The sequence below is a fragment of the Kitasatospora sp. NPDC006697 genome (assembly GCF_042869935.1).
Lineage (GTDB): Bacteria > Actinomycetota > Actinomycetes > Streptomycetales > Streptomycetaceae > Kitasatospora.
Window position 1 is genome coordinate 1 of record NZ_JBIAGU010000006.1, and the last position, 57,671, is coordinate 57,671.

At 74.0% G+C, this 57,671-nt stretch carries 45 protein-coding genes, 2 rRNA genes and 1 pseudogene (1 of these 48 running past the window's edge); 35 read left to right on the forward strand and 13 right to left on the reverse strand.

The window, feature by feature from the left end:
- The 13 genes from ACFYNO_RS10120 to ACFYNO_RS10180 all read left to right on the forward strand — a co-directional run.
- Positions 1 to 93: ribosomal RNA gene (locus ACFYNO_RS10120) — 23S ribosomal RNA — on the forward strand; the annotation flags it as partial.
- 88 nt (positions 94 to 181) lie between these two features.
- Positions 182 to 298, forward strand: a 5S ribosomal RNA gene (gene rrf / locus ACFYNO_RS10125).
- 145 nt (positions 299 to 443) lie between these two features.
- Positions 444 to 1,118, forward strand: a complete 675-nt coding sequence (locus tag ACFYNO_RS10130; protein ID WP_388008377.1) for a SigE family RNA polymerase sigma factor — start codon at positions 444 to 446, stop codon at positions 1,116 to 1,118.
- A complete protein-coding gene (locus tag ACFYNO_RS10135; protein ID WP_388008380.1) occupies positions 1,111 to 2,046 on the forward strand; it encodes a hypothetical protein in 936 nt (311 codons plus the stop codon). Before ACFYNO_RS10130 ends, ACFYNO_RS10135 begins: the two co-directional genes overlap by 8 nt.
- Before the next feature lie 151 nt (positions 2,047 to 2,197).
- Positions 2,198 to 5,614 (forward strand): FtsX-like permease family protein, encoded by a 3,417-nt coding sequence (locus ACFYNO_RS10140; protein WP_388008383.1) that lies wholly within the window; start codon positions 2,198 to 2,200, stop codon positions 5,612 to 5,614.
- Between the two features lie 43 nt (positions 5,615 to 5,657).
- Entirely contained in the window at positions 5,658 to 8,501 is a 2,844-nt protein-coding gene (locus ACFYNO_RS10145; RefSeq protein WP_388008386.1) for a hypothetical protein, read from the forward strand.
- Between the two features lie 11 nt (positions 8,502 to 8,512).
- Positions 8,513 to 9,499 carry an ABC transporter ATP-binding protein gene (locus tag ACFYNO_RS10150; protein WP_388008389.1) on the forward strand — a complete coding sequence of 329 codons (987 nt, stop codon included), beginning with the start codon at positions 8,513 to 8,515 and terminating at the stop codon, positions 9,497 to 9,499.
- Complete coding sequence (locus ACFYNO_RS10155; protein WP_388008392.1) at positions 9,496 to 10,212, forward strand: ABC transporter ATP-binding protein; 717 nt, start codon at positions 9,496 to 9,498, stop codon at positions 10,210 to 10,212. Before ACFYNO_RS10150 ends, ACFYNO_RS10155 begins: the two co-directional genes overlap by 4 nt.
- Before the next feature lie 168 nt (positions 10,213 to 10,380).
- Complete coding sequence (locus ACFYNO_RS10160; RefSeq protein WP_388008395.1) at positions 10,381 to 10,962, forward strand: hypothetical protein; 582 nt, start codon at positions 10,381 to 10,383, stop codon at positions 10,960 to 10,962.
- A gap of 211 nt (positions 10,963 to 11,173) precedes the next feature.
- Positions 11,174 to 13,774 (forward strand): ATP-binding protein, encoded by a 2,601-nt coding sequence (locus tag ACFYNO_RS10165; RefSeq protein WP_388008398.1) that lies wholly within the window; start codon positions 11,174 to 11,176, stop codon positions 13,772 to 13,774.
- The gene (locus ACFYNO_RS10170; protein ID WP_388008401.1) at positions 13,771 to 14,451 is read left to right on the forward strand and encodes a response regulator; all 681 of its coding nucleotides are present in this window, start codon (positions 13,771 to 13,773) and stop codon (positions 14,449 to 14,451) included. The genes ACFYNO_RS10165 and ACFYNO_RS10170 overlap by 4 nt, the downstream gene beginning before the upstream one ends.
- Positions 14,452 to 14,504: 53 nt before the next feature.
- On the forward strand, positions 14,505 to 14,912 hold the full coding sequence (locus ACFYNO_RS10175) for an OB-fold nucleic acid binding domain-containing protein (RefSeq protein WP_388008404.1): 408 nt from the start codon (positions 14,505 to 14,507) through the stop codon (positions 14,910 to 14,912).
- Complete coding sequence (locus ACFYNO_RS10180) at positions 14,909 to 15,640, forward strand: DUF3159 domain-containing protein (RefSeq protein WP_388008407.1); 732 nt, start codon at positions 14,909 to 14,911, stop codon at positions 15,638 to 15,640. The genes ACFYNO_RS10175 and ACFYNO_RS10180 overlap by 4 nt, the downstream gene beginning before the upstream one ends.
- 51 nt (positions 15,641 to 15,691) lie before the next feature.
- Here the strand turns inward: ACFYNO_RS10180 and ACFYNO_RS10185 are convergent, their stop codons facing one another.
- Both ACFYNO_RS10185 and ACFYNO_RS10190 read right to left on the reverse strand, forming a co-directional pair.
- A complete protein-coding gene (locus tag ACFYNO_RS10185; RefSeq protein WP_388008410.1) occupies positions 15,692 to 16,363 on the reverse strand; it encodes a potassium channel family protein in 672 nt (223 codons plus the stop codon).
- Positions 16,363 to 17,028, reverse strand: a complete 666-nt coding sequence (locus ACFYNO_RS10190; protein ID WP_388008413.1) for a potassium channel family protein — start codon at positions 17,026 to 17,028, stop codon at positions 16,363 to 16,365. Before ACFYNO_RS10190 ends, ACFYNO_RS10185 begins: the two co-directional genes overlap by 1 nt.
- 244 nt (positions 17,029 to 17,272) lie before the next feature.
- Here ACFYNO_RS10190 and ACFYNO_RS10195 point away from each other — a divergent pair, with 244 nt between their 5' ends.
- Together ACFYNO_RS10195 and ACFYNO_RS10200 are read left to right on the forward strand one after the other, a co-directional pair.
- Positions 17,273 to 19,342 (forward strand): APC family permease, encoded by a 2,070-nt coding sequence (locus tag ACFYNO_RS10195; RefSeq protein WP_388008416.1) that lies wholly within the window; start codon positions 17,273 to 17,275, stop codon positions 19,340 to 19,342.
- A gap of 296 nt (positions 19,343 to 19,638) precedes the next feature.
- Complete coding sequence (locus tag ACFYNO_RS10200; RefSeq protein ID WP_388009125.1) at positions 19,639 to 20,937, forward strand: class I SAM-dependent RNA methyltransferase; 1,299 nt, start codon at positions 19,639 to 19,641, stop codon at positions 20,935 to 20,937.
- Positions 20,938 to 20,990: 53 nt separating this feature from the next.
- On the opposite strand, the gene ACFYNO_RS10205 is transcribed toward ACFYNO_RS10200, so the two are convergent.
- Positions 20,991 to 21,518 carry a MarR family winged helix-turn-helix transcriptional regulator gene (locus ACFYNO_RS10205; RefSeq protein WP_388008419.1) on the reverse strand — a complete coding sequence of 176 codons (528 nt, stop codon included), beginning with the start codon at positions 21,516 to 21,518 and terminating at the stop codon, positions 20,991 to 20,993.
- 114 nt (positions 21,519 to 21,632) lie between these two features.
- Here ACFYNO_RS10205 and ACFYNO_RS10210 point away from each other — a divergent pair, with 114 nt between their 5' ends.
- Entirely contained in the window at positions 21,633 to 22,559 is a 927-nt protein-coding gene (locus ACFYNO_RS10210) for an EamA family transporter (RefSeq protein WP_388008422.1), read from the forward strand.
- An 11-nt stretch (positions 22,560 to 22,570) separates the two neighbouring features.
- On the opposite strand, the gene ACFYNO_RS10215 is transcribed toward ACFYNO_RS10210, so the two are convergent.
- On the reverse strand, positions 22,571 to 23,227 hold the full coding sequence (locus ACFYNO_RS10215; RefSeq protein WP_388008425.1) for a sirohydrochlorin chelatase: 657 nt from the start codon (positions 23,225 to 23,227) through the stop codon (positions 22,571 to 22,573).
- Positions 23,228 to 23,250: 23 nt separating this feature from the next.
- Entirely contained in the window at positions 23,251 to 24,378 is a 1,128-nt protein-coding gene (locus ACFYNO_RS10220; RefSeq protein WP_388008428.1) for a uroporphyrinogen-III synthase, read from the reverse strand.
- 221 nt (positions 24,379 to 24,599) lie between these two features.
- On the opposite strand from ACFYNO_RS10220, the gene nirB reads away from it, so the two are divergent.
- The 9 genes and pseudogenes from nirB to ACFYNO_RS10265 form a co-directional block, all read left to right on the forward strand.
- On the forward strand, positions 24,600 to 27,161 hold the full coding sequence (nirB, locus tag ACFYNO_RS10225) for a nitrite reductase large subunit NirB (protein WP_388008431.1): 2,562 nt from the start codon (positions 24,600 to 24,602) through the stop codon (positions 27,159 to 27,161).
- Positions 27,158 to 27,517: a nitrite reductase small subunit NirD gene (nirD, locus tag ACFYNO_RS10230; RefSeq protein ID WP_388008434.1), complete on the forward strand. Its 360-nt coding sequence runs from the start codon at positions 27,158 to 27,160 to the stop codon at positions 27,515 to 27,517. The genes nirB and nirD overlap by 4 nt, the downstream gene beginning before the upstream one ends.
- Positions 27,514 to 28,875, forward strand: coding sequence for a nitrate/nitrite transporter (locus tag ACFYNO_RS10235; RefSeq protein ID WP_388008437.1), 1,362 nt, complete (start codon positions 27,514 to 27,516; stop codon positions 28,873 to 28,875). The genes nirD and ACFYNO_RS10235 overlap by 4 nt, the downstream gene beginning before the upstream one ends.
- A gap of 89 nt (positions 28,876 to 28,964) precedes the next feature.
- The gene (locus tag ACFYNO_RS10240) at positions 28,965 to 29,210 is read left to right on the forward strand and encodes a toxin-antitoxin system HicB family antitoxin (RefSeq protein ID WP_388008440.1); all 246 of its coding nucleotides are present in this window, start codon (positions 28,965 to 28,967) and stop codon (positions 29,208 to 29,210) included.
- Positions 29,207 to 29,638, forward strand: coding sequence for a fic family toxin-antitoxin system, toxin component (locus tag ACFYNO_RS10245; RefSeq protein WP_388008443.1), 432 nt, complete (start codon positions 29,207 to 29,209; stop codon positions 29,636 to 29,638). The genes ACFYNO_RS10240 and ACFYNO_RS10245 overlap by 4 nt, the downstream gene beginning before the upstream one ends.
- Positions 29,639 to 29,659: 21 nt before the next feature.
- Positions 29,660 to 30,496 carry a putative RNA methyltransferase gene (locus tag ACFYNO_RS10250; protein ID WP_388008445.1) on the forward strand — a complete coding sequence of 279 codons (837 nt, stop codon included), beginning with the start codon at positions 29,660 to 29,662 and terminating at the stop codon, positions 30,494 to 30,496.
- Positions 30,497 to 30,601: 105 nt separating this feature from the next.
- Positions 30,602 to 31,891 carry an AAA family ATPase gene (locus ACFYNO_RS10255; RefSeq protein ID WP_388008448.1) on the forward strand — a complete coding sequence of 430 codons (1,290 nt, stop codon included), beginning with the start codon at positions 30,602 to 30,604 and terminating at the stop codon, positions 31,889 to 31,891.
- Positions 31,888 to 32,244, forward strand: a complete 357-nt coding sequence (locus ACFYNO_RS10260; protein WP_388008451.1) for a nucleotide pyrophosphohydrolase — start codon at positions 31,888 to 31,890, stop codon at positions 32,242 to 32,244. Before ACFYNO_RS10255 ends, ACFYNO_RS10260 begins: the two co-directional genes overlap by 4 nt.
- A gap of 296 nt (positions 32,245 to 32,540) precedes the next feature.
- A pseudogene (locus tag ACFYNO_RS10265) lies at positions 32,541 to 32,951 on the forward strand (DUF6099 family protein); the annotation flags it as partial.
- A 98-nt stretch (positions 32,952 to 33,049) separates the two neighbouring features.
- Here ACFYNO_RS10265 and ACFYNO_RS10270 read toward each other — a convergent pair.
- Together ACFYNO_RS10270 and dapD are read right to left on the reverse strand one after the other, a co-directional pair.
- Positions 33,050 to 33,226, reverse strand: coding sequence for a hypothetical protein (locus ACFYNO_RS10270; protein ID WP_388008454.1), 177 nt, complete (start codon positions 33,224 to 33,226; stop codon positions 33,050 to 33,052).
- Positions 33,227 to 33,470: 244 nt separating this feature from the next.
- Complete coding sequence (gene dapD, locus ACFYNO_RS10275) at positions 33,471 to 34,463, reverse strand: 2,3,4,5-tetrahydropyridine-2,6-dicarboxylate N-succinyltransferase (protein ID WP_388008457.1); 993 nt, start codon at positions 34,461 to 34,463, stop codon at positions 33,471 to 33,473.
- Between the two features lie 191 nt (positions 34,464 to 34,654).
- Between dapD and ACFYNO_RS10280 the strand changes: the two genes are divergently transcribed.
- From ACFYNO_RS10280 to argF, 3 genes are all read left to right on the forward strand, one after another.
- A complete protein-coding gene (locus ACFYNO_RS10280) occupies positions 34,655 to 36,226 on the forward strand; it encodes a 3' terminal RNA ribose 2'-O-methyltransferase Hen1 (protein ID WP_388008460.1) in 1,572 nt (523 codons plus the stop codon).
- Positions 36,227 to 36,238: 12 nt separating this feature from the next.
- Positions 36,239 to 38,929 carry a polynucleotide kinase-phosphatase gene (locus ACFYNO_RS10285; RefSeq protein ID WP_388008463.1) on the forward strand — a complete coding sequence of 897 codons (2,691 nt, stop codon included), beginning with the start codon at positions 36,239 to 36,241 and terminating at the stop codon, positions 38,927 to 38,929.
- Between the two features lie 176 nt (positions 38,930 to 39,105).
- Positions 39,106 to 40,107: an ornithine carbamoyltransferase gene (gene argF, locus ACFYNO_RS10290; RefSeq protein ID WP_388008466.1), complete on the forward strand. Its 1,002-nt coding sequence runs from the start codon at positions 39,106 to 39,108 to the stop codon at positions 40,105 to 40,107.
- A 45-nt stretch (positions 40,108 to 40,152) separates the two neighbouring features.
- Here argF and ACFYNO_RS10295 read toward each other — a convergent pair whose 3' ends face one another.
- From ACFYNO_RS10295 to ACFYNO_RS10305, 3 genes are all read right to left on the reverse strand, one after another.
- The gene (locus tag ACFYNO_RS10295; RefSeq protein WP_388008469.1) at positions 40,153 to 40,710 is read right to left on the reverse strand and encodes a superoxide dismutase family protein; all 558 of its coding nucleotides are present in this window, start codon (positions 40,708 to 40,710) and stop codon (positions 40,153 to 40,155) included.
- 187 nt (positions 40,711 to 40,897) lie between these two features.
- On the reverse strand, positions 40,898 to 42,025 hold the full coding sequence (locus tag ACFYNO_RS10300; RefSeq protein WP_388008472.1) for a hypothetical protein: 1,128 nt from the start codon (positions 42,023 to 42,025) through the stop codon (positions 40,898 to 40,900).
- A 58-nt stretch (positions 42,026 to 42,083) separates the two neighbouring features.
- Positions 42,084 to 42,593: a SigE family RNA polymerase sigma factor gene (locus ACFYNO_RS10305; RefSeq protein WP_388009128.1), complete on the reverse strand. Its 510-nt coding sequence runs from the start codon at positions 42,591 to 42,593 to the stop codon at positions 42,084 to 42,086.
- Positions 42,594 to 42,880: 287 nt separating this feature from the next.
- Between ACFYNO_RS10305 and acnA the strand changes: the two genes are divergently transcribed.
- From acnA to ACFYNO_RS10325, 4 genes are all read left to right on the forward strand, one after another.
- Positions 42,881 to 45,526, forward strand: a complete 2,646-nt coding sequence (gene acnA / locus ACFYNO_RS10310; RefSeq protein ID WP_388008475.1) for an aconitate hydratase AcnA — start codon at positions 42,881 to 42,883, stop codon at positions 45,524 to 45,526.
- Between the two features lie 540 nt (positions 45,527 to 46,066).
- Positions 46,067 to 47,464 carry an N-acetylglucosamine/diacetylchitobiose ABC transporter substrate-binding protein gene (gene ngcE / locus ACFYNO_RS10315; protein ID WP_388008478.1) on the forward strand — a complete coding sequence of 466 codons (1,398 nt, stop codon included), beginning with the start codon at positions 46,067 to 46,069 and terminating at the stop codon, positions 47,462 to 47,464.
- A gap of 141 nt (positions 47,465 to 47,605) precedes the next feature.
- Positions 47,606 to 48,538: a carbohydrate ABC transporter permease gene (locus tag ACFYNO_RS10320; protein WP_388008481.1), complete on the forward strand. Its 933-nt coding sequence runs from the start codon at positions 47,606 to 47,608 to the stop codon at positions 48,536 to 48,538.
- Positions 48,539 to 48,551: 13 nt separating this feature from the next.
- Complete coding sequence (locus ACFYNO_RS10325; protein WP_388008484.1) at positions 48,552 to 49,508, forward strand: carbohydrate ABC transporter permease; 957 nt, start codon at positions 48,552 to 48,554, stop codon at positions 49,506 to 49,508.
- A gap of 106 nt (positions 49,509 to 49,614) precedes the next feature.
- On the opposite strand, the gene pepN is transcribed toward ACFYNO_RS10325, so the two are convergent.
- Both pepN and ACFYNO_RS10335 read right to left on the reverse strand, forming a co-directional pair.
- The gene (gene pepN / locus ACFYNO_RS10330) at positions 49,615 to 52,185 is read right to left on the reverse strand and encodes an aminopeptidase N (RefSeq protein ID WP_388008487.1); all 2,571 of its coding nucleotides are present in this window, start codon (positions 52,183 to 52,185) and stop codon (positions 49,615 to 49,617) included.
- 73 nt (positions 52,186 to 52,258) lie between these two features.
- Positions 52,259 to 53,653 carry an amino acid permease gene (locus tag ACFYNO_RS10335; RefSeq protein WP_388008490.1) on the reverse strand — a complete coding sequence of 465 codons (1,395 nt, stop codon included), beginning with the start codon at positions 53,651 to 53,653 and terminating at the stop codon, positions 52,259 to 52,261.
- Positions 53,654 to 53,921: 268 nt separating this feature from the next.
- Between ACFYNO_RS10335 and ACFYNO_RS10340 the strand changes: the two genes are divergently transcribed.
- The gene (locus tag ACFYNO_RS10340) at positions 53,922 to 54,521 is read left to right on the forward strand and encodes a biotin transporter BioY (protein WP_388008493.1); all 600 of its coding nucleotides are present in this window, start codon (positions 53,922 to 53,924) and stop codon (positions 54,519 to 54,521) included.
- Between the two features lie 49 nt (positions 54,522 to 54,570).
- Positions 54,571 to 55,059 (forward strand): ribose-5-phosphate isomerase, encoded by a 489-nt coding sequence (locus tag ACFYNO_RS10345; RefSeq protein ID WP_388008496.1) that lies wholly within the window; start codon positions 54,571 to 54,573, stop codon positions 55,057 to 55,059.
- A 31-nt stretch (positions 55,060 to 55,090) separates the two neighbouring features.
- Here ACFYNO_RS10345 and ACFYNO_RS10350 read toward each other — a convergent pair whose 3' ends face one another.
- Complete coding sequence (locus ACFYNO_RS10350) at positions 55,091 to 56,350, reverse strand: GNAT family N-acetyltransferase (RefSeq protein WP_388008499.1); 1,260 nt, start codon at positions 56,348 to 56,350, stop codon at positions 55,091 to 55,093.
- Between the two features lie 222 nt (positions 56,351 to 56,572).
- Between ACFYNO_RS10350 and ACFYNO_RS10355 the strand changes: the two genes are divergently transcribed.
- On the forward strand, positions 56,573 to 57,671 hold the 5' portion of the coding sequence (locus tag ACFYNO_RS10355) for a PP2C family protein-serine/threonine phosphatase (protein ID WP_388008502.1). 125 nt of this gene lie beyond the right edge of the window; only the first 1,099 of its 1,224 coding nucleotides appear in the window; it begins with the start codon at positions 56,573 to 56,575; its stop codon lies beyond the right edge, outside the window.

Genomic DNA, 57,671 nt, shown 5'->3' on the forward strand with positions numbered 1-57,671 from the left:
GGCTCCCAGTAGACGACTGGGTTGATAGGCCGGATGTGGAAGCCCTGTGAGGGGTGGAGCTGACCGGTACTAATAGGCCGAGGGCTTGTCCTCAGTTGCTCGCGTCCACTGTGTTGTTCTGAAACAACGACCCCCACCCGGGAAATGTCAGGGGTGGGTGCGGCCGATAGTTTCATAGTGTTTCGGTGGTCATAGCGTGAGGGAAACGCCCGGTTACATTCCGAACCCGGAAGCTAAGCCTCATAGCGCCGATGGTACTGCAGGGGGGACCCTGTGGGAGAGTAGGACGCCGCCGAACAATCATTCAGGAGAAGCCCCCAGCATTCGTGCTGGGGGCTTCTTCGCGTTTCCGGACGCGTTCCATCCTTTGGTCTAGACCTTGCGGGAGTCCTCGGAGGTCGGCGACACTCCCGGAAGAGTCGGGCAAGGGGGAGGAGCGGCGCGTGGCGAAACGGTCCCGGGAGGGTCCGCCGGCCGAGGTCCCGACGGACAACGACGAGTTCCGGGCCTTCTACGAGGGCGCGCACGGACAGCTGGTCGCCCACCTCTACGCGCTGACCGGTGATCTCGGTGAGGCGCAGGACGCCGCCCAGGAGGCGTTCGTCCGGGCCTGGAACCACTGGCCGCGGCTGAGCGGGTACGAGAATCCGGTGGCCTGGGTCCGGCTGACCGGTCAGCGGATCGCGATCAGCCGCTGGCGGCGGGCCAGGACGGCGCTGCGCAGCTGGGTCCGGCACGGGCCGGCGAACCCGCAGCCAGGGCCGGGGCCCGAGTCCGTGGCGCTGGTGGCCGCCCTGCGCGAACTGCCTGAGGCGCAGCGCCGCGCGGTGGTGCTGCACCACATGGGCGGGCTCACTGTCGCGGAGATCGCGGCGGAGGAGGGCGTCGCCCTGGGCACCATCAAGGCCAGGCTGCACCGCGGCCGTGCCGCCCTGGCCGGGCTGCTCGGCGAGCCCGCGGCCCAGGAGGAGGACGTGCCGCGCCTCGGCCCGCCGCCTGTATCCGCACCCGCCACCGGACCGGCACCCGCCGCCGACGGCACCCCGTCCGTACCCCCGCAGCCGCAGCACCGAGAGCACCCGCACCCCACCGAGACGAAGGCGAAGAGCCGTGTCTGAGCACGATGGTGAACTCCCCCCGCCCGAGAGACCGTCGACCCCGCCCCAGGAACCGCGCCGGACACCGACCGCCGCTGTCCTGGACGAGGGGTTCGACCGCCTGAGGGTCGAGGTGCTGGCCCGTCTGACCCCGCCGCCGCTGGAATCCGTGGTGCACCAGGCGGCGCGCCGCCGGCGCCGGCACCGGGCGGCCTCCTCGCTGGCGGTCGCGGCCGCGGTGCTGGCGGGTGGGGTCGCCGCGGACCAACTGCCGCGGCTGCTGCCCGGCCATGACCTCTCCCACTCCACCCGGGTGACCGCCAGCATGGTGGACAGTTCGCCGCTGCCGGTCTCCAGCGTCCCGCCGGACCTCGGCTGGACGGCGAAGCAACTGCCGCTCTCCGCCGCCGAGATGCCGTCGATCTGGGGCGCCTACGGCCCGTGGCGCGCGGCGACCGCGGAGGCCGGCGCGCCGCTGGCCGCGGACCCCGGCGACCAGCCAGGCTGCCTGGCCGGCTCGATCCTGTCGCTGGGATCCTGGGACGTCCGCGGAGCCGACTACGTGCCCGCCAACCCGGCCGAGTTCGGCAACTCGGCTGGGCAGGTCCAGGCCTACCAGTACGTGCTGAGCTTCGCCGACAACACCACGGCCGCCACGGCGGCCGAGGTGCTGGGCGGCCGGTACGGCTGCAAGGGTGGGCACGGCGGGCTGACCCGGGTGGCCGCCGACGAGCAGTCCACCGTGCTGCACGAGGCGTACAACGACTCGGCCGGGCCGGTCAGTTACGTGGAGGAGTTCACGGTGGCGGTGCACGGGGTGCGGGTCGGCGTGATCGGGGTGCGGCGGAGCTACCGGCCCGGTGAGCTGGGGTTCGGCACCCCGCTCGGCGTCGACCAGCAGTTCGGCCAGGCGGCCCAGCTGCTGCGGACCCGCCTGCTCGCCGGCTAGCTGTTCCGGAAGCCGGTGCCCGCTGACCGCTCGGCGGTGATCGGTAAATAATCCCAACTGTTGTGCAACCTGCCCCCGTCGGCGCACGTGAGGTGTGCAAGGCGTCCTCCGGTGGGGAGGGCCGCGGTGGGAAGGGCGGCGACTGCTGCCGATGAGCACCAGCACTCCAGACTCAGGGCGGGCCCGCGGACTTCCGCACGTGCTGCGGCTGTTCGGCCGCCACGGGGTGGCGCTGGCCGCCGCCGTGGGCGCGCTGGTGGTGGCCGTCGCGGTGCTGACCGCCCTGGGCGGCCTGGCAGGCATCGCCGCCACCGACGGCGTCCGCCACCGGCTCACCGGCGACCCGGCGCTCGGCATCGAGGTGGACGGCCGCTGGACCGCCGAGGCGGAGCGCTCCGCCGACCCGGTGGTGCGGGCCGCGCTCGACCGGGTCCTCACCGGGGTGCCGCACAGCACGCAGACGGCGCTGCGCGGGGCCGGTTCGATCGGCCTGCCGCTCCCCACCGACCCGGCCGGCTCCGGAACCGGCCCCAGCGGAACCGCCGGTGTGCCCGCCACCCTCCCGCTCTTCCCGCTGGCCGTGCCCCGGCCCGACCGCTACGCCCAGCTGCTCGCGGGCAGCTGGCCCGCCGGCCCGGCCACCCCGGGCGGGCTGGCCGCCGCCCTGTCGGAGACGGCGGCGACCCTGCTGCACGCCCAGCCGGGCGAGGTGCTCCGGGTGCCCGCCCCGGGCGGCGGAGCCGGCACCGTCGACCTGACCGTCACCGGCATCTTCCGCCCCACCGCCGGGGCGGCCGCCTACTGGCGCGGCGTCAGCGCACCCGGGCACGGCGCCCCGGACGACCTGCTGCTGGACCGAGACCAACTGCTGGCCCAGCCGGGCCTGGTGGCGAGCGCCCGGGCGGTCTGGGTGGCGCTGCCCGACCCGGACCACCTGACGCTGGACCAGCTGACGGCGCTGCGCCACCGCACCGAGGGCTTCGCCGGCGGCGATCCGGCGCGTGCGGTCTACCGGGGCGCCCCGGCGCTGCTCGCCGACACCACCGTGCAGTCCGGCCTGCCCGACCTGCTGAGCTCGCTGGCCCGCCCGGCCCTCGCCGCCCGGGCCGGCGTGGCGGTGCCGACTGCGCTGCTGGCCGTCCTGGCCGCCGTGGTCCTGGTGCTGACGGCCCGTCGGCTGGCGGCCCAGCGCCGGGCCGAGAACCTGCTGCGGCTCTCCCGCGGCGTCGGCCCGGCCCGGCTGCTCGGGCAGGCCGCCGCCGAGTGGGCGGCGGCCGCGCTGCCGGCCGCGCTGCTCGGCGTGCTGGCCGCCGGTCCGCTGCTGCGGGCGGCGCTGCGGCTGGACGGCCGCCCGGCCGAGCCGCTGCCCGGCGGTTGGCCGACCGTGCTGCTGCCCGCCGCCTTCGCCCTCGCCGTGCACGGCGCGGCCGCGCTGCTGCCGCCCGCCCGGCTGGCCCTGGATCCCGGGGGCGAGCTCTCCGCCCGGCTGCGCGGCCCGCGCCGGCTGGCCGCCCAGCGCGCCGGGCTCGACCTGGCGCTGCTCGCGGTGGCCGTCCTCGGCTACCTCCAACTGCGGCACTACGGAACGCTGGTGCCCGACGGCGCCGGCACCGCCTTCGACGCGTCGGTGGGCCCGGTTCTGGTGCTGGTCCCGGTGGTGATGGCGCTGGCCGGCGCCGTGCTGCTGCTGCGCCTGCTGCCCGTCGCCGCCCGGCTGCTGGAGCGCGGCGCCCGGCGCGGCGCCGGCCTGGTGCTGCCGATGGGCGGCTGGCGGATCGGCCGGGATCCGGCCGGTCGGCTGGTGCCGGTGCTGGTCACCCTGCTGGCGCTGGCCACCGGCACGCTGGCGGCCGGCACCCTGGCCGTGCTGCCGGTCAGCGACCGGGACCGGGCCGCCTTCACCGTCGGCGCCGACCTGCGGGTGGACTCCACCGCGGTCGCCACCGACGCCGCTCCCGCCGCGCCACCGGTGCGCAGGGCCACCCTCGCCGCGCTGCCCGGCGTCACCGCCGTGACCGGCATCGCCGAGCAGTCGGCGTACGTGGGCAGCACCGTGGTGCGCACCGTCGCCTTCGACACCGCCGCCGACCCCGGCCGGCTGCCCGCGCTCCGGCCCGACCTGGCCGGGGGCTCCGCCGCGGGCCTGCTGAGCCGCCTGCGCGACGGCGTGCCCGAGCAGGGCGTGCCGCTGTCCGGCCGACCGGCCTCCCTGGAACTGCAGGTGCGGCTTCGCACCGGACATCCGCTCACCCAGTCAGTCGCACTGACCGTCTCCGTCCGGACCGCGGACGGACTGACGGACCTCCTGACGGCACCACTGCCCACCGACGGAGCTTCACACATGCTGCGCCTCAACCTCCCGGACCTGCCGTCCGACGCCTACCCGCTGCGGATCGCCCGGCTCGGCCTGCGGTTCGACCCGCCGAAGTCCACCGACCCGTACGAACCGCGCCAGACGCTCGACCTGGCCGTCACCGAGCTGACATCGGTCGGCGGCGACGGCACCCGTGCCGCGGCCGTCCTGGCCGCCGGAGCCTTCTGGAAGGACTCGGCCGTGGTCGAGCCCGACCCGGTGGTCCTGGGCTGCGAGGGCAACCAGAAGACCCTGCCGGACGACCGGTGGCTGCCGGACGGCCTGCAGGGCCCGGGCGCCTGCAGCGTGGACCGCGAGGGCGGCGCGCTGCTGCACGCCGTGCTGCGGACCCAGGCCGAGGTCGGACCGGGCCTCGGCGTCCGGTCGGTGCTCTTCCAGACCTCGGCCGCCGAGGGAGCCGCGGTGGTTCCGGTGCTGGCCGACGACGCGCTGCTGGCCCGGCTGCACGCCGAGGTCGGTGACACCCTCCGGCTGGACTGGGACCGCTACGGCGAGTCGGCTGCGGCCACCCAGGTGCGGATCATCGGCCGGATCGGCGCGCTGCCGGGCTACGACCGCGGGGCCGGCCACCTGGTGCTCGACCAGCGCCAGCTGGCCGTCAACCGGGTGCAGACCGGCGGGGCGGAGATCCTGCCGGCCGGCTGGTGGCTGGCCTCCGGCGACCCGGCCGCCACCCAGGCGGCGCTGGCCGCCCACCCCGAGCTGGGCGGCGTCCGCAGTGCCCGCGCCCAGGCCCGCTCCTACGCCACCGACCCGTTCCGGGCCGCCCAGCGCACCAGCTGGCTGCTCGCCCTGGTGATGGCGCCGGTCTTCGCGCTCACCGCCGTCACCCTGCACGCCGTGGCCGAGGCGCGCTCCCGGCAGCGCGAGTTCGCGGTGCTGCGGGCGCTCGGGGCGCGGCGGCGGCAGCTGGCCGCGCTGCTGCGGGTGGAGCAGGTGGCGCTGGCCGCACTGCCCGCGCTGCTCGGCGGGGTGCTGGGCGTGGCGCTGGCGGGCCTGCTGCAGCCGGCGATGGTGGTGGACGACAACTCCTGGCCGGTCTTCCCCGACCTGCGCACCTCGGCCGGCTGGCCCGCCGCCGCGGCGGCCACCGCTGCCACCGGCCTGCTGCTCTGCGCCGCCGTGGTGGTGCTGGCCCGGCTGCTCGCCCGGGTGGACCTGACCCGGACGCTGCGCGCGGGGGAGCAGGGATGAGGGCGGGGCGCAGACCGTCCGGCCTCCGCCAGGGAGGGCGGGGATGACGCCGTTCTGGCTGATCAGACGCGAGGCCGGCGCTTCCTGGCCGGTCGCCGCGGCGCTGGCCGTGCTGCTTGCGGCGCTCACGGCGGTCTCGCTCGGCTGGCCGGCCCGGTTCGACCGGCTGGCCGACCGGACGCTGGCGGGGCAGGTGGCCCGGGCCCAGGAGTCGGGCGCCCTGGTGACCGCGGACGGTGCCACCTCCTTCCCGTCGCTCGGCCCGGGCGATGCGGTCGGACCGCTGGCGGCGGACGCGCTCGGCCACGACCTGGACCGGGTCGGCAGCCAGGCCGAGCAGCACCTGGGCCGGCAGCTGGCCGGCGTGCTGGGCGACCGCCGGGGCCAGGCGGAGACCGAGGGGGCCGCCGTCCTCGGGGTGCCCACGGTCTTCGGCAGGCCGCCGCTGGTCGAGCTGGCCTACCGTCAGCAGGCCGATCCGCCCGCCGAGGGCGAGCGGCTGCGGTACGTCGAGGGCCGGGCGCCCGGACCGACCGGCAAGGGTGAGGACGCTCCGATCGAGGTCGCCGCCTCCGAGGCCACCCGGGACGCGCTCGGCCTGCACGTCGGCGGGCGGTTCGAGCTGAAGAGCGACGTCGACTGGGGGACCCCCGCGGTGCTGGTCGGGGTGTTCCACGTCGACAGCGCCGCGGCCCGGTTCTGGCAGCAGCTCCCGCTGCTGACCTCGCCGCTGAAGACGGTCACCCCGCGGGGCCAGGAGCTCGACGGCGAACTGCTGACCAGCCAGGCCGGCCTCGCCACCGCCCGCGACCGCGGCCGGGTGCTGCTCTCGCTCGGCTGGGACTGGACCGCCACCACCGGCCGGGGCAGCGCCACCGGCGCGGGCCTGGCGGCGCTGCGCGGCCAGCTCGCCCGGCTCGGCCAGTACGACCCGTCGGCCTTCTGCGACTACCGGCCGGGCCTCGGCTGCCGGCTGACCGGCCTGATGCTGAACGACGTGACGGTCGGGGACCGGCTCACCCCCGTGCTCACCGACTTCGCCGACCGGCGCGACCGGACCGTGCAACTGCAGGGCTTCGCGCTGGCCGGCCTGCTCACCGTCGTGGTGGCCACCGGCTTCGCGGCGGCCCGGCTCAACGCGCACCGCCGGGGCGGGGCGTTCGAGCTGCAGCGGCTGCGCGGTGCCGGACGCGGGCAGCCGGCCGGCCGGCTGCTGCTGGAGGCGCTGCCGGCGGTGCTGCTCGGGCTGGGCGCGGGCCGGCTGCTGGCCGGGCTGCTCGCCCCGCCCGGCTACCCGCCCGGTGCCGAGGCCGGCGGCTGGCCGCCCGTGCTGGCCGCCGCCGTGCTGCTGGGCTGCGCGCCGGCGGCGGTGCTGCTGCTGGCGCCGCTGGCCGCGCAGGGCCGGGTGCGAGCCCGCCGACTGGTGCTGGAGGCGCTGGTGGTGCTGTTGGCGGCGGCCGCGCTGGCGGGGCTGCGGCTGCGCGGCGACGCGGCCGGCGCCGATCCGCAGCTGGTGCTGACCCCGTCGTTGCTGGCACTCGTCCTGGTGCTCGCGCTGCTGCGGCTGGTGCCGCCGCTGGTCCGGCTGGCCGCCAGGGCGGCGGCCCGGGGCCGGGGCGCGGTGCCGCTGCTCGGGCTGGCCCGGGCGGCCGGGCTGGGCGCGGCGGCGCTGCCGGTGCTGCTGGTCCTGGTGCTGGCGATGGGCGGCGGGGTGTTCGGCGGGCTGGTCTCCAGCACCGTGGCCGGCAGCCGCCAGCGGGTCGCCGACTGGCGGACCGGCGGGGCCGCGGCCGCGCTGGTCGGCCCGCTGGACCGGCTGCCCGGCCCTAGCCAGGCGGACCGGGCGGTCGGCGGCGCCGGGGCGGTGGCGGTCCGGGCGGCCGGCGGGGACCTGACGGCTCAGGAGGACGGCACGGTCTTCCCGCGCTCCACCCTGGTCGGCGTCGACCCGGCCGGGCTGCGCGGGCTGGAGCCCGGCTCGCCGCTGGCCGCCGCGCTGCTCGGCGCGGGCCTGGACCGCGCGCCGGTGGCCGCCGGCGGTGCGAGCGGGCAGGAGCCGGTGCTGTCCGCGCTCGGCGATCCGGAGCTGGCCGCGGCCTACCCCGGCGGCACCTTCGAGGTGGCGGCGCCCGGCCAGGCCCGGTTCCTGGTCCAGCTGGCCGGCACGCTCTCCGCGGCCTCGGCCGCCGACCCGGCGCTCGGACCGGTGCTCGGCGACCAGCCCAGGCACACCGCGCTGCTGGTGTTCGCGGGCGACGCCGCGCAGCGGCTGCCGCACCAGTCGGGGCAGGTCTCGGCGCTGCTGGTCGGCTCGGCCGGGCCGGGGCCCGAGCCGGACCGGGCGGCGCTGGCGGCGCTGGCCGCCGAGCGGTACGGCGCGCCGGGCGGGCTCGGCGCACCGGTCCAGCTGCGGGTGCGGCAGGAGGAGCTGGCCGCGCTGACCTCCGACGGCCTGGTCCGCTCCACCGGCCAGGCGTTCCTCGGCGCGACCGGGCTGGGCCTGCTGCTCGGCCTGGGCACCGTGCTGCTCGACCTGCTGCTCAGCTCCGCCGAGCGCGGCCGCACGCTGGCCCGGCTGCGCACCCTCGGCCTGGGCGGCCGGGCCGCCACCGGTCTCAGCCTGCTGCAGCTGCTGCCGCTGGTGCTGGCCGCGGTGGCCGGCGGCGCCGCCCTCGGGCTGCTGCTGCCGAGCGCGCTGGGCGGGGCGCTGCGGCTGCGCGGGATCACCGGCGGGCCGGACGAGCCCGCCGTCCACCACGACTGGACCCTCACCGCCGGGCTCGGCGCGGGGCCGGCCCTGCTGGTGCTCGGCGCGGTGGCGCTGGAGGCCGTGCTGGGCCGGCGGCGCCGGGTGCGGGCGGTGCTGAGACTCGGGGAAGAGCTGTGACCGGAGAAGCTGTGAGCACTGCCGACGGGCAGCCCGACCTGGCCGCGCTGCGGGCGGCCGCGCTGGAGCGGTCCCGGCCGCCGGCCGTGGACGGGCTGGTGGTCTGCGAGAACCTGGTCCGGATCTTCCGCACCGGCGCGGCCGGGCGGCCCGGCGGGGTGGAGGTGCAGGCGTTGCAGGGCCTGGATCTGGTGGTGGCCGAGGGCGAGCTGCTGGCCCTGGTCGGCTCCTCGGGCTCCGGCAAGTCCACCCTGCTGTCGATCCTGGCCGGCCTGGACCGGCCCAGCGCGGGCACCGCCCGGGTGGCCGACACCGACCTGGCGGCGCTGGGCCGGCGGGCCAGGACCGCGTACCGGCGCCGCACCGTCGGCGTGGTGCAGCAGCAGACCGCGCGCAACCTGCTGCCGTACCTGACGGCCCGGGAGAACGTCCAACTGCCGCTCGCCTACGGCGGAACGGCCCGGGGCAGGCGCCCGGCCCGGGCGGCCGAACTGCTCGACCTGCTGGGTGTGGGCCACCTGGCCGCCCGGCGCCCGGCGGAGCTGTCCGGCGGCGAGCAGCAGCGGGTGGCGATCGCCGTCGCGGTGGCCAACGAGCCCCGGCTGCTGCTGGCCGACGAGCCGACCGGCGAGCTGGACACCGCCACCGCCGCGGAAATCTTCGCCGCACTGCGGGCGGCAAACCGCGAGCTTGGGGTTACCGTACTCATCGTCACGCACGATGCGCTGGTATCCGAACAGGTCCGGCGCACGGTGCGGATCCGGGACGGGCGGACCTCCACCGAGGTGCTGCGGCGCCGGGCGGACGAGGGGGAGCAGGCGGGCGCACACGGTCTGGTGGCCGAGGAGTACGCGGTGCTCGACCGGGTGGGCCGGCTGCAGCTGCCCCGCGAGTTCACCGAGCAGCTGGCACTGCGGGAACGGGTCCGGCTGGTCCTGGAAGCGGATCACATCGGGGTCTGGCCGGACCAAGGCCGACCGGAGGGGACTGAGGGATGACCCAGCAGCAGGAGGAGAGCGCCGGCGCGGCCGCCACGCTGGCGCCGATGGTCGAGGTCGAGGACGTCTGGCGCAGCTTCGGCAGCGGCGGCACCGCGGTGCACGCCCTGCGGGGGGTGTCGTTCGGCGTCCGGCGCGGCGAGCTGACGGCGCTGCGCGGCCGCTCGGGCTCCGGCAAGACCACGCTGCTCAACCTGGTCGGCGGGCTGGACGCCCCCACCTCCGGCAAGATCCTGCTGGACGGCACCGACCTGGCCGGGCTGGACGAGTCGGGCCGGCTGGCGCTGCGGCGGGACCGGATCGGCTTCGTCTTCCAGTCCTTCGGGCTGATCCCGATCCTCAGCGCGGCGGAGAACGTCGGGGTGCCGATGCGGCTGCGCAAGGTGCCGGCGGCCCAGCGCGAGGAGCGGGTGCGCACCCTGCTGGCCCTGGTCGGGCTGGCCGAGCACGCCGAGCAGCGGCCCACCGAGCTCTCCGGCGGCCAGCAGCAGCGGGTGGCGATCGCCCGGGCGCTGGCCAACGACCCGGCCCTGATCATCGCCGACGAGCCGACCGGCCAGCTGGACTCGGAGACCGGCCGGGCGGTGATGCAGCTGCTGCGCGCGGTGGTGCGCAGCGAGGGCGTCACGGTGCTGGTGGCCACCCACGATCCGCAGCTGATGGAACTCGCGGACCGGGTGGTGGAGCTGAAGGACGGTCGGATAGCGGAGTGACGGGTGCAGCCGGTGTGACGGTTGGTCACGGTTCGGCCTCGCTTCGGTAAAGCGGGCCGCTGGGGGCCGAACCGGCTTTCGGGCGGCCGTCCGGCCCCGATAGGGTCGCGGCTCCGGCCGCGTTCCTGGGCCGAGCCACTTGACGTCACCTCATACCGGGGGATCCGCTTGTCCACTCCGCCGCCACCCCAGGGGCAGTACCCGCCGCCGCAGGGCGGTGGCTTCGGCCCGCCGCCCGGCGCCTACGGCGCTCCGGGGCCGCAGGCGCCGCAGGGCTACGCCCCGCCGCCGCAGCAGGGTTACCTGCCGCCGCAGCAGGGCTACGCCCAGCCGGGTCAGCCGTACGGCCAGCCGATGCCCCCGCAGTACCCGAACCCGGGCTTCGTGACGCCGCCGGCCAAGCCGCGCCGCGGTCCGCGCATCATCCTGGGCATCGTCGTGGTCGTCGTGCTCGCGGTGATCGGCGTCTTCGCCGTCAACAGCGCCAAGCACGACCCGAAGTACGCCTCGGTCGGCGACTGCGTGCACAACAAGAACGGCTCGGTCGCGGCGGGCGGCACCGACGACCACCCGGACGTCGTCACCATCGCCTGCACCGACCCGAACGCCGACGCCAAGATCGTCGGCAAGGTGCACGGCTCGGGCGACCCCGACACCAACTGCAAGCAGTTCTCCGACGCGGACGGGTACTACACCCAGAAGCAGGGTTCGGAGGACTTCACGCTCTGCCTGAAGTTCCTCAAGCAGTAGCCGCGCACCACCACTGCCGGGCCGTCCGAGGGACGGCCCGGCAGTGCTGTTTCCGGACCCCTGACGGTCCCTCCGACACGTCAAGATGCTGCTAAATCTGCCCTCCCACCAGCCCAATCGAAGGCAGCAGAGCCCTCACCCCGTACTCTCGACAGCGCGAACAGATGTCCGGGGGTGGTCCCCGGAGCGGGCTCGATCAAGAATGGGACGCATGGCGCGCGGAAGGCTGCGGATCTACCTCGGGGCGGCCCCCGGGGTGGGCAAGACGTACGCGATGCTCGCCGAGGCCCACCGCCGACTGGCCCGCGGCACCGACGTGGCGGTCGGCTTCGTCGAGACCCACGGCCGCCCGAACACCGCCGAACTGCTGCACGGCCTGGAGGCCGTCCCGCGCCGGGTGCTGGAGCACCGCGGCGCCGAGTTCACCGAGCTGGACCTGGACGCCCTGCTGGCCCGCCGCCCCCAGGTGGCCCTGGTCGACGAACTGGCGCACACCAACGTCCCGGGCAGCCGGCACGCCAAGCGCTGGCAGGACGTCGAGGAGCTGCTGGCGGCCGGCGTGGACGTCATCTCCACCGTCAACATCCAGCACCTGGAGTCGCTGGGCGACGTGGTGGAGGGCATCACCGGGGTCCGCCAGCGCGAGACCGTGCCGGACGAGGTGGTGCGCCGGGCCGACCAGATCGAGCTGGTCGACATGTCCCCGCAGGCGCTGCGCCGCCGGCTGGCGCACGGCAACGTCTACGCGCCGGAGAAGATCGACGCGGCGCTCTCCAACTACTTCCGCCCCGGCAACCTCACCGCGCTGCGCGAGCTGGCGCTGCTCTGGACCGCCGACCGGGTGGACGAGTACCTGCAGCGCTACCGGGCCGAGCAGGGCATCGACTCCACCTGGCAGGCCCGCGAGCGGATCGTGGTCGGCCTGACCGGCGGGCCCGAGGGCGCCACGCTGATCCGCCGGGCCGCCCGGATCGCCGCCAAGGGCTCCGGCAGCGAACTGCTCGCCGTGCACATCTCCCGCTCCGACGGGCTGGCGGCCGGCAGCGGCTCGCCGCAGGCGCTGATCGAACAGCACGCGCTGGTGGAGAGCCTGGGCGGCACCTTCCACACCGTGCTCGGCGACGACCCGGCGCCGGCCCTGCTGGACTTCGCCCGCGGCGTCAACGCCACCCAGATCGTGCTCGGCTCCAGCCGCCGCAAGCCCTGGCAGTACGTCTACGGTCCGGGCGTCGGCTCCACGGTGGCCCGCGACTCCGGCGACATCGACGTGCACATCGTCACCCACGAGCACGTGGCGCACGGCCGCGGCCGGATACCGATCCGCAAGGTGACCGACCTGGGCCGGCCCCGGGCGGTGGCCGGCTGGCTGATCGGGGTGGGCGGGCCGCCGCTGCTGGCGCTGCTGCTCAACCAGCTGAGCCGGACGGCGCTGCCCACCGACATGCTGCTGTTCTTCTCGGTGACGGTCTGCGCCGCCCTGGTCGGCGGGCTCTTCCCGGCGATCGCCTCGGCGATCGTCGGCTCCACCGCGCTGAACTACTGGTTCACCCCGCCGGTGCACCGGCTGACCATCTCCGATCCGCAGAACATCCTGGCGGTTGCGATCTTCACGGTGGTCGGCATCGCCGTGGCCACCGTGGTGGACGTGGCGGCCCGGCGCACCCACGAGGCCTCCCGCAGCCAGGCCGAGGCGCAGACCCTGAGTACCCTGGTCGGCACCGTGCTGCGCGGCGGCTGGCCCACCGGCGACGGCATGCTCAAGGCGCTGCTGGACCAGGTGCGGGAGACCTTCCAGGTGGACTCGGTGGCGCTGCTGGAGCGGCGCCACGAGTTCGACCCCTGGCACGCGATCGCCGACAGCGGGCCCAACCCGCCCGAGCACCCCGAGGACGGCCAGGTCGACGTGCCGGCCGGCAAGACCCTGGCGCTGGTGCTGCGCGGCCGGGTGCTGCCCGCCTCCGACCGCCGGCTGCTGGGCGCCTTCGCCGCGCAGGCCGCCGTGCTGGCCGAGCGCGAGCAGCTGGTGAAGGAGGCGGCCGCCGCCCGCCGGCAGGCCGAGGGCAACCGGATCCGCACCGCCCTGCTGGCCGCCGTCTCGCACGACCTGCGCACCCCGCTGGCCGGGATCAAGGCCGCGGTCTCCTCGCTGCGGGCCGAGGACGTGCAGTGGTCGCCGGCCGACGAGGCCGAGCTGCTGGCCGGGATCGAGGCCGGCGCGGACCGGCTGGACCACCTGATCAACAACCTGCTGGACATGAGCCGGCTGCAGACCGGCACCGTCACCCCGCTGATCCAGGAGGTGGACCTGGACGAGGTGGTGCCGTTCGCGCTCGGCGGGGTGCCGCTGGAGTCGGTGCGGCTGGAGGTGCCGGAGAGCCTGCCGATGGTCTCGGCGGACGCCGGGCTGCTGGAGCGGGCGCTGGCCAACCTGATCGAGAACGCCGTCAAGTACAGCCCGCCGGGCCAGCGGGTGCTGGTCCGGGCGGACGCGCTGGACGCCTCCCCGGCGGGGGAGCGGGTGGAGCTGCGGGTGGTGGACCGCGGGCCCGGGGTGCCGGAGGAGGCGAAGGAGAAGATCTTCGCGCCGTTCCAGCGCTACGGCGACGCCCCGCGCGGCGCCGGCGTGGGCCTCGGCCTGGCGGTGGCCCGCGGCTTCGTCGAGTCGATGGGCGGCAGCATCACCGCCGAGGACACCCCCGGCGGCGGCCTGACCATGGTGGTCTCGCTGCCCGCCGTGGCGCGCGCCCCCGACCCGCCCGCCGACGCACCGGCACTGACCTCCCTGAACCTTCGGAAGACGGAGCACGCATGACCCGGGTCCTCGTCGTGGACGACGAACCGCAGATCGTCCGCGCCCTGGTGATCAACCTCAAGGCCCGCAAGTACGAGGTCGACGCCGCCCACGACGGTGCCAGCGCGCTGGAGCTGGCGGCGGCCCGGCACCCCGACGTGGTGGTGCTGGACCTCGGCCTGCCGGACATGGACGGCGTCGAGGTGATCAAGGGCCTGCGCGGCTGGACCCGGGTGCCGATCATCGTGCTCTCCGCCCGGCACGCCTCCGACGAGAAGGTGGAGGCGCTGGACGCGGGCGCCGACGACTACGTGACCAAGCCGTTCGGCATGGACGAGCTGCTGGCCCGGATGCGGGCCGCGGTGCGCCGGGCCGAGCCGGTGGCCGGCGAGGACGACTCGCTGGTGACCACCGAGGCGTTCACGGTCGACCTGGCCGCCAAGAAGGTCAACAAGGGCGGCGTCGACATCCGGCTCACCCCGACCGAGTGGCACCTGCTGGAGGTGCTGGTCCGCAACGCCGGCCGGCTGGTCAGCCAGACCCAGCTGCTGCAGGAGGTCTGGGGCCCGGCCTACCGCACCGAGACCAACTACCTGCGGGTCTACCTTGCCCAGCTGCGCCGCAAGCTGGAGACCGACCCCTCGCACCCGCGCCACTTCATCACCGAGGCCGGCATGGGCTACCGCTTCGAGCCCTAGGAGGGGTCGTTCGACCACTCCGTTCGAGGGGCTGTAGCCGGTACCCTTCCGGCATGAGTGGTAACAGCGGAGACCAGCCGCAGGGCCGGCTGCGGCGGATGCTCTCGCGGCTCACCTCCAGCCCGGAGGAGCTGCAGGCGCAGGAGCTGCGGGAGGACGCCGCGGTGTCCGGCTGCACGCCGATCGCCCAGGCCGGCGACCGCGAGGTGGTCACCGTCTCCGGCACCCTGCGCACCGTGACGCTGCGCCCCCGGGCCGGGGTGCCGGCCCTGGAGGCGGAGCTGTTCGACGGCTCCGACGCGCTCGACGTGGTCTGGCTGGGCCGGCGCTCGATCGCCGGCATAGAGCCGGGCCGCCGGCTCACCGCCAGCGGCCGGATCAGCAGTGCACGCGGGCGCCGCGTGCTCTTCAACCCCCGCTACGAGCTTCGTCCGCTGGGACATGGGAGCGAGCACCAGTGACCAATCCGCCCGGCGGCGAGCACGCCGCCCCGCACGTGCTGATCACTGAGGATCCGGCCGAGGCCGCCCGCCGGCAGGCGGAGCAGGACGCGGCCGCCTCCCGGGAGGCCGCCGACACCGTGATGGCCGCCTTCGGCGGGGTCCGCGGCCTGATCGACACGACCGTGCCCGGTCTGGTCTTCATCGCCACCTTCACGGTGACCCACAAGGTGGCCACCGCCGCCTGGGCGGCGCTGGGCCTGTGCCTGCTGCTGGTGGTGGTCCGGCTGCTGCGCCGGGAGACCCTGAAGCACGCCTTCTCCGGCGTCTTCGGCGTGGCGATCGGCGCCTTCTTCGCGATGCGGACCGGCAAGGCGCAGAACTTCTACCTGCCGGGCCTGCTCTACAGCGTCGGCTACTGCCTGGCGCTGGCGATCTCGGCGCTGGCCCGCTGGCCGCTGATCGGCGTCATGCTCGGCCCGGTCACCGGCGAGATGTTCACCTGGCGCACCCAGAACCCGGGCCGGCTGAAGGCCTACACCAAGGCCACCTGGGCCTGGGTGGCGATCATGGGCATCAAGCCGCTGGTGCTCTTCCCGCTCTACTTCACCGGCGACGTCAACCTGCTGGGCTGGCTGAAGGTGGCGCTGGCCTACCCGCCGCTGCTGCTGGCGATGTACGTGACCTGGCAGATCCTGGTGAAGGCGCCGCCGCCGATCAAGGCCGAGGTCCCGGACGAGGACGAGTAGCGAAGCGGCCCGGCTCCCCGAGGGGGGAGCCGGGCCGCTTCGTCGTTGCGGCTACTGCGCGCCGGCGCCGGCCGAGAGCAACTGCTCCAGCTCCTCCTCGCGCTCCTGCGCGGCGACGAAGAGCAGCTCGTCGCCGCCCTCCAGGGTGTCGTCGCGGGCCGGCACCAGCACCCGGCCCTCGCGGATCACGGTGACCAGCGCGGTGTCCACCGGCCAGGAGACGTCGCCCACCCGGGTGCCGACCAGCTCGGCGTCCTCGGCCAGGGTGAGCTCCACCAGGTTGGCGTTGCCCTGGCTGAACCGCATCAGCCGGACCAGGTCGCCGACGCTGACGGCCTCCTCGACCAGCGCGGACATCAGCCGCGGGGTGGAGACGGCGACGTCCACGCCCCAGGACTCGTTGAAGAGCCACTCGTTCTTCGGGTTGTTCACCCGGGCGACCACCCGCGGCACGCCGTACTCGGTCTTGGCGAGCAGCGAGACCACCAGGTTGACCTTGTCGTCACCGGTGGCGGCGATCACCACGTGGCAGCGCTGCAGCGCCGCCTCGTCCAGCGAGGTGATCTCGCAGGCGTCGGCCAGCAGCCACTCGGCCATCGGCACCCGCTCCACCGAGATGGAGTTCGGGTTCTTGTCCACGAGCAGCACCTCGTGGCCGTTCTCCAGCAGTTCGCCGGCGATCGAGCGGCCGACCGCGCCGGCTCCGGCAATCGCTACCCGCATCAGTGATCCTCCTCCGGCCCGGCGGCGAACGCGGCCTCGACCGCGGCCAGCTCCGCCTTGCGCACCATCACCTGGACCAGGTCGCCCTCCTGCACCACCGTCTGCGGGGTGGGCAGCATGCCCTCGCCGAGCCGGGTGACGAACGCCACCCGGGCGCCGGAGGCCTCCTCCAGCTCGGTGAGCCGGTGGCCGATCCAGGCCGGCGCGTAGGCGACCTCGGCCAGCTGCACGCTGCCGCTCGGGTCCTGCCAGAGCGGCTCGGAGCCGCTGGGCAGCAGCCGGCGCAGCATCTGGTCGGCGGTCCAGCGCACGGTGGCGACGGTCGGGATGCCCAGGCGCTGGTAGACCTCGGCCCGGCGGGGGTCGTAGATCCGGGCGGCCACGTGCTCGATCCCGAAGTTCTCCCGGGCCACCCGGGCCGCGATGATGTTGGAGTTGTCGCCGCTGCTGACCGCGGCGAAGGCGCCGGCCTCCTCGATGCCGGCCTCGCGCAGGGTGTCCTGGTCGAAGCCGACGCCGGTGACCCGGCGGCCGTTGAACCCGGCACCGAGCCGGCGGAAGGCCGTCGGGTCCTGGTCCACCACGGCCACCGAATGGCCCTGCTTCTCCAGGGCCCGGGCCAGCGCGGAGCCGACCCGTCCGCAACCCATGATCACGATGTGCACGGTGCCGTTACCTCACCCGACTCGTTGGGGCCTTGACCTGCGCAAACACCGTTCGATCTTCCTTCCGTACCCGAATCGCCGGGCGATAAGACGGGCCGTTCGTCCGCTCGGACGGACGGCCGGGCAACCGTAGTGCTGCCCGCGTCCTCGCCCCCCGACACTAGCCGGTCTGTAGAACAAGGACTCGACGAAGTCGACGCCGCGGTGGTGGCCGTGAAAGCAAGAGCCCTTACGATTCCTTAACGTGCCCAATCTGACCGACGTCTCCAAACGGCTGCTCATCGGCCGCGCGCTCCGAAGCGACAAGCTCGGCGAGACCCTGCTGCCCAAGCGGATCGCCCTGCCGGTGTTCGCCTCCGACGCGCTCTCCTCGGTGGCCTACGCGCCCGAGGAGATCCTGCTCACCCTCTCGCTGGCCGGGGTGTCGGCGATCCACTTCTCCTGGCAGATCGGCGTCGTGGTCGCCGTCGTGATGCTCGCGGTGGTGGCTTCGTACCGGCAGAACGTGCACGCCTACCCCAGCGGCGGCGGCGACTACGAGGTCGCCACGGTCAACCACGGGCCGAACTCCGGCCTGGTGGTGGCCAGCGCCCTGATGGTCGACTACGTGCTCACGGTGGCGGTCTCCACCACCTCCGGGGTGGCCAACGTGGTCTCCGCGGTGCCGGCGCTGCGCGGCCACGAGCTCGCGCTGAGCGTGCTGCTGGTGGTGGTGCTGATGGCCATGAACCTGCGCGGGGTGCGCGAGTCCGGATCCGCCTTCGCCGTCCCCACCTACGCCTTCATGGCCGGGGTGATCGGCATGGTCGGCTACGGCCTGGTCCGGCACCTGCTGATGGGCGACACGCTGCACGCCGAGAGCGCCGGCTTCCACCTCGAACCGACCCCGGGCAACGGCGCGCTGACCGGCTTCGCCCTGGTCTTCCTGCTGCTGAAGGCGTTCTCCTCGGGCTGCGCCGCGCTCACCGGCGTCGAGGCGATCAGCAACGGCGTGCCGGCCTTCCGCAAGCCGAAGAGCCGCAACGCCGCCACCACCCTGCTGATGATGGCCGGGATCGCGGTGACCATGTTCATGGGCATCATCTACCTGGCCCACCTGACGGGCACCCAGATGGCCGAGAACCCGGCCCAGCAGCTGACCGGCGCGCCGGCCGGCTACCACCAGAAGACGGCGCTGGCGCAGATCAGCGAGGCGGTCTTCTCCAACTTCACCCCGGGCTTCTACTTCATCGCCGCCGTCACCGGCCTGATCCTCGTGCTCGCGGCCAACACCGCCTTCAACGGCTTCCCGGTGCTCGGCTCGATCCTGGCCCAGGACCGCTACCTGCCCCGCCAGCTGCACACCCGCGGCGACCGGCTGGCCTTCTCCAACGGCATCATCCTGCTGGCCGCGGTGGCGATCGTCTTCATCGCCGCCTTCGACGCCGACCCGAACCGGCTGATCCAGCTCTACATCGTCGGCGTCTTCGTCTCCTTCAACATGAGCCAGTCCGGCATGATCCGGCACTGGACCCGGCTGCTGCGCACCGAGACCGACCCCAAGGAGCGCCGCCGGATGCAGCGCTCCCGGGTGATCAACACCTTCGGCCTGGTGATGACCGCGGCGGTGCTGATCGTGGTGCTGGTCACCAAGATCAGCCACGCCTGGATCGCGATCGCCACCATGTGCGTGCTGTTCGTGATGATGAAGGCGATCCGCCGGCACTACGACCGGATCTCCGAGGAGCTGACCCCGGCCGAGGACGCCGCCGACTCCGCGCTGCCGACCCGGATCCACGCCATCGTGCTGGTCTCCAAGCTGCACAAGCCGGCGCTGCGCGCGCTGGCCTACGCCCGGCTGGCCCGGGCGGACACCCTGGAGGCGGTCACCGTCGACGTGGACCCGGCGGACACCGCGGCGCTGCGGGCGGAGTGGGACGAGCGCGGCATCGAGGTGCCGCTGAAGGTGCTGGCCTCGCCCTACCGGGAGATCACCGTCCCGGTGCTGGAGTACGTGCGCCGGCTGCGCGGCTCGGCGCCGCGCGACGTGGTGAGCGTCTACATCCCCGAGTACGTGGTCGGCCACTGGTACGAGCACCTGCTGCACAACCAGAGCGCGCTGCGGCTCAAGGGCCGGCTGCTCTTCAAGCCCGGGGTGATGGTGACCTCGGTGCCCTGGCAGCTGGAGTCCTCCGAGCGGCGCCGCACGGTGCGCAGCTACTCGGCGCCCGGCGACGTGCGGCGCGGCGAACCGCGGCGGCGCACGGTACCGTCGGGGGCTGCGGTCGAAATCCCCGCAGCACCCGTCAGCACCGACAAGGATGCCGTCACGTGAGTCGCAACACCCCCCGCTCCGCCTCGGGCCAGCCCCGCAAGGGCGGCAAGGTCGGCCAGGTCGCCAAGCCCCGCTGGGCCAACCGGCCGGCCCGTCCGGAGGCCACCGACCGGGAGGGTCTGACCGCGCGGACCGCTCCGCCGGTGCCGGCCGAGCGGCCCGCCGAGCCGGCCGAGCCGGCCCAGCGCCAGCCCAAGGCGCCGAAGGCGCCGCGGGCCGAGCGCCCGGCCCGCCCGGCCCGGGCCCCCAGGGCGGCGGCCGCGCCGCGGCCGCCGAAGGCGCCGAGCGGCGAGCCGCTGGTCGGCACCCGGTACGAGCTGGAGGTCGGCCCGGTCGCGCACGGCGGCGGCCACTGCGTGGCCCGGCACGAGGGCCGGGTGCTCTTCGTGCGGCACGCGCTGCCCGGTGAGCGGGTGGTGGCCGAGGTGACCGAGGGCACCACCACCTCGCGGTTCCTGCGGGCCGACGCGGTCGAGGTGCTGACCCCGGCCAAGGACCGGATCGAGGCGCCCTGCCCGTTCGCCGGCCCCGGCAAGTGCGGCGGCTGCGACTGGCAGCACGTCAGCCCCGGCGGCCAGCGCAAGCTGAAGGCCGCCGTGCTCACCGAGCAGCTGGCCAAGCTGGCCGGCCTCACCCCGGCGCAGGCCGGCTGGGACGGCAGCGTGGAGCCGGTCGGCGGCAAGCTGGCGCCCGGTCAGGTGCCGGCCTGGCGCAGCCGGGTGCAGTACCGGGTGGACCCGGAGACCGGGCGGGTCGGGCTGCGCAAGCACCGCTCGCACGAGCTGCAGCCGATCGACCGCTGCCTGATCGCCGCCGAGGGCGTCACCGAGCTGGGCGTGGAGGCGCGGGACTGGACCGGCCTGGAGTCGGTGGAGGCGATCGCCGCCACCGGGTCCTCGGACCGCCAGCTGGTGCTGCGCCCGCTGCCCGGCGAGCAGCTGCCGCTGGTCGAGCTGGACAAGCCGGTCTCCATCGTCCGGGTGGACGAGCAGGAGCTGTTCCACCGGGTGCACGGGCGCGGCTTCGTCCGCGAGCGGGCCTCCGACCGGACCTGGCGGGTCAGCAACGGCGGTTTCTGGCAGATCCACCCCGAGGCGCCGGACACCCTGGTCAACGCGGTGCTGGACGGCCTGGACCCGCAGTGGGGCGAGAACGCGCTCGACCTGTACTGCGGGGTCGGCCTGTTCGCCGGTGCGCTGGCCGAGCGGGTCGGCGAGGAGGGCGCGGTGCTCGGCATCGAGTCCGGCAAGCAGGCGGTGGCCGACGCCCGGCACAACCTGGCCGAGCTGGAGCAGGTGCGGATCGAGTGCGACAAGGTGGAGCGCCTGCTGCCGCGCACCGGGATCACCGCCACCGACCTGATCGTGCTGGACCCGCCGCGGGCCGGCGCCGGGCGGGAAACGGTGCGCCACCTGGCCTCGCTGGGCGCCCGCCGGATCGCCTACGTGGCCTGCGACCCGGCCGCGCTCGCCCGGGACCTGGCGTTCTTCGCCGAGGGCGGCTACCGGCCGGTCTCGCTGCGCGCCTTCGACCTGTTCCCGATGACGCACCACTTCGAGTGCGTGGCCGTGCTGGAGCCGGTCGAGCGGGACTGACGAGGGTTCAGCAGCGGGAGCCGGGGTCCATCGGGCCCCGGCTTCCGCCGTTCTCAGGGCCTGGCGTCCGGCATGGTCAGGGTGAGCCTGCGCAGCAGGCCGGAGAGGGTCTCCTGCTCCTCGGCGGTCAGGCCGGAGACCAGCCGCCGCTCGTTCTCCACGTGCGCCGTGACGGCGCGGTCGATCAGCTCCCGGCCCTCCTCGGTCAGCCTGATCAGCCGGCCCCGGGCGTCCCCCTCGGCGGTGCGGCGGCCGACCAGCCCGGCCCGCTCCAGCCGGTCGACCCGCTTGGTGACGGCGCCGGAGGTGACCATCATCGACCCGCTCAGCTCGCCGGCGGTCAGCTCGAAGGGCGGGCCGCTGCGGCGCAGCGTGCCGAGCACGTCGAACTCGCCGCGGCCCAGGCCGAAGCGGCCGAAGACCAGGTTCAGCCGCTCGTCCACCATCCAGTACAGCCGGGTGATCCGGCCCAGCAGGGCCATCGGGACGGGGTCGAGGTCGGGCCGCTCCCGCTCCCACTGGCCGACGATCGCATCGAGCGCGTCGGTGCCGGGGGGCCGCGAACCGGGGGCAGTGGGCATGGGTTGACGATCCTCTTCCATGGAAACTAATGTCCCTTCCATGGAAACTATCGCATGCCGCCCGGCTCCCGCGAGCCCGGGGCGGGGATCGGACGACCCCGCGGGCGGCGCGGCATGAGGAACGCGCCGTACCTGCGCACCTCCGCGGTGACCGCGCTGGCGCCCACCATCTGGGGGAGCACCTACCTGGTGACCACCAACCTGCTGCCGCCGGACCGCCCGGTGCTGGACACCGCCGTCCGGGCGCTGCCCGGCGGACTGCTGCTGCTGGCCGCCGCCCGGCAGCTGCCCAGGGGCAGGTGGATCTGGCGCTCGCTGGTGCTCGGCACGCTCAACATCGCCGTCTTCAACTACCTGCTCTTCGTCGCCGCCTACCACCTGCCCGGCGGGATCGCCGGCGTGATCATGGCGGTGCAGCCGATGATCGTGCTGGTCCTCGGGGCGCTCTTCCTCGGCGAGCGGATCCGGGCCGTGCACCTGCTGGCCTGCCTGCTCGGCGCGGGCGGGGTGGCGCTGCTGGTGCTCAAGGGCGCCGTCGGCCTGAACGCGGTGGGGGTGCTGGCCGGGCTGGCCGCCGCGGCCAGCATGGCCGGCGGGATCACGCTGACCAAGCGCTGGGGGCGGCCCGAGGGGGTGGGCGTGCTCGCTGCCACCGGCTGGCAGCTGGTGGCCGGCGGGCTGGTGATCCTGCCCTTCGCGGTCGGGGTGGAGGGCCTGCCGTCCGGTCTGAGCTGGCGCAACCTCGCCGGCTTCGGCTACCTGATCACCATGGGCGCCACCATCAGCTACGCCATCTGGTTCCGCGGACTGTCCCGGCTGACCGCGCTGACGATGTCCTTCCTCACCCTGGGCAGCCCGATCGTGGCCAATGTGCTCGGGCTGGTCTTCCAGCACGAGCGGCTCTCCGCGCTCCAGGTGGCCGGCATCGCGGCCATCCTCGGCTCGGTCTTCCTGGCCGCGCCGCGGGCGCCCGCCAAGCGTCCGCCCGAGCCCGGACCGGCGGCCGTCCCGGCGGGGCGGCGGGAGTCGGCCGGGACCTGACGCCCAGTCGGTCAGTCGGGCGGCGCCTGGTCGTAGCGGGCCAGCACCAGCCGGGCCAGCTCGCGGTGCGCGCCCAGCGGTGCCGCGGTGAGGCAGCCGCCGCTGCGGCCGGCCCGGCGGGCGAAGAAGCCCGGCGCCAGCAGGTAGGGCGCCACCGCGACCCGGCGGTGCCCGGCCGCCCGCAGCGCGGCGACGGCCTCGGCGGGGGAGGGGCCGGCGGCGCACAGGTAGGCCGCGGTGACCGGGCGGCCCAGCCGCTCGCCCAGCAGCTCGGCCATCCGCGCCGCGTCCGCGTTGCCCGCCGGATCGGTGGAGCCGGCCGCGGCCAGCACCACGGCGTCGGCCGGACCGCCGGCCTCGGCCAGCCGCCCGTGCAGCGCCTCGGCCAGCAGCGGATCGGGCCCCAGCGGCCCGGCCACCCGCACCCGCAGGTGCGGCGCGGCGGCGGCCGCGGCCGGCAGGTCGACCCGCAGGTGGAAGCCGGTGCCCAGCAGCAGCGGGACCAGCACCGCCGAGCCGCGCAGCCCGGCCAGCACCTCGGCCGGGCTCGGCACGGCATGGTCCAGGAAGGCCAACTCGCACGTCAGGCCCGGCCGTTCGGCGCGCACCGCGGCCAGCAGCGCGTGCTGGGCGGCCACCCCCTGCGGGTCCCGGGTGCCGTGCGCCACGGCAACCAGGGTCGGCGGCGCGCTCACTGCGCCGCCACCAGGCTGTAGCCGCGCTTGGGCACGGTGCGGATCAGGCCCGCGTGCTCGCCGAGCGCCACCCGGAGCCGGGCGATCGCCGCCTCCACCGCGTGCTCGTCGGCCTGGTTGCCGACCCAGGCGCGGCGCAGCAGTTCGGCACGGCTCAGCACCCGCCCCGGCTGCTCGGCCAGCACCCGCAGCACCGCGGCCAGCAGCGGCGGCAGCTGCGCCGCCGTACCGCCGTCCACCAGCACCGCATTGCCCTGCAGGGTCAGCCGATGGCTGCCGGCGCGCACCTCGCGCCGGTTGTGCGCGGGCAGCGCGGTCTCCAGGGCGCGCACCATCGAGCCCAGCCGTCCGCGGTCCGGGCAGTGCGCGGTGATCCCGACCTCCTCCAGCGGGCGGGCGCAGAGCGGCCCCACGCAGACCGGCAGCACCTCCGCGCGCAGCCCGGCCAGCACCGGCTCGGTCAGCGTCAACTCCTCGGCCGCCGCCAGGAAGGCGGTGATCGCGGGCGCGCTGGTGAAGGTGAGGGCGTGCAGCTCGCGGCGGGCCGTCTGCTCGACCAGCCGGCGCAGCGGCAGCGGGTCCTCCGGCGGCCCCCAGCGGTAGACCGGCACCTCGATCACCTCCGCGCCGCGCTCGCGCAGTGCCTCGGCGAAGCCGTCCAGCGGCCCGCCGTGCTCCTGCACCGCCACCCGGGCGCCGCGCAGCTCGCGGGCGAGCAGCCAGGACAGCAGCTCGCCGGTGCCCTCGGTGGCGGGGGAGAAGGTCTCGCTCAGGCCGCCGGCCCGGACCGCGCCGGTCGCCTTGGGGCCGCGGGTGAGCACGGCCGCGCTCCGGCAGACCTCGGCCAGCCGGGCACCGTGGCCCCAGCCGTCGGCCGCGCTCAGCCAGCCGCGCCAGCCGACGCCGGTGGTGGCGACCACGAAGTCCAGCGGCGCGCTCAGGCAGCGCTCGGTGGCCCGGCGCAGCGCGATGTCGTCCTCCAGGGGCACGATCCGCAGCGCGGGCGCCTCGACCACCTTGGCGCCGCGACGGCGCAGCAGGGCGGTCAGCTCCTCGCGGCGGCGAGCGGCGGTCACCCCGATGGTGTAGCCGATCAGAGGGCTGACGAGCTGCGGACTGTTCATGGCGTGAAGCCTGCGGCCCGGCTGTTTCCGGCCGGTTGCGCACCGATCACGCGGTGGTAAGCGGGCCGCCGCCTGGTGTTACGTCAGATTTCCGTCAGGTCACCCTGGGCCGGTCGCCCGGTGAGGGCACCGTACCTTCGACGCAACATACGTGACCCGGGTGCGTAACCGCGCTGCCGCAGTCTTCAGGCCATGACCGCCGCCCCCGAAGGAGTCAGCCCGTGACTGTGAAGGATCTGGTGCTGGTCGGCCACGGGATGGTCGGGCAGCGTTTCCTGGAAGCCCTGTTCGAGCAGCCGTCGGCCGAGCAGCCGTGTCGGTGGCGGGTCACCGTGCTCGCCGAGGAGGTCCGCCCGGCCTACGACCGGGTGCACCTGACCTCCTGGTTCTCCGGCACCTCCGCCGAGGAACTCTCGCTCTGCCCGCCGGAGTTCGTGGCCGAGCACGGCATCGACCTGCGGCTCGGCGACCCGGCCACCGCGATCGACCGGGCGGCCCGTCTGGTCACCACCCGCTCCGGCGCCGAACTGCACTACGACGCCCTGGTGCTGGCCACTGGCTCGTACCCGTTCGTGCCGCCGGTACCGGGCCACGACGCGGCCGGCTGCCACGTCTACCGCACCATCGAGGACCTGGAGGCGATCCGCGAGCAGGCCGGCAGCTGCACGGTCGGTGCCGTGGTCGGCGGCGGGCTGCTCGGCCTGGAGGCGGCCGGCGCGCTGCGCGCCATGGGCCTCGAGACCCATGTGGTGGAGTTCGCCCCCCGGTTGATGGCCCTTCAGGTGGACGAGGGCGGCGGCGCGGTGCTGCGGCGCAAGATCGAGGACCTGGGCGTGCGGGTGCACACCGGCGCCGGCACCCAGCGGATCGAGACCGGGGAGGACGGCCGGGTGCGCTCGATGGCGCTCTCCGACGGCAGCGAACTCGCCGTCGACCTGGTGGTGTTCTCGGCCGGCGTGCGGCCGCGCGACCAGCTGGCCCGGGACTGCGGGCTGACCGTCGGCGAGCGGGGCGGGATCGCGGTGGACGAGCGGTGCCGCACCTCGGACGAGCACATCTGGGCGATCGGCGAGTGCGCCCTCGCGGTGGACGGCCGGGTCTACGGGCTGGTCGCGCCGGGCTACGCGATGGCCGACACGGTGGCCCGCGGACTGACCGGCGGCGGCGGCGAGTTCACCGGCGCCGACACCTCCACCAAGCTGAAGCTGCTGGGCGTGGACGTGGCCAGCTTCGGCGACGCGCTGGGCGCCACCGAGGGCGCGGTCGACGTGCTCTACGCCAACGCCGGCGCGGGCGTCTACAAGAAGCTGGTGATCGGCGCCGACGGCCGGCTGCTCGGCGGTGTGCTAGTCGGCGACGCCGACTCCTACGCCATGCTTCGCCCGCTGGCCATCAGCGGAGCCGTGCTGCCCGGCCCGGCCGAGCAGTTCCTGGTGCCGACCGCGCCCGGCCAGCACGGCCCGCTGCAGCTGCCGGACGAGGCGGTGGTCTGCTCCTGCCACAACGTCAGCAAGGCGACCATCAAGGCGGCCGTCACCGAGCAGGGTGCGACCAGCCTGCCCGAGGTCAAGAAGTGCACCAAGGCCGGCACCGGCTGCGGCAGCTGCATCAAGCTGGTCGGCTCCATCGTGGACGAGGAACTGGCCGCGGCCGGCGTCGAGGTGTCCCGCGGGCTGTGCGAGCACTTCGCGCTCACCCGGGCCGAGCTGTACGAGGTGGTGCGGGTCAAGGGCATCACCACCTTCTCCCGGCTGATCGACGAGCACGGCACCGGGGACGGCTGCGACACCTGCAAGCCGGCCGTCGCCTCGATCCTGGCCAGCCTCGGCAACGGCCACGTGCTGGACGGCGAGCAGGCCGCGCTGCAGGACACCAACGACCACTTCCTGGCCAACCTGCAGCGCAACGGCTCCTACTCGGTGGTGCCCCGGGTGCCCGGTGGCGAGATCACCGCCGAGGGACTGATCGTGATCGGCGAGATCGCCCGCGACTACGGCCTCTACACCAAGATCACCGGCGGCCAGCGGATCGACCTGTTCGGTGCCACCGTGGACCAGCTGCCGGACATCTGGCGCCGGCTGGTGGAGGCCGGCTTCGAGTCCGGCCACGCCTACGGAAAGGCCCTGCGCACCGTCAAGTCCTGCGTCGGGCAGACCTGGTGCCGCTACGGGGTGCAGGACTCGGTGGCCCTGGCGATCGAGCTGGAGCTGCGCTACCGCGGTCTGCGCGCCCCGCACAAGCTGAAGTCGGCGGTCTCCGGCTGCGCCCGGGAGTGCGCGGAGGCGCAGGGCAAGGACTTCGGCGTGATCGCCACCGCCGAGGGCTGGAACCTCTACGTCGGCGGCAACGGCGGCATGACCCCGCGCCACGGCGACCTGCTCGCCGCCGACCTGGACCACGAGACGCTGATCCGCACCATTGACCGGTTCCTGATGTTCTACATCCGCACCGCCGACCGGCTGGAGCGCACCGCGCCCTGGCTGGACCGGCTGGAGGGCGGCATCGAACACCTGCGGGCCGTGGTGCTGGACGACTCGCTGGGCATCTGTGAGGAGCTCGACGAGCTGATGTCCCGTCATGTGGAGACCTACGAGGACGAGTGGGCGGCCACCCTGGCCGACCCCGAGCGGCTGCGGCGGTTCGTCTCCTTCGCCAACGCCCCCGGGACCCCCGACCCGACGGTGCGCTTCGTCCCGGAGCGCGACCAGATCCGTCCGGCCCGGCCCGACGAGGACGGCCGGGTCCTGATCAGCAGCGCCAAGCTGGAGGTGCGGAGCCGATGACAACCGTGCAGACCGTGCAGATCGACGACGGCCGGGGGTGGACACCGGTCTGTGACTACGAGCAGCTGATCCCCGGCCGCGGGGTGGCGGTGCTGCTGCCCGACGGCACCCAGGCGGCCGTCTTCCGGACCCGCTCCGGCGAGCTGTTCGCCCTGGACAACCGCGACCCGTTCAGCGGCGCCTACGTGATGTCCCGCGGCCTGGTCGGCAGCCGCGGCGAGGTGCCGGTGGTCACCTCGCCGATGCTCAAGCAGGCCTTCGACCTGCGCGACGGGCGCAGCCTGGACGAGGAGACCACGCCGGACGGCTCCCCCGCCGACCTGCGTACCTGGCCGGTCCGGGTGGCGGCCCGGTGACCGGGGTGCTGGCCGGCAGAACGGCCGCCCCGGCGGGCCGGCGGATCGAGGACTGGCAGCCCGAGGACACCGCGTTCTGGGCCGAGGCCGGCGCGAGGATCGCCCGGCGCAACCTGGTCTACTCGGTGCTCTCCGAGCACATCGGCTTCTCGGTCTGGAGCCTCTGGTCGGTGCTGGTGCTCTTCCTCGGCCCGGCCTACCACATCGACCCCGCGGGCAAGTTCCTGCTCACCGCGCTGCCCACGGCGGTCGGCGCGGTGCTGCGGATCCCCTACACCTTCGCGGTGGCGAAGTTCGGCGGCCGGAACTGGACGGTGCTCAGCGCGCTGCTGCTGCTGGTGCCGACCGTGCTGACCGGCCTGGTGCTCAAGCCCGGGGTCTCCTTCTCCACCCTGCTGCTGGTCTCCGCCGTGGCCGGCGTCGGCGGAGGCAACTTCGCCTCCTCGATGGCCAACATCAACGCCTTCTACCCGGAGCGGCTGAAGGGCTGGGCGCTGGGCATCAACGCCGGCGGCGGCAACCTCGGGGTGCCGGTGGTGCAACTGCTCGGGCTGCTGGTGCTGGCCACCGCCGGTGCCGCGCACCCGCGGCTGCTGCTGGTGATCTACCTGCCGCTGATCGTGCTGGCGGCGCTCGGCGCGGCGCTGCGGATGGACAACCTGGCCACTCTCAAGGGCGACCGGGGCGCGCTGCGGGAGGTGCTGCCGGAGCCGCACACCTGGGTGATCTCGGTGCTCTACATCGGCTCCTTCGGCTCCTTCATCGGCTTCGGCTTCGCCTTCGGGCAGGTCCTCCAGGTGCAGTTCCACCACCAGTTCGACACCCCGGTGAAGGCCGCCTACCTGACCTTCCTCGGGCCGTTGCTGGGCTCGCTGATCCGCCCGGTCGGCGGGCGGCTGGCCGACCGGTTCGGCGGGGCGGTGGTGACCTGCTGGAACTTCGTGGCGATGGCGGTGGGCGCCGCGGTGGTGCTGGTGGCCTCGCGGCAGCACTCGCTGGGGCTCTTCCTGGCCGGGTTCGTGGCGCTCTTCGTGCTGAGCGGCCTGGGCAACGGCTCCACCTACAAGATGATCCCGGCCGTCTTCCGGGCCCGGGCCGCCACCGCGGTCGCGGCCGGCGCCGACCGGGAGACCGCCGAGCGCACCGCCCGCCGGCGCTCCGGCGCGGTGATCGGCCTGGCCGGCGCGATCGGGGCGTTCGGCGGGGTGCTGGTGAACATGGCCTTCCGGCAGGCGTTCCTTTCCAGCCACCGCGGCGACGGCGCCTACCTGGCCTTCCTCGGCTACTACGCGCTCTGCCTGCTGCTGACCTGGGCGGTCTACCTGCGCCGCCGACCGGGGCGGCTGGCCGGAGTGTGACTCGAATCCGACCAGGGCGTGAACGGGAGCCGGCGAGCGCCCCCGTTCGCGCCCTTGTCGTGCTAGCAGGACAGCGCTAGCGTCTAGGCATGGGTAAGAAGCAGCTCAACGTGCGGGTGGACGCCACCACCGCTGAAATGGCCCGGGAGCGGGCGGAGCAGCAGGGGATCAGCATGAACCAGTACATCGAGCGGCTCGTCCAGCAGGACATGGGCGAGGCCGGCCGGCGTTTCGTGGATGCCGCGGCGCAGTTCATGAAGGAGTACGAGAGCGACTTCCTCGCCGAGTTCGGCGAGCCGGTCCCGGCGGGCGACCGACAGGGCGCACGCCGTTGAACCTGGAGATCGACCTCTCCTGGCTGCTCATGACCGCCGAGCAGTACACCCCGGGAGACCCGCAGGTGACCGACTACGGCTCGCTGCTCGCAGCGATCACCCGGCACCAGGCGGAGATCTTCGACATCGCGGTCTACCCCGAACCGCAGGACCGCGCCGCCGCGCTGATGCAGCAGCTGATCCGGGTGCCGGCGCTGGAGCGCTCCAACGAGCTGTTCGCCACCGCCGTCGCCTACGCCTACCTGGTCGCCAGCGGCTCGCACGTGGCCACCACGGCCCGCGAGGTGCGCAGCCTGGCCCGGGCGATCCGGGAGGGCAAGATCGCGGTGGACGGCGTCGCCGAGCGGCTGAGCGGCTGGATCGTCGACGAGGCCGAGGGCGAGGGCGTGGCCGGCGAGGACGGGCCCGAGGACTCCGACAGCGACTGACGCACCCCGTACAGTGGGTCGGTGCTCCGCGACCTCGAGCAGTACCTGACCTGCCCGCACTGCGCGCTCGGCCTGGCCCTGGACCCGGCCGGGCGCACCCTGCGCTGCCCCGGGGGCCACGCCTTCGACGTGGCCCGACAGGGCTACGTCAGTCTGCTGCCGGCCGGCGCCAACCCCGGCACCGGCGACACCGTGGAGATGGTCGCCGCCCGCGCCGACTTCCTGGCCGCCGGCCACTACGCGCCGATCTCCCGGGCGCTCGCCGAGACGGCCGCCGAGGAGCCCGGCACCCGGCTGGTGGCCGACCTCGGGGCCGGCACCGGCCACTACCTCGCCGGAGTGCTGGACGCCCTGCCGGAGGCGGTCGGGGCGGCGCTCGACCTCTCCAAGTTCGCACTGCGCCGGGCCGCCAAGGCGCACCCCAGGGCCGGCGCGGTGGTCTGCGACGCCTGGCGGCCGCTGCCGCTCGCGGACGGCTGCGCCGACCTGGTGCTGAACGTCTTCGCGCCGCGCAACGGGCCGGAGATCCAGCGGGTGCTGCGGCCCGGCGGGCGGCTGCTGGTGGTCACGCCGACCACCCGGCACCTGCGCGAACTGGTCGGCGCGCTGGGGCTGCTGGCGGTGGACGAGGAGAAGGAGCGGCGGATCGAGGAGAAGCTGGGGCCCTGGCTGACGGCCGAGGGGCGCCGGGAGGTCGAGTTCGAGCTGCGGCTCGGGCACCGGGACGCCGCGGCGGTGGTCGGGATGGGGCCGAACGCCTGGCACACCGACGGCGGGGCGCTGGCGCGGGGGCTGGCGGAGCTGCCGGATCCGGTGGCGGTGACGGGGTCGGTGCGGATCGGGGTGTACCGGCGCTGAGGGGGCCTTTCGGCACCCCGTGGGGCGCCTCTTTGGGATGAATGGTGACGCGCAGTCACGTTTCTGCAGCATGTGGGGTGACGGTGCGTCAGTAGCGTCAGACCGGTGACCAGTGAAGTCGTCCTGCGCCCCGCCGTCCCCTCCCACGCCGAGTCCGGTCCGACCCTGCGGCCCACCGTGGAGGAGCTGCGGCTCACCTCGTTCAAGTCCTACCGCCGCACCACCCTGCCGCTCTCCCCGCTCACCGTGCTGCACGGGCCGTCCGGGGTCGGCAAGTCCAACGCGCTGGACGCGCTCGCGGTGCTCTCCCGGCTGGCCCACGGCGAGGAGATCGCCGCCTCGCTGGACGGCGGCGGCTGCGGACCGCTGGCGCTGCCGATCCGCGGCGGGCTGGTCGGCTGCGTGCCGCACGGGCGCAACGCGATCATCCTCGGCTGCTCGGTGCGGTCCTGCGCCGGGCCGATCCGGCTGGAACTGGTGATCCGCACCGACGGGCCGGTCCGGGTCGCCCGGGAGTGGCTGGTCTGCGCCGGGCAGACCCTGGTGGAGACCGGCGAGCAGGACGTGCCGGGGCGCCGGGTGAACGTCAGCTGGCACAACGACACCCGGCAGGGCGACATCCGGGCGCCGTTCCCCAGCAGCAGCCTGATCACCACCCAGATCCCGCTCCGGGTGGCCGGCTCCTCGGCCGGCGAGCGCAAGGTGCTGGACGCCGCCGAGCAGGTGCTCACCGCACTGCGCGAGGTCTTCCCGGTGCACCCGGTGCCGGCCCTGATGCGCGGCTGGGCCCGGGCCGACCCGGCCGCCCGGCTGCTGCCCACCGCCGCCAACATGTCGGCCGTGCTGGCCCGGCTGCAGGGCGAGTGCCAGCGGCGCTACGGGCGGCTGCTCAAGACGGTGCAGGGCGCGGCCCCGCACCCGCTGCTCGGACTGGATGTCGACCGGCGCGGCACCCGCGCCCAGGAACGCGTGCTCGCCGTCTTCGACGAGGGCGTGCTCGGCCGCACCGGCGCCGACCAGGCCTCCGACGGCATGCTGCGGCTGCTGGCGCACGCCGCCGTGCTGCTCACCGGTGCCGGGGTGCTGGCCGTCGACCCGGCGGGCGAGGTGCCCTGGGCACGGCGGCAGCTGACCGTGCTCGCCGAGGACCTGGGCGCCGGACTGGCCGCCGAGCAGACCGCGGCACTGCTCCGGCTGGCCCACGAGGTCTGCGCCAGCGGGCACCTGCGGCTGCTGGCGGCCGTGCAGGACCCGGAGCCGGCCCGGCAGGTGCCGGGCACGGTGCTGGTGGGCTGCCGGCGCGACCCCAGGACCGGCCGCAGCGTGCTGGAGCCGCCGGTGCCCCGGGTACCCGAGCAGGGCGGGACGGCGGATGGGGTAGACCAGGAGCCGTGACAACCGAGAGCATCGAGGACCTGACCCGGCGGCTGACCGCCTTCGCCGCCGCCCGCAGCTGGCAGCCCTTCCACACCCCGAAGAACCTGGCCGCTGCGCTCACCGTGGAGGCGGGCGAACTGCTGGAGATCTTCCAGTGGCTGACTCCGGAGCAGGCCGTCGCCGTGATGTCCGAGCCGGACCGCGCCCACCGCGTCCGCGACGAGGTCGCGGACGTGTTGGCCTATCTGCTGCAGTTCTGCGCGGTCCTGGGGGTCGACCCGCTGGCGGCGCTCTCCGCGAAGATCGACCGCAACGAACTGCGCTTCCCGGTGCCGGGGGACGTCGGGGAGGCGGGGGAGGGAGGACGGTAGGGAGGCGCGGGAGCCTGCGGCGGCTGGGTCTGCCTCCCAGAGCGGTCCCGCCGCCGGGCTTCACGGGCCATCCCAGGTGAGCCGGCATCCCCGGCGCTTCACCGCCCCACCCGCAACTCCCCTCCGCGCCGACTTCCGCCGTTCCGCCGACTTCTCCACCGTGCGGAACTGTCCACAGCACCGGGGTTGTCCACAGCTTTCGCGTACCCGCTCCCGCCCCTCTCCCCATGAGCGCAGGCTCGGGGTCGACGGGAGGGCCGACAGGTTCTCCCGAGGCGATCGAGCGGAGTACGGCGATGGATGCGGTGCGACTGATCAAGATCACCCGGCAGCGGCTGGCCGAGGCGCGGTCCGGGGAGCGGATGCTGGCCGAGGTGTGGCAGGTCGGGGTGCTGACCGAGGTGGTGGGCGAGCGGCTCGCCGAGCGGTGGGAGGGGGAGCCGTCGGCGCTCGCCGAGGTGGTCGCCTCGGCCGGGCGGCAGCTCGCGCAGCGGCTGGCCGAAGTGGTCGGGGCGCCGCCGGCCAGCCGGGCGGACCAGCTCAGCGGGGTGGCCGACCCCGCGGCCGCGCTGGCCGGGCTGAGCCAGCTGCTGGCCAATGCCGGCGAGGCGCTGCGGGCGGTCAGCAACGACCCGCCGGGCCGGCTCGCCTACTGGGCGGCGGTCGACGGGGTGGATGCCGCCCAGGAGTGCCGCGACCTGCTGGGCGAGTTGCTCCGGGTGCTGCGCGGGCGCGGACCGGGTGCGGCCGAGCCCGCCCCGGCCGAACCGTCGTCGCCCGGCCCGGCGCCGCCGGCCGGTCGCGGCTACCAGCCGCCCTCGGCGGGCTCCAGCGGCTCCCGCGGCTCCGCCGCGCGAGCGCCGGCCGCCTCCAGGTCCGAGCCGAGGTCGGCCAGGTCGGCGTTGACCGAGGCGAGCAGTTCCTGCATCTGCTCCAGCAGGCTCTTCGGGGACGCGGGGGCCAGGTACGAGGGTTCGGACATGCTCGGGGCCTTCCGGCTCGGGAGCGCTCGGACGCGCTCGGGCGGCGGCACCGCTCGTCCGGTCGGCACCGCAGGGGCCGTGGCCCCCTCGCTCCAACGAACCGGTCCAGCCGCCGGTCACCGCCCCGCCGACCGGCTCAGCCCCCCGAGTGATCCACTGACGGCCGCGGGCCCCGGCCGCGCGGGTGCGCGGCCGGGGCCCGGTGAGCCGGAGGTTGACGCCGGGTCAGCGCCCGGCACCGCCTCAGTTGTGCGCGTGCAGGTCGGCGTTCAGGCCGCCCCAGGAGCCGGAGCGGGCGATCACCTCGACCGCGCCGGACTGCGAGTTCCGGCGGAACAGCAGGTTGTCCTGGCCGGACAGCTCGACCGCCTTGGCCACCGCGCCGTCCGGGGTGGTGACCCGGGTGCCGGCGGTGACGTAGAGGCCGGCCTCGACCACGCAGTCGCTGCCCAGCGAGATGCCGATGCCCGCGTTGGCGCCGAGCAGGCAGCGCTGGCCGACGGAGACGACCTGCTTGCCGCCGCCGGAGAGGGTGCCCATGATCGAGGCGCCGCCGCCGATGTCGCTGTGGTCGCCGACCACCACACCGGCGCTGATCCGGCCCTCGACCATCGAGGTGCCCAGCGTGCCGGCGTTGAAGTTGACGAAGCCCTCGTGCATCACGGTGGTGCCGGCCGCCAGGTGGGCGCCGAGCCGGACCCGGTCCGCGTGCGCGATCCGGACCCCGGTCGGGGCGACGTAGTCGGTCATCCGCGGGAACTTGTCGATCCCGTAGACGGCCAGCTGGCCGCCCTCGGCGCGGACGGCCAGCCGGGCCTGCTCCACCGCGTCCACCGGCACCGGACCGATGCTGGTCCAGGCGACGTTGGCCAGCAGGCCGAAGATGCCGTCCAGGCTCTGCCCGTGCGGCTGCACCAGGCGGTGGCTCAGCAGGTGCAGGCGCAGGTAGATGTCGTGGGTGTCCAGCGGCTTCTCGTCCAGCGAGGAGATCGTGGTGCGCACCGCGACCACCTCGACGCCGCGCCGGGCGTCGGTCCGCAGTGCCTGGGCGGCGCCGGCCCCGAGCTCGGCCTCGGCCTGCTCGGCCGTGAGCCGCACGGTGCCGGACGGGCCGGCCTCGGCGGTCAGCGCGGGGGAGGGGTACCAGGTGTCGAGGACGGTGCCGTCGGCGGCGATGGTCGCGAGGCCCGCGGCCACCGCGCCACGGGGGGCGGAGGAGGTCGTTTCAGCAGTCACATCCCGAACCGTAACCAATCCGGGCCCGAGCTGCCGAAGCCGCTCGGGGATCGGACGACCCGGGTCGCCGCGCGGTCCGCCGCCCGGCCGCCGGAGCGCCCGCCCGGCCGAGTGCCGGACCGGCGCCCGAACGCCCGGCCCAGGACAAAATCGGATGCCCGCCCGCCGCGCGTCCAGCGATACTCGGCCGGGTGTTCATGACGATCTCCACCACCGGTGATGCCGCCCAGCCCGCCACTGACCTGGGCTTCCTCCTGCACAAGCACCCCGACAAGGCGCAGCGCTTCAGCACCGCGCACGGCGAGGCGCACGTCTTCTACCCCGAAGCCGACGAAGAGCGCTGCACCGCCGCCCTGCTCCTCGAAGTGGACCCGGTCGCCCTGGTCCGCCGAGCCCGCGGGCGGGCCCCGACCGCCCCGGGCGGGTCGACCGGCGCGGCCGCGCTGGCCCAGTACGTCAACGACCGCCCCTACGCCGCCTCCTCGCTGCTCGCGGTGGCCCTGCGCACGGTGTTCCGCACCGCGATGAAGGGCGTCTGCGAGAAGCGTCCCGAGCTCGCCGGGCAGCCGCGCCCGCTGACCGTGCGGCTGCCGGCCGTCGCGGTCGGCGGCGCGCCGGCGGGGGAGGGCGAGCAGCCGCTGGTCCGGCGGCTCTTCGAGCCGCTGGGCTGGCAGGTCGCGGCCGAGCCGATTCCGCTTGACCGCGCCTTCCCGGACTGGGGCGACTCCCGCTACCTGCGGCTGGAGCTGACCGGCACCCTGCGGCTGGCCGACGCCCTGCAGCACCTCTACGTGCTGCTGCCGGTGCTGGACGGCGCCAAGCACTACTGGGTCGCCCCTGACGAGGTGGACAAGCTGCTCGCCGCCGGCGACGGCTGGCTCGCCGGCCACCCGGAGCGCGCCCTGATCACCCGTCGCTACCTGCAGCGGCGCTGGTCGCTGGCGAACGAGGCGCTGCGCCGGCTGGAGCTGGTCCGGCTGGCCGAGGCCGAGGGTCAGGAGCCCGAGGAGGTCGACAACGCGGTGGCCGGCTCGCAGGCCGCCCCTGCGGCCGATGCGGACGCCGATGCGGACGCCGGGGTCGCGGCCGGTGCCGATGCCGCGGCTGACCCGGCCGCCGATGCCGCGGCCGGCGAACCCGCCGAGGAGCGCGCGGTCCCGCTGGCCGTGCAGCGCCGCGAGGCGATCCTGGCGGTGCTGGGCGAGGCCGGGGCGGCCCGGGTGCTCGACCTCGGCTGCGGCGAGGGCGAGCTGGTCGGCGCGCTGCTGAAGGACCGTCGGTTCGCCGAGGTGCTGGGGGTGGACGTGTCCGCCCGGGCGCTGGCCGTCGCGGCCCGCAAGCTGCGGCTGGACCGGTTGTCGGAGCGTCAGGCCGCCCGGGTCCGGCTGGTCCAGGGCGCGCTGACCTACACCGATGCCCGGCTCGCCGGCTACGACGCCGCCGTGCTCTGCGAGGTGGTCGAGCACCTGGATCCGGACCGGCTGCCGGCTCTGGAGCACGCGGTGCTCGGCGCGGCCAGGCCGGGCACGGTGGTGGTCACCACGCCCAACGCGGAGTACAACGTCCGCTGGCCGAGCCTGTCGGCGGGCCGCTTCCGGCACGCCGACCACCGCTTCGAGTGGAGCCGGGCCGAGTTCCGCGACTGGGCCGAGCGGGCCGCCGCCCGGCACGGCTACACCGTCACCTACCGCCCGGTCGGCCCGGACGACCCGGAGGTGGGCCCGCCCACCCAGCTGGCCGTCTTCCGCCGCACCCCGAACTGAAAGGAGCCCACGATGACCGAGCAGACCCCTGACGCCACCGCCGACGCCACCGTCACCGACGACGCGGCGGCGACCGATGCCGCTACCGACACCGGCACCGACGCTGCTACCGACACCCCCGACGCGGCCGTCCGCCGGCTCCAGATCACCGACCTCGCGCTGGTCGTGCTGGTCGGCACCAGCGGCGCGGGCAAGTCCACCTTCGCCCGCACCCACTTCGCGCCCACCCAGGTGATCTCCTCCGACTTCTGCCGCGGACTGGTCTCGGACGACGAGAACGACCAGTCCGCCTCGGCCGAGGCCTTCGAGCTGCTGCACCACATCGTCGGCAAGCGGCTGGCGGCCGGCCGGCTGACCGTGGTGGACGCCACCAACGTCCAGCAGGCCGCCCGCAAGCAGCTGATCGAGCTGGCCCGGCAGCACGACGTGCTGCCGGTGGCGATCGTGCTGGACGTGCCGCCCGGCCTGTGCGCCGAGCGGAACCGGCAGCGCCCGGACCGCGACTTCGGCGCGCACGTGATCCCGCGTCAGCACCGCGAGCTGCGCCGCTCGCTGCGCGGCCTGGAGCGCGAGGGCTTCCGCCGGGTGCACCACCTGCGCGGCCCGGCCGAGGTCGAGTCGGCGCGGATCGTGCTGGAGCGGCGCTGGAACGACCTGCGCGAGCGCACCGGCCCGTTCGACATCGTCGGTGACGTGCACGGCTGCCGCGCCGAGCTGGAGACCCTGCTCGGCGAGCTGGGCTACGCCCTGGTCCGGGACGAGCTGGGCCGCCCGGTGGACGCGCTGCCGCCCTCCGGCCGCACCGCCGTCTTCGTCGGCGACCTGGTGGACCGCGGCCCGGACACCCCCGGCGTGCTGCGCCTGGTGATGGGCATGGTCGCGGCCGGCCACGCGCTCTGCGTGCCGGGCAACCACGAGAACAAGCTGGGCCGGGCGCTGAGCGGCCGCCAGGTCACCGTCTCGCACGGCCTCCAGGAGTCGCTGGACCAGCTGGCCGCCGAGCCGCCGGAGTTCGTCGCCGAGGTCCGGGCCTTCATCCGCGACCTGGTCAGCCACTACCTGCTGGACGGCGGCCGGCTGGTGGTCTGCCACGCCGGTCTGCCGGAGCGCTACCACGGCCGCACCTCCGGCCGGGTCCGCTCGCACGCGCTCTACGGCGACACCACCGGTGAGACCGACGAGTACGGCCTGCCGGTCCGCTACCCGTGGGCCGAGGAGTACCGGGGCAAGGCGCTGGTGGTCTACGGCCACACCCCGGTGCCGGTGCCGAGCTTCCTCAACAACACCGTCTGCCTGGACACCGGCGCGGTCTTCGGCGGCAGCCTGACGGCGCTGCGCTACCCCGAGCGCGAGCTGGTCTCGGTGCCGGCCGAGCGGGAGTGGTACGCCCCGGTGCGCCGGGTGGCGGCCGATGCCCCCGGCGCCCGGGACGGCCGCCCGCTGGACTTGGCGGACGTGGCGGGCCGCCGGGTGGTGGAGACCGCCCAGCACGGCCGGATCGCGGTCCGCGAGGAGAACGCGGCGGCCGCGCTGGAGGTGATGAGCCGGTTCGCGCTCGATCCGCGGCTGCTCTCCTGGCTGCCGCCGACCATGGCGCCGGTCCCGACCTCGAAGCGGGAGGGCTACCTGGAGCACCCCGAGGAGGCGTTCGCCGCCTACCGGGCCGACGGGGTGGCGCAGGTGGTCTGCCAGGAGAAGCACATGGGATCCCGGGCGGTGCTGCTGGTCGGCCGGGACGAGGGCGCGGTGGCGCGCCGGTTCGGCCCGGCCGGGCCGGGCGCGATCTGGACCAGGACCGGCCGGGCCTTCCTGGCCGACCGGGAGCTGACCGCCGCGCTGCTCGACCGGGTCCGGGCGGCCGCCGAGGCCGCCGGCCTCTTCGCCGAGCTGGAGACCGACTGGCTGCTGCTCGACGCCGAACTGCTGCCCTGGTCGCTCAAGGCGGTGGAGCTGCTGCGCCGCCAGTACGCCGCGGTCGGCGCGGCCGCCGGCGCGGTGCTGCCCGAGGTGGTGGCCGCGCTGCGGCTGGCCGGCGGCCGGGGCGTGCCGGAGCTGGCGGAGCTGACCGGCCGCCAGCAGCGCCGTGAGGTGGACGCCGAGGCCTTCGGCGCGGCCTACCGCCGGTACTGCTGGCCGACCGAGGGGCTGTCCGGGGTGCGGCTGGCGCCGTTCCAGGTGCTCGCCGCCGAGCGGGCCAACCTGGCGGTGCGCCCGCACGGCGAGCACCTGGCCTGGATCGACCGGCTGGTCGCCGCCGACCTGGCCGCGCACCCGGCCGAGCCGCTGCTGCGGGAGACCGGCCGGATGCTGGTGGACACCGGGGACGAGGAGTCGGTCCGGGCCGCCACCGCCTGGTGGGAGGAGCTGACCGGTGCCGGCGGCGAGGGCATGGTGGTCAAGCCGCTGGCCTCGCTGGTGCGCGGCCGGGCGGGGGAGGGCCGGCCCGGCGGGCTGGTCCAGCCGGGCCTGAAGGTGCGCGGGCGGGAGTACCTGCGGATCATCTACGGCCCGGAGTACACGGAGCACCTGCCGGCGCTGCGCTCCCGCTCGCTGGGCCACAAGCGCTCGCTGGCGCTGCGCGAGTACGCGCTGGGCCTGGAGGCGCTGGACCGCCTGGCGGCCGGTGAACCGCTCTGGCGGGTGCACGAGCCGGTGTTCGCGGTGCTCGCGCTGGAGTCGGAGCCGGTGGACCCCCGGCTCTGACATCCCGCCTCCGCCCCCGCATCCCGCATCCCGCCGCGCGGCGGGGACCCGTCCCGGCCGCGCGGCCGTGCTCCCCGCACGGGACCCGCACCCGGAGGTCACTGAGGTCACTGCATATTAATTCGTCTCCTCGTATACTATTGCCGGACTGCTTTCCGTCACCCCAGGAGCCCGGCATGGCGTTCAACCTCAGGAACCGGCACTTCCTCAAGGAGCTCGACTACACGGCCCAGGAGTTCCGCTACCTGCTCGAGCTGTCCGCCCAGCTCAAGGCGGCCAAGGCGGCGGGGACGGAGCAGCCGCGGCTGCGGGGCAGGAACATCGCGCTGATCTTCGAGAAGACCTCCACCCGGACCAGGTGCGCCTTCGAGGTCGCCGCCCACGACCAGGGCGCCCACACCACCTACCTGGACCCGGCCGCCTCCCAGATCGGCCACAAGGAGTCGGTCAAGGACACCGCCCGGGTGCTCGGCCGGATGTTCGACGGCATCCAGTACCGCGGCCACGGCCAGGCCGTCATCGAGGAGCTGGCCGAGTACGCGGGCGTGCCGGTGTGGAACGGGCTCACCGACGAGTGGCACCCCACCCAGATGCTCGCCGACCTGCTCACCGTCCAGGAGCACTGCGCCAAGCCGCTGGACCAGGTGGCCCTGGCCTACCTCGGCGACGCCCGCTACAACATGGGCAACTCGCTGCTGATCACCGGCGCCCTGCTCGGCCTGGACCTGCGGATCGTCGCCCCGGCCAAGTACTGGCCCACCGAGGAGGTCCGCAAGGCCGCCGACCAGCTGGCCGCCACCAGCGGCGCCCGGATCACCCTGACCGAGGACGTGGCGGCCGGCGTGGCCGGTGTCGACTTCCTCTACACGGACGTCTGGGTCTCGATGGGCGAGCCCAAGGAGGTCTGGGCCGAGCGGATCGCCGAGCTGCTGCCCTACCAGGTCTCGATGGAGACCGTCCGGGCCACCGGCAACCCCGCCGTCAAGTTCCTGCACTGCCTGCCGGCCTTCCACGACCTGGGCACCGCGGTCGCCCGCCACCTGCACCAGAGCACCGGCCTGGCCGAGCTGGAGTGCACCGACGAGCTCTTCGAGTCGGCGCACTCCATCGTCTTCGACCAGGCCGAGAACCGCCTGCACACCATCAAGGCCGTGCTGGTCGCCACCCTCGGTGACTGACCCGCGCTCAGCAGCCCCGGTGCCGGCGAGCGGACGGCCGCCGGCTCAGAAGTCCGCGTTGACGCAGCCGACCCGCTCCACCGCCGGGTGCCCGCCCGCGTCCGGTCCGGCGTGCAGCACCAGCGAGTGCGCGCCGCCCGGGCGGAAGGTCCAGCCGACCTCGGCGCTCGCCGCGCCGTCCCCGTGCGCGTCGGTCCGCAGCAGCAGGTGCACCTCGTTGCGGTCGTTGGCGTAGGCCGGGTCGGTGGACGGCTGCACCGGGTCCACCCGGTCCTGGTAGTGCGGCCCCGAGTCGCCGGGCGCCGTGCCGCAGGCCCGGGTGTGCACGTGCGCCGGGTACTCGTGGTGCGGCAGCAGCCCCCGTACCTCCAGGGTCACCCGGGTGCCGCCGTCCCGCGCCACCGCCAGCACCCGCGCCCCGGCGCCGGCCGGCACCAGGTCGGGCGCGAAGGTCACCGCGGTCGGCGCCGGCAAGTCCGTGGCGGGCGCGAAGGACCCGCCGGCCAGGGTGAGGGGCCCGGCCGCCCCGGCCCCGGGCGCGCCCAGCGCGACCAGGGCCAGGGCGGCGGCGAGGGCGGAACCGGTGAACAGTGCAGCACGCATGGCGGGCGGACCTTTCGTCAACTGGTGGCACGTCAGCCCCACCGTCCCGCCCGCACCCCCGGAGCCCCGGGCGACCGGGCCGCGAACCCCGGCCGAGTCACCCGGACGGAAGGGCCCGGACAGCACCGACGGGACGGTTCCGCACCCCCGTGAATGCGGTACCGCCCCGTCGGAGTCCCAGGGGCCGTCAGCCGGCCGGCCAGACCGGCTCGGTCTCGATCGTCAGCCCGGTGTTGGGCGGCGGGCAGCTCTTGGCCGAGGGCGTCGGCCCCGCGCCGGCCGACCCGCTCGCCACCCAGCCGGCCGTCGGCGTGTCCGCCGGGATCGGGGGCAGCACGGTGGCCGGCGCCGAGGTGGGCCGCGCCGACGGCATGATCGTCAGCCCCCCGCCGGGGCCCATCACGCACTGCGGCCCGTCGAGGTCCAGGTACGGCGACACCACCGACTGGGCCGCGGCCCGGAACCCGGGGGTCACCCAGGCCTGCATCTCCGCGCTGGTGACGATCGAGGTGAGCAGGTCCGCGTCGAGCGAGGGCGGTGCCATCGCGCCCGACCCCGGCATCTGGTTCTCCCGGTCCTCGAACGCCGAGACCACCACGCCGTCCGCCCGCTTGTAGATCACATTGGTGCTGATCTCCATCTGCCCGGTGCGCCGGACGATCTGGTACGAGCCTCCGTCCGGACCGTCGGAGGTGCTGCAGTCCACGGTGCCGCCGCTGTTCTTGGCCTTGATGTCGGAGCAGGCCTGGGTCGCCTCCGCGACCAGCGGATCGCTCCCGGACAGCTGCGCCAGGTAGTGGGTGATGTCGGTGTCGAGGTTGATCTCCAGGAACTGGGTGCCCTTGCCGTCCACCGGACCGGTGGACGACGCCCTGACGTGCAGCTGCGGGGTGGGCTTGCCGGCCACCGTGAAGACCGTGGTCTGCCCGCTGCCCTCGCCCATCTCCACGCCCTGCGGCATCCGGCGCACCGCCGCCAGCAGCAGGTCCTGCCCGGTGGCCGCCAGCCGGCCGTTCAGCACCGGCAGCGGCGAGGCCGGCGGCCCCAGCGGCGAGCTGCCGCTGCCGGCCGCCCCGACCCGGTCCGGGCCCCCGCCGCCCACCAGCGCGGCCGCGCCCGCCACCAGCGCCACCGCCCCCGCCACGGCGCCCAGCGCCAGGCCGCGCCGGCGCCGGCGCAGCGAGCGCCCCTGCGCGGCGGCGCCCGCGATCAGCGCGGTCAGCTCGGGCTCCACCCCGCCCACCGACCGCTGGAACGCTCCGGCGAGTCTGGCACCGTCCCGCTCCTCCTCATGTGTCCAGTCCGATCCCTGCATGACCGCCCTTCCTCGCCGTCACACGAATCCAACGAAGTGTCAGCCGGAGCCCGGCGCCTCAGCTGAGCAGCAGGTCGGCCTGCGGTCCCAGCACCTTGCGCAGCCGGACCAGCGCCCGCAGGCACTGGCTGCGCACCACACCGGGACTGGTGTTCAGCTCGGCGGCGGTCTCCTCGACGCTGCGGTCCTCCCAGTACCGCAGCACCAGTACGGCCCGGTCCCGGGGCGTCAGTTCGCCCAGGGCCGCGAGCAGCGTCACCCGCAGTGCGGGATCCGCGTCCGGCGCCACCTCTTCGGGCAGCTCGCCGGCGGCCGGCCGTTCGGCGGTGCGCCGCAGCCGGTGGTGCGAGAGATAACTGCGCACCAGCACGGTGCGCGCGTAGGCGTCGGGATGGTCGGCCCGCTGCACCCTGCCCCAGGCCGCGAAGAGCTTCGCCAGCGTGGTCTGGGTCAGGTCCTCGGCGAGGTGCCAGTCCCCGCAGAGCAGCAGCGCCGTCCGGAACAGGTGCCGACCCCGGGCGTGCGCGAACTCCTCGAAGCCGCTGCGATCACCGCCGCCCCATGGCATTCCGACCACTCGTCCCCCTCCGATCCGTCGCTCTCGCCAGGTAAGGACGCCCGAGCCCGACCCCCGCGTTACGGCCCGGTCCGGGGAAGTCCCCAGGGGCGCGCCGGAGGGGTGCCCGAGGTCACTCCGGGACCGCCCATGCACTATGGTTTATCTCGACATCGAGATAACTCGACGCTATGATTTATCTCGACATCAAGATACTTGCCGAGAGGCGATCCCCGGGCTTCCTCGTGTGGGCAGCCGAAACCCCACGTGCCGCACGAAGCACCTAGAAGGAGTCAGTCGTGTCCGCGAACAGCTTCGACGCCCGCAGCTCGCTGCAGGTGGGCGACGAGTCGTACGAGATCTTCAAGCTCTCCGCCGTCGAGGGTTCCGAGCGGCTGCCCTACAGCCTCAAGGTCCTGCTGGAGAACCTGCTCCGCACCGAGGACGGCGCCAACATCACCGCCGACCACATCCGGGCGCTCGGCAACTGGGACCCGTCGGCCGCGCCGAGCCAGGAGATCCAGTTCACGCCCGGCCGCGTGATCATGCAGGACTTCACCGGCGTGCCGTGCGTGGTCGACCTCGCCACCATGCGCGAGGCCGTCAAGGAGCTGGGCGGCGACCCGGCCAAGATCAACCCGCTGGCCCCGGCCGAGCTGGTCATCGACCACTCGGTGATCGCCGACAAGTTCGGCACCCCGGACGCCTTCGTCCAGAACGTCGAGATCGAGTACGGCCGCAACAAGGAGCGCTACCAGTTCCTGCGCTGGGGCCAGACCGCCTTCGACGAGTTCAAGGTCGTCCCGCCGGGCACCGGCATCGTGCACCAGGTCAACATCGAGCACCTGGCCCGCACCGTCATGGTCCGCAACGGCCAGGCCTACCCGGACACCTGCGTCGGCACCGACTCGCACACCACCATGGTCAACGGCCTGGGCGTGCTGGGCTGGGGCGTCGGCGGCATCGAGGCCGAGGCCGCGATGCTCGGCCAGCCGGTCTCGATGCTCATCCCGCGGGTGGTCGGCTTCAAGCTGAACGGCGAGCTGCCGGCCGGCGCCACCGCCACCGACCTGGTGCTCACCATCACCGAGATGCTGCGCAAGCACGGCGTTGTCGGCAAGTTCGTCGAGTTCTACGGCGCCGGCGTCACCGCGATCCCGCTGGCCAACCGCGCCACCATCGGCAACATGTCGCCGGAGTTCGGCTCGACCTGCGCGATCTTCCCGATCGACGCCGAGACCATCAACTACCTCAAGCTCACCGGCCGCGACGAGCAGCAGCTCGCCCTGGTCGAGGCCTACGCCAAGGCCCAGGGCCTGTGGCACGACCCGTCGGTCGAGCCGGTCTTCTCCGAGTACCTGGAGCTGGACCTGGCCACCGTGGTCCCGTCGATCGCCGGCCCGAAGCGCCCGCAGGACCGCGTGGTGCTGGCCGAGTCCGCCGCCCGGTTCGCCGAGGCGCTGCCGGCCTACTCCGCCGAGGCCTCCAAGCCGACCGCGGTGACCGCCCCCGACGGCTCGTCCTACGAGATCGACAACGGCGCCGTGGTGATCGCCTCGATCACCTCCTGCACCAACACCTCCAACCCCTCCGTCATGCTGGGCGCCGCCCTGCTGGCGAAGAAGGCCGTGGAGAAGGGCCTGCACGTCAAGCCCTGGGTCAAGACCACCCTGGCCCCCGGGTCCAAGGTCGTCATGGACTACTACGAGAAGGCCGGCCTGCTCCCGTACATGGAGAAGCTGGGCTTCAACCTGGTCGGCTACGGCTGCGTGACCTGCATCGGCAACTCGGGCCCGCTGCCCGAGGAGGTCTCCGCCGCGGTCAACGAGGCCGACCTCGCGGTCGTCTCGGTGCTCTCCGGCAACCGCAACTTCGAGGGCCGGATCAACCCGGACGTCAAGATGAACTACCTGGCCTCCCCGCCGCTGGTGGTCGCCTACGCCCTGGCCGGCAACATGAACGTCGACATCACCCGCGACGCCCTGGGCCAGGACGCCGATGGCAACGACGTCTTCCTCGCCGACATCTGGCCGTCGGAGCAGGAGGTGGCCGACACCGTCGCCAACTCCATCGACCAGGACATGTTCGCCAAGGACTACGCGGACGTCTTCGCCGGCGACCACCGCTGGCAGTCGCTCCCGGTCCCGACCGGCAACACCTTCGAGTGGGACGCCGAGTCCACCTACGTCCGCAAGCCCCCGTACTTCGAGGGCATGGCCAAGACCCCGAGCCCGGTGACCGACATCGCCGGCGCCCGGGTGCTGGCCAAGCTGGGCGACTCGGTCACCACCGACCACATCTCCCCGGCGGGCAACATCAAGGCCGGCACCCCGGCCGCGCAGTACCTGACCGAGCACGGCGTGGAGAAGCGCGACTTCAACTCGTACGGCTCGCGGCGCGGCAACCACGAGGTGATGATCCGCGGCACCTTCGCCAACATCCGCCTGCGCAACCAGATCGCGCCGGGCACCGAGGGCGGCTACACCCGCGACTTCACCCAGGCCGACGGCCCGGTGTCGTTCATCTACGACGCCTCGCAGAACTACCAGGCCGCCGGCACCCCGCTGGTCGTCCTGGCGGGCAAGGAGTACGGCTCCGGCTCGTCCCGCGACTGGGCGGCCAAGGGCACCGCGCTGCTCGGCGTCAAGGCCGTCATCGCCGAGTCCTACGAGCGCATCCACCGCTCGAACCTGATCGGCATGGGCGTGCTGCCGCTGCAGTTCCCCGAGGGCCAGAACGCCGACAGCCTGGGCCTGACCGGTGAGGAGACCTTCGAGATCACCGGCGTGACCGAGCTGAACGAGGGCCGCACCCCGCAGACCGTCAAGGTCAAGGCCGGTGAGGTCGAGTTCGACGCCGTGGTGCGCATCGACACCCCCGGTGAGGCGGACTACTACCGCAACGGCGGCATCCTGCAGTACGTGCTGCGCTCGCTGATCGGCTGACAGCCCGTCTGAGCCGACGACCGCGCTCCCCCCGACCCGGGGGGAGCGCGGTCGTCGTTCTGCCCGCCCAGCACGGCTCCAGGGGCCGTGGCGAGCCCCCGCAGGCGCGGCCGGGCGCACCGGTCCCGCCAGGCGCTGCCGTTCACCTCCGCGCCACCGGACCGCGCAGACCCCGTCGCCCTCGGCATATCTGCACGAAGTTGATCGTTTCTCTGGTCAAGTGAGCATGAGCGCGCTATCGTCCTCGCTCGCAGGCAACGTTCAGGTAGCCGGGAGAAATACGCAGGCTCCCTGAACATTGCACATGCTGCACCGCCGACAACGCTTTGAGTGCCAAGGGCCGTTACCAGCGGGAAGACTATTGCCGCCGGGTGAACAGTGGACTATACCTTTGCCCATCGACCTGACCCCCTCTGACCGGCGTCTACGCCCGGTTCAAGCCCTGGCTGAGGGACGGGAATTGACGGGTCGTCAGAAATGACTCCGAGGCGGACGCCGGTTCACCTCCGCACCATTGGACACTGAGGGGTTAGGGCACACATGGGCTCTGCAACCGAGTACAACCGCCGCGACATCTTCAAGCGCGCGGCCGCCGTCACCGTGCTGGCCGCCGGTGGCAGCACCCTGCTGGCCGCCTGCGCCGCCGGCGGCGGCAGCAGCAGCGACAACAAGGGCAGCGCGCCGACCAACAGCGGCAGCGCCACCAACCCGTTCGGTGTGAAGTCGGGCGACCCGCTGGACGTCGTGATCTTCAAGGGCGGCTATGGCGACGACTACGCCAAGGCCTTCGAAGACATGTACAAGAAGACCTACACCGGCGCCAACATCAGCCACCTGGGCACCACCGACATCAGCCCCAAGCTCCAGCCGCGCTTCAACGCCGGCAACCCGCCGGACGTCATCGACGACTCCGGCGCCCAGCAGATGAAGATCGACGTGCTGGAGAAGGCCGGCCAGCTGACCGACCTCACCGTGCTGCTCGACGCGCCCTACCTGGACGACCCGTCCAAGAAGATCCGCGACGTGCTGCTGCCCGGCACCATCGAGCAGGGCACCATCGACGGCAAGATGTACTCGCTGAACTACGTCTACACCGTCTACGGCCTCTGGTACTCCAACAAGCTCTTCAAGGACAAGGGCTGGGCCCCGCCGAAGACCTGGGACGAGTTCATCACCCTGTGCGGCACCATCAAGGCCGCCGGCATCGCCCCCTTCGCGCACCAGGGCAAGTACCCGTACTACGCCAACTACGTGATCCTGGACCTGATCGCCAAGCAGGGCGGCGCGGACCTGGTGAAGAAGATCGACGCGCTCGACCCGACCGCGTTCGACGACCCGGCCGTGCTGGCCGGCGTGACCGCCTTCTTCAAGATCATGCAGGGCGACTTCCTGCTCCCGGGCACCAACGGCATGACCCACACCGAGTCGCAGACCGCCTGGTGCCAGGGCAAGGCCGCCTTCATCCCCTCCGGCTCCTGGCTGGAGAACGAGATGATCAAGGTGACCCCGGCCGACTTCGACATGGCCTTCCTGCCCATCCCGTCGCTGTCCGGCGACAAGATGGACCCGGCCTCGGTCCGGGCCGGTGCCGGTGAGCCCTTCATCGTCCCGAGCAAGGCGAAGAACCAGGCCGGCGGCCTGGAGTTCCTGCGGATGATGCTGACCAAGGAGGGCTCCGGCAAGTTCGCCGCGGCCGCCAACTCGCTCTCCGTGCTGAAGGACGGCATCGGCGCGGACGTGGTGCTCAAGCCGGGCACCAAGTCCTCCTCGGTCGCGGTCACCGCGGCCGGCAGCAACACCTTCAACTTCTCCTACCCGGACCTGCAGACGGCCTTCGACACCGAGCTGCAGAACGCCACCAACGAGCTGGTCAACAGCCGCATCACCCCGGCCGACTGGGTGGCGCGCGCCAAGGCCGCCACCTCCAAGAAGGTCTGACCCGGCCTCACCCCGGGGGTGAGCCGCTGACCGATGCGAACACCGGGGTCCGCCACGGACCCCGGTGCTTCGCCACGACACCGGTCGTACACGCTTTACCAAGCCTGTCCTGGCGCAGGCTGTGGCGGACAGGAGCAGTTGATGCGTCACAAGCAGTACCCCTTCATCGTGGGGTTCCTCATCGTCCCGGTCGTGCTCTACGTGGTACTGGTCATCTGGCCGTACCTGCAGACCTTCGGCTACTCCCTGACCGACTGGTCGGGAGCCTCCCAGCAGATGAACTTCATCGGGCTGGACAACTACACCAAGCTGTTCGAGAACGGCGACTTCACCACGGCGCTCGGCCACAACCTGCTGCTGCTGATCGTGCTGCCGCTCGCCACCATCCTGCTGGCGCTGTTCTTCGCCTTCATGCTCAACGTGGGCGGGCGCGGCGGGACCGGCGGCGTGCAGGGCGTGCGCGGGGCCGGCTTCTACAAGGTGGTCTTCTTCTTCCCGCAGGTGCTCTCGGTCGCGATCCTGTCGATGCTCTTCCAGGGCGTCTACCAGACCAGCCAGGGCGGCCTGCTCAACGGCGTGCTGATCAAGCTCGGCATCGAGCAGGCCGACAAGCCGTGGCAGTGGCTCTCCGACCCCAACCTGGGCCTGTGGTGCGTGATCGGCGTGCTGATCTGGTCCGGCGTCGGCTTCTACCTGGTGCTCTTCTCGGCCGCCATGCAGAACGTGCCGAAGGACATCTACGAGGCGGCGCTGCTGGACGGCGCCGGGCGCGGCCAGACCTTCTTCAAGATCACCCTGCCGCTGCTCTGGGAGACCATCCAGACCGCCTGGGTCTACCTGGCGATCGCTGCCATGGACTGCTTCGCGCTGGTCTCCACGATGACCCCCGGCGCCTACTACGGCGGCGGCCCGGACCACCACAGCGAGATCCTGGCGACGCTGCTGATGCGCAACTTCGTCACCTACGGCAAGGCCGGATACGCCTGTGCCATGGGCGTGGTGATCTTCTTCATCACCCTGATCCTGTCCGTGATCTCGCTCCGGGTGACCCGGCGCGAGAAGATCGAGTTCTGAGCGGGGCCCCGGCATGAGCACCCACACCGACGCGACCACCGCGGTCCCCGCCCCGCGCGACGGCGGCGCGAGCAGCACCCCGCGCAAGCCCACGGCCGCCCAGCGGTTCGCCGACAGCGGCGGCATCCTGAACGTCTTCTCGCACGGCTTCCTGGCCCTCTGGGCCGTGATGATCATCGGCCCGCTGATCTGGATCGTGCTCGGCGCCTTCAAGACCGACGCGCAGATCGGCAGCAGCGCCTGGGCGATCCCCACCCACTGGCACTTCGACGCCTTCGGCCGGGCCTGGGACAAGGGCATCGGCGGCTTCTTCCTCAACACCCTGATCGTGCTGGCGGGCTCCCTCACCCTGACCATGCTGCTCGGCTCGATGGCCGCCTACGTGCTGGCCCGCTACGAGTTCGTCGGCAACCGCACGATCTACTACTTCTTCGTCGCCGGCGCGATGTTCCCGGTCTACCTGGCCCTGGTGCCGCTCTTCTTCATGGTGAAGAACCTCGGCAGCATCAGCCCGCTGCTCGGCCTGAACAGCTATCTCGGCCTGATCCTGGTCTACACGGCCTACTCGCTGCCGTTCACCGTCTTCTTCCTCTACGCCTTCTTCCGCTCGCTGCCCACCGCGGTGCACGAGGCGGCGATGATCGACGGCTGCTCGCACACCCGGGCCTTCTTCCAGGTCATGGTCCCGATGGCGAAGTCCGGCCTGATCAGCGTCTTCATCTTCAACGTGCTCGGCCAGTGGAACCAGTACCTGCTGCCGGTCACCCTGATGCAGCAGCAGACCGGCTCCGACCCGGACCGCTCGATGCTGGCCCAGGGCCTGATCGCGCTCTCCCAGCAGAGCACCTACGCCAGCGACTTCCCGGCCCTGTTCGCCGGGATGACCATCGCGATGCTGCCGGTGCTGGTGGTCTACCTGTCCTTCCAGCGGCAGGTGCAGGCGGGCCTGACCTCGGCCACCCTCAAGTAGCCCGAACGCACCGAACGCACCGAACGCACCGAACGCCGAACGCCGGACGCCGGACGGCCCGCCCCCCGAGCAGTGGGGGCGGGCCGTCCGGCGTCCTGACGGCGCCTCAGCCGCGGTCGGCCGCCTGCGCGCGCAGCGCCCGGGCCAGGTCGTCCCGGCACTCCAGCACCAGCCGGCGCAGCGCGGGCGCGGCCTGCGGGTGGCCGGTCAGCCAGGCGTCGGTGGCGTCCAGGGTGGCCCGGTCGGTCTGCAGCCGCGGGAAGAAGCCGCCGACGAACCGGATCGCGATCTCGATGCTGCGCTCCGCCCAGATGGTCTCCAGCAGCTCGAAGTAGCGCGCGGTGTACGGCGCGGTCAGCTCGCGCTGGCCGGGCTGCTGGAAGCCGGCGGTCTGCGCGCCGACCATCGCGTTCGGCAGCGCGTCGGAGTCGGCCACCGCCGACCAGGCGGCCGCCTTGGCCTCGGCGGTCGGCCGGGCGGCCAGCGCCTGGGCGTGCTTCTGGCCGCCGCCCGCGGTGTTGTCCCGGGCCAGCTCGCCGTCCAGCTCGGCCCGGTCGGCCACGCCGGCCGCGGCCAGCGCGATCCAGAACGACCAGCGCAGGTCCTGGTCCACCTCCAGGCCGTCGATCCGGGCGGTGCCGGCCAGCAGGCCCGCCAGCAGCCGCAGGTGCTCCTCGGCGACCGCGCTCTGGGCGGCGAACCGGGCCCAGGCCAGCTGCTGGTCGCTGCCGGGGGCGGCGGCCCGCAGCTCGCGCAGCGCGCCCTCGGCGAGCAGCCGGCCGGCCTCGGCCCGGTGCGCCGGGTCGACCAGCACCTCCAGCGCGCCCGCGGCCTGCACGTGCAGGCTCTGCAGCACGCCGATCTCGGACTCCTGGCCGGCGAACCGCAGCACCAGGTCCAGGTAGTCGCGGGCCGGCATCAGCCCGTCCCGGGTCAGGTTCCAGCAGGCCGACCAGGCGAGCGCGCGGGCCAGCGGCTCGCGGATGTCGGCCAGCGACTCGCGCAGGGTGGCCAGCGAGTCGGCGTCGAACCGGACCTTGCAGTACGTCAGGTCGTCGTCGTTGACCAGGATCAGCGCCGGGCGGGGCCGGCCGGCCAGCTCCCCGACCACGGTGCGGGCGCCGGTGACGTCCAGCTCCACCCGGGCCGAGCGGACCAGCGAGCCGTCCGGCTCCCGGTCGTAGAGGCCGATCGCGACCCGGTGCGGGCGCAGCACGTCACCGTCCTGGAGCACCGCGAGCTCGGTGATCCGGCCCTGCGCGTCCACCGTCACCTGCGGGGTGAGCGAGTTGACGCCGGCGGTCTGCAGCCAGGCGGCGGACCACTCGGCCATCGCCTCGGCGCCGCGCCCGGAGGTCTCGGCCAGCACCGCCAGCAGGTCGCCGAGCACGGTGTTGCCGAAGGCGTGCCGCTGGAAGTACTGCCGGGCGCCCTGGAAGAAGGCCTCCCGGCCGGCGTAGGCGACCAGCTGCTTGAGCACCGAGGCGCCCTTGGCGTAGGTGATCCCGTCGAAGTTGAGCTTGGCGTCCTCGACGTCGCGGATGTCCGCGGTGATCGGGTGGGTGGTCGGGTACTGGTCCTGCCGGTAGGCCCAGGCCTTGCGCTGGTTGGCGAAGGTCACCCAGGCGGACTGGTACTTGGTGGCCTCCTGCAGCGCGAACGAGCCCATGAAGTCGGCGAACGACTCCTTCAGCCAGAGGTCGTCCCACCACTCCATGGTGACCAGGTCGCCGAACCACATGTGCGCCATCTCGTGCAGCACCGTGTTGGCCCGGGCCTCGTAGGAGGCGGCGGTCACCTTCGAGCGGAAGACGTACTCCTCCTTGAAGGTGACGCAGCCCGGGTTCTCCATCGCGCCGATGTTGTACTCCGGCACGAAGCACTGGTCGTATTTGCCGAACGGGTACGGGTAGCCGAACTCCCGGTGGAAGAAGTCCAGGCCCTGCTTGGTGATCTCGAAGATCTCCTCGGCGTCGAAGTACGGCGCCAGCGACTTGCGGCAGGTGGCCGCGAGCGGGATCTCCAGGGTGCTGCCGTCGGCGACCTCGCCGCTCCAGTGGTCACGGGCCACGTGGTACGGGCCGGCCACCACGGCGGTCAGGTAGGTGGAGATCGGCTTGGTCTCCAGGAAGCGCCAGGTCCTGGCGCCGTCCTGGTCCGTCACCGACTCCTCGGCGCCGTTGCTGTACACGTCCCAGGCGGCCGGCGCGGTCACGGTGAACCGGTAGGGCGCCTTCAGGTCGGGCTGCTCGAAGTTGGCGAACACCCGGCGGGCCTCGGCGGGCTCGTAGTGGGTGTAGAGGTAGGTCTCGCCGTCCACCGGGTCGGTGAACCGGTGCAGCCCTTCCCCGGTCCGGCTGTAGGCGCAGTCGGCCTCCACCACCAGGACGTTCTCGGCGGCCAGGTCCTCCAGCGCCACCCGGGCGCCGTCGAAGACGACGGCCGGGTCCAGCGGCCGGCCGTTCAGCGTGACGGCCCGGACCGCCGGCGCCAGCAGGTCGGCGAAGCTCGCGGCGCCCGGCCGGGTGCAGCGGAACCGGAGGGTGGTGGTCGAGCGGAAGGTGGCAGCGGAGGCGTCCGGGGCGCTGGTGACGTCCAGGTGCACCTCGTAGCCGATCACGCTGAGGAGGCCGGCGCGCTGCTGTGCTTCGTCGCGGCTGAGGTTCTTGCCCGGCACTGCGGTACTCCTTTGTCCGACTCGCACGGTTGTTGTGCAGGTGATGGGCAGGTCCTGCCCAACCCGCATCTTTTCACGCGCTCCTGAGACGGCGTTGGCGCACGTAGCCCACCGCGCTCAGCCCGGCCACCAGCACCGCGGCGGCGTAGAGCTGGTCCCGGTTGCCGGCCGTGGTGGTCATCAGCCCGAGCACCGCGACCACCGCGCCGATCGCCAGCCAGCTGAGGTAGGGGAAGGCCCACATCCGCACGGTCAGCAGCTCCGGCGCCTCGCGCTCCAGCCGGCGGCGCATCCGCAGCTGGGCGACGCCGATGAAGAGCCAGACCACCAGGATCGCCACGCCGGTGGTGTTCATCAGCCAGCTGAAGACGGTGTCCGGCCACCAGTAGCCGGCCAGCACCGCGGCGAAGCCGAAGCCGCAGGAGGCCAGCACGGCCGCCCGCGGCACCCCGCCGCCCACCCGGGCCAGCGCCTTCGGACCCTGGCCGCGGGCCACCAGCGAGAAGGCCATCCGGGAGGCGCCGTAGATGTTGGCGTTCATCGCGCTCAGCAGCGCCACCAGCACCACCGCCTGCATCACCTGGGCGGCGCCGGGCACCTGGAGGAAGCTCAGCACCGTGACGTAGGGGCCGAGCTTGACCACGTCCGGGTCGTTCCACGGCACCAGGGTCACCACCAGCGCCATCGAGCCGATGTAGAAGACCGCGATCCGCCAGACGGCGGTGCGCACCGCGTTGGCCACGTTGCGCCGCGGGTCGGCGGACTCGGCGGCGGCGATGGTCACCGTCTCCAGGCCGCCGTAGGCGAAGACCGAGGCCAGCAGGCCGGCCACCAGGCCGGTCGAGCCGTGCGGCAGGAAGCCGCCGTGGCCGGTCAGGTTGGCGGTGCCGGGCGCCCCGTGGCCGCCCAGCACGCCGAGCACGCCGAGCACGCCGAGCACCAGGAAGGCCAGGATCGCGCTGATCTTGACCGCGGCGAACCAGAACTCGAACTCGCCGAAGTTCTTCACGGCGGTCAGGTTGGCGGCGCAGAAGAAGGCCATGAAGACCCCGACCCAGGCCCAGCCGGGCACCCCGGGCAGCCAGGAGTTCATGATCGAGCCGGCCGCGGTGGCCTCGGCGGCCACCCCGCAGCAGAGCATCACCCAGTACATCCAGCCCGCGGTCAGTCCGGCCCAGGGGCCGATCTCCCGTTCGGCGTGCACCGAGAAGGAGCCGGAGGCCGGGTGCGCGGCCGACATCTCGCCGAGCATCCGCATGACCAGCATCACCAGCAGGCCGGAGGCGGTGAAGGCCAGGATGATGCCGGGCCCGGCGGCCGCGATGCCCGCGCCGGAGCCGACGAAGAGGCCGGCCCCGATCACCCCGCCGAGCGCGATCATCGAGAGGTGGCGCTGCTTCAGGCCCTGGCCGAGCTGGGGGCCGCCGGCGGCCTCGGGGGCCTGCGGGGGAGCGGTGGTGACGGTCATCGCAGGGACTATCCAGACAGTTCGTAATTCGGACGACCTGTCCCAATATGCGGGGAGCGGCGGCGGGTGGCACGGCCCCGCCCAGGATCCGGACCGGCCGACTGCGGAGGGTAGTCGTGCCGTTGCCCGTGGGTGAAAGCGCCGGTGCGAACCCCACAAGCGAAGGCGGTCACGGTTTGTCGCTCGTGATATCGAAAGTGTGGATCAAGGAGCGTAGGTTCACGAACGTTCACTCGATCCGTTCCGTCCCGTCGCCCTGGAGGCTCCGATGGCCCTGGCCGCCCCGCTCCCGTCCCGACCCGTGCTGGCCGACCTGCTGCCCGCCGCCGGCAGCCGGGCCGGCACCGCGCTGCGCGAGCTGGCCCTGGTCGGCGGCGGCGCCGCGCTGACCGGGCTGGCCGCACAGTTCTCGGTGCCGGTGCCCGGCTCGCCGGTGCCGGTCACCGGCCAGACCTTCGCCGCCCTGCTGGTCGGCACCGCGCTCGGCGCCCGCCGCGGCGCCGCCGCGCTCGGCCTCTACCTGCTGGCCGGCGCCGCCGGGCTGCCCTGGTTCGCCGAGGGCGCCACCGGCTGGTCGATGCCCACCTTCGGGTACCTGCTCGGCTTCGTGCTGGCCGCCGCCCTCACCGGCGCGCTGGCCCGGCGCGGCGCCGACCGCTCCCCGCTGCGCACCGCCGGCGCGATGGTGCTCGGCAACCTGGCGATCTACGCGGTCGGGGTGCCCTACCTGGCCGCCTCGCTGCACCTGTCGCTGGCGAAGGCCGCGCACCTCGGCCTCTACCCCTACCTGGTCGGCGACGCGCTGAAGACCGCGGTCGCGATGGGCGCCCTGCCGCTGGCCTGGAAGCTGATCGGCCGTCGGGACTGAGCCCGAGCCTGACGGCGGGTCGGCCCGGGCCCGTGAAACACTCGGCCCCATGCGCGTTTACCTGGGTTCCGACCATGCCGGATACGAACTGAAGAACCACCTCGTCAGCCGGCTCACCGAGCAGGGCCACGAGCCGATCGACTGCGGGCCGCACATCTACGACGCCGAGGACGACTACCCGCCGTTCTGCCTGCGCGCCGCCGAGCGCACCGCCGCCGACCCCGAGGCGCTGGGCATCGTGATCGGCGGCTCGGGCAACGGCGAGCAGATCGCCGCCAACAAGGTGAAGGGCGTGCGCGCCGCGCTGGCCTGGAGCGAGCAGACCGCCGCGCTCGGCCGCGAGCACAACAACGCCAACGTGCTCAGCATCGGAGGCCGGATGCACACCCAGGAGGAGGCGACGAAGTTCGTCGAGATCTTCCTCGCCACCCCCTACAGCAACGAGCCCCGGCACACCCGCCGGATCGAGATGCTGAGCGCCTACGAGGCGACCGGCGAACTGCCCCCCATCCCGGCCCACCACCCGCAGCAGCCCTGACGACCCCTCGCCCCGGCCGCCGCCCGGCCCGTCAGAAGCCGTGCGGCAGCCAGGGGGCGACCGGCCAGCCGAAGGCCGCGGCGGCCCGGGCCAGCGCCCCCGGGCGCAGTTCACGGACCAGCCCGGCGCCGGCCAGCGCCGCCGGCGAGCAGCCGCCCAGGTAGACCGCGCCCAGCTCGCGCGCGGACAGCGCCAGATCGGCCGGCGCATCGGTCGGCTCACAGGCCGCAGGGTGCTCGGGCCCCGCGCTGTGCAGGTGCCAGCGCCCGGTGTTCCACGGGCAGAAGGCGTCCTCCACCTCCAGCACCAGGTCCACCGGCGCCGCGTAGTGCCGCGAGCGCAGCGCGTCGCCCACCTCCACCAGCCGCACGAAGAGCCCGTCGGAGAGCGAGGGGCGCAGCCGCCGCGGGTCCGAGACCAGGTGCAGCAGCGGGTCGTCCACCGGCAGGTTGGCGGCCACCACGGTGTCCGTCAGATCCAGCTCCAGCAGGTAGTTCCAGAGTGCCGCCCGCCCCTCGGGCCCGGCGGCCGTCACCTCGCGCACCCGCACCTCGCCGGCCGGTCCGCCGTGCTCCCAGTCCACCCCCGCCGAGTAGCGGGCGTAGCCGAGCAGGGTGCCGTCCGCCCGGTCCTCGGCCAGCACGCACTGCAGCGCCGTCTGGCCGCCGCGCTCGGCGGGCGGGTCGAGCACCGGCACCCGCTCCCAGCCGGGCCGCCGGGCCAGCATGCCGGGGCGCAGCGGCACCTGGGCGGCGTACAGCCGCTCGCAGGCCGCCAGCGACTCCGTGGGGTCGGCCAGCCGCAGCCGGATCCGGTCGCCCGCCGGGCGGGCCACCCGGGCCCGGGCCCGGTCGATCCGCACGCCCAGCTTCCAGGTCGCCAGCCCGTAGCCGTACCGGCCGTAGATGGCCGGCTCGGAGGCGGTCAGCACGGCCAGCGACTCGCCGCGCTCGTGCACCTCGTCCAGCTGGTGGCGCATCAGCGCGGTGAGCACCCCGCGCCGCCGGTGGGTGGGCAGCACCCCGACCATGGTCACCCCGGCCGCCGGCAGCACCGCGCCGCCCGGCACCGCCAGCCCGAAGGAGAAGGCCCCGGCCGCGCCGACCGGCACCTCGCCGTCCCAGACCGCCAGCGAGCGGTCCACCTCGGTGAGAGCCTGCCACTGGGCCCGCCGCTCCGGGGACTCCACCGAGCCGAAGGCGGTCTCCAGGGTGTCGTACCAGCGGTCCCACTCGGCGGCCCGGAGGGGCCGCGGCGCGAGCGCGTTCTGCTCCTGCGGGAGGTGTGTCATATGACACAGCTATCATCCGGGCCGTCCTGCCGCGAGCCCTTTGCGCGGGCAGGCGCGCCGGGACACCGGCGCGCACCTGCGGCAAGCGCCCTGAGCCACCTTCAGTGCGCCCCCGGTGGCCCGTGGACCGGGCCACCGGCCCGGCCGAAACCGAGCGGCGAGGCGGACCGGGGATGAACGCCCGTCGACGCGGGCGGGCCGCGGTCGATAGGGTCGGGCCCCATGGCTGGCAGCACGCCGGGCAGCAGTCCCCGGACGACCGCGACGGGGACGGCGCCCGCCGACCCCTGGGCGGCCCGGTTGCGCAAGCGCCTCTACCGGGCCCGCCGCACCCTGCGCCGCACCGGCGTGGACTACTTCCGCGGCGACGGCGCCGACTGGCTGGCCTTCACCGTGCTGCTGCTCCTGGTGCCGGTCCTGGTGGTGCTGAACGTCTGGCTGCCCGCCTGGGTGCCGCCCACCGCGCTGGTGCTGCCGATCCTGGCCGGGGCGCTGCTGCTCCGCCCGGTCTCGCTGGTGCTGCTCTACGCCACCGCCGCGCTCGGCCTGTCCACCGAGTCGGTGATCCACACCGGCGAGCGGGTGGCCAGCGAGCATCCCGAGTCCTACGTCTTCGGCGTCACCCCCGGCGCGGCCCTGGTGGTCGGCGCGGTCGGGGTGGCCGGCCTGCTGCTGGCCCAGTTCCGCAGCCGGGTCGGGGTGCCCTGGCGCAGCGGCGGCTCGATGCTCTTCGACCTGCGCGAGCGGCTGAAGGTGCAGAGCCAGGTGCCCAAGCTGCCGCAGGGCTGGCACGCCGACATGTCGCTGCGCCCGGCCGGCGGGCAGTCCTTCTCCGGCGACTTCGTGGTGGCCGCCCGCACCGGACCGGGCCGGCGGATGCTGGAAGTCGTGCTGGCCGACGTCTCGGGCAAGGGCATGGACGCGGGCTCCCGGGCGCTGCTGCTCTCCGGCGCCTTCGGCGGGCTGCTCGGCTCGCTGCCGCCGCACGACTTCCTGCCCGCGGCCAACGGCTACCTGCTCCGGCAGGACTGGGAGGAGGGCTTCGCCAGCGCCGTGCACCTGGCCCTCGACCTGGACAGCGGGGAGTACGAGCTGCTCTCCGCCGGGCACCTGCCCGGGATGCAGCGGCTGGCCGGGGCCGGGCGCTGGGAGAGCAAGGAGGCCGACGAGGGCCCGCTGCTCGGCCTCTACGACGGCGCCAAGTTCGAGGGCGTGCGCGGCCGGCTGGGCCGCGGCGACGTGCTGATGCTCTGCACCGACGGCATGGTCGAGCAGCCCGGCCGGGACCTCTCCGAGGGCATGGACCGGCTGATGGGCGAGG

Excerpts from the sequence above, each read along its gene's own strand:
- ACFYNO_RS10140 (WP_388008383.1), top strand. The coding sequence starts at position 2,198 with ATGAGCACCAGCACTCCAGACTCAGGGCGGGCCCGCGGACTTCCGCAC.
- ACFYNO_RS10145 (WP_388008386.1), top strand. The coding sequence starts at position 5,658 with ATGACGCCGTTCTGGCTGATCAGACGCGAGGCCGGCGCTTCCTGGCCG.
- ACFYNO_RS10155 (WP_388008392.1), top strand. The coding sequence starts at position 9,496 with ATGACCCAGCAGCAGGAGGAGAGCGCCGGCGCGGCCGCCACGCTGGCG.
- ACFYNO_RS10165 (WP_388008398.1), top strand. The coding sequence starts at position 11,174 with ATGGCGCGCGGAAGGCTGCGGATCTACCTCGGGGCGGCCCCCGGGGTG.
- ACFYNO_RS10170 (WP_388008401.1), top strand. The coding sequence starts at position 13,771 with ATGACCCGGGTCCTCGTCGTGGACGACGAACCGCAGATCGTCCGCGCC.
- ACFYNO_RS10175 (WP_388008404.1), top strand. The coding sequence starts at position 14,505 with ATGAGTGGTAACAGCGGAGACCAGCCGCAGGGCCGGCTGCGGCGGATG.
- ACFYNO_RS10185 (WP_388008410.1), bottom strand. The coding sequence starts at position 16,363 with ATGCGGGTAGCGATTGCCGGAGCCGGCGCGGTCGGCCGCTCGATCGCC.
- ACFYNO_RS10205 (WP_388008419.1), bottom strand. The coding sequence starts at position 21,518 with ATGCCCACTGCCCCCGGTTCGCGGCCCCCCGGCACCGACGCGCTCGAT.
- ACFYNO_RS10210 (WP_388008422.1), top strand. The coding sequence starts at position 21,633 with ATGAGGAACGCGCCGTACCTGCGCACCTCCGCGGTGACCGCGCTGGCG.
- ACFYNO_RS10220 (WP_388008428.1), bottom strand. The coding sequence starts at position 24,378 with ATGAACAGTCCGCAGCTCGTCAGCCCTCTGATCGGCTACACCATCGGG.
- nirD (WP_388008434.1), top strand. The coding sequence starts at position 27,158 with ATGACAACCGTGCAGACCGTGCAGATCGACGACGGCCGGGGGTGGACA.
- ACFYNO_RS10240 (WP_388008440.1), top strand. The coding sequence starts at position 28,965 with ATGGGTAAGAAGCAGCTCAACGTGCGGGTGGACGCCACCACCGCTGAA.
- ACFYNO_RS10270 (WP_388008454.1), bottom strand. The coding sequence starts at position 33,226 with ATGTCCGAACCCTCGTACCTGGCCCCCGCGTCCCCGAAGAGCCTGCTG.
- ACFYNO_RS10285 (WP_388008463.1), top strand. The coding sequence starts at position 36,239 with ATGACCGAGCAGACCCCTGACGCCACCGCCGACGCCACCGTCACCGAC.
- argF (WP_388008466.1), top strand. The coding sequence starts at position 39,106 with ATGGCGTTCAACCTCAGGAACCGGCACTTCCTCAAGGAGCTCGACTAC.
- ACFYNO_RS10295 (WP_388008469.1), bottom strand. The coding sequence starts at position 40,710 with ATGCGTGCTGCACTGTTCACCGGTTCCGCCCTCGCCGCCGCCCTGGCC.
- ACFYNO_RS10300 (WP_388008472.1), bottom strand. The coding sequence starts at position 42,025 with ATGCAGGGATCGGACTGGACACATGAGGAGGAGCGGGACGGTGCCAGA.
- ACFYNO_RS10305 (WP_388009128.1), bottom strand. The coding sequence starts at position 42,593 with ATGCCATGGGGCGGCGGTGATCGCAGCGGCTTCGAGGAGTTCGCGCAC.
- ngcE (WP_388008478.1), top strand. The coding sequence starts at position 46,067 with ATGGGCTCTGCAACCGAGTACAACCGCCGCGACATCTTCAAGCGCGCG.
- ACFYNO_RS10320 (WP_388008481.1), top strand. The coding sequence starts at position 47,606 with ATGCGTCACAAGCAGTACCCCTTCATCGTGGGGTTCCTCATCGTCCCG.
- ACFYNO_RS10325 (WP_388008484.1), top strand. The coding sequence starts at position 48,552 with ATGAGCACCCACACCGACGCGACCACCGCGGTCCCCGCCCCGCGCGAC.
- ACFYNO_RS10335 (WP_388008490.1), bottom strand. The coding sequence starts at position 53,653 with ATGACCGTCACCACCGCTCCCCCGCAGGCCCCCGAGGCCGCCGGCGGC.
- ACFYNO_RS10340 (WP_388008493.1), top strand. The coding sequence starts at position 53,922 with ATGGCCCTGGCCGCCCCGCTCCCGTCCCGACCCGTGCTGGCCGACCTG.
- ACFYNO_RS10345 (WP_388008496.1), top strand. The coding sequence starts at position 54,571 with ATGCGCGTTTACCTGGGTTCCGACCATGCCGGATACGAACTGAAGAAC.
- ACFYNO_RS10350 (WP_388008499.1), bottom strand. The coding sequence starts at position 56,350 with ATGACACACCTCCCGCAGGAGCAGAACGCGCTCGCGCCGCGGCCCCTC.